Annotated in this window: 58 protein-coding genes, 1 pseudogene and 1 riboswitch (2 of these 60 running past the window's edge); of the genes and pseudogenes, 29 read left to right on the top strand and 30 right to left on the bottom strand. The window is 73.7% G+C overall.

The features are described from left to right. The 4 genes from HZZ00_RS21460 to HZZ00_RS21475 all read right to left on the bottom strand — a co-directional run. Positions 1-218: the 5' end (the start) of an SDR family NAD(P)-dependent oxidoreductase gene (locus tag HZZ00_RS21460; protein ID WP_180327959.1), read on the bottom strand. It extends 577 nt beyond the left edge of the window; only the first 218 of its 795 coding nucleotides appear in the window; the start codon lies at positions 216-218; its stop codon lies off the left edge, out of view. Between the two features lie 69 nt (positions 219-287). Continuing rightward, the gene (locus HZZ00_RS21465; RefSeq protein WP_180327960.1) at positions 288-1,202 is read right to left on the bottom strand and encodes an SDR family oxidoreductase; all 915 of its coding nucleotides are present in this window, start codon (positions 1,200-1,202) and stop codon (positions 288-290) included. A 144-nt stretch (positions 1,203-1,346) separates the two neighbouring features. Next, a complete protein-coding gene (locus HZZ00_RS21470; protein WP_180327961.1) occupies positions 1,347-1,976 on the bottom strand; it encodes an MBL fold metallo-hydrolase in 630 nt (209 codons plus the stop codon). Beyond that, positions 1,976-3,064 carry an S-(hydroxymethyl)mycothiol dehydrogenase gene (locus HZZ00_RS21475; RefSeq protein WP_180327962.1) on the bottom strand — a complete coding sequence of 363 codons (1,089 nt, stop codon included), beginning with the start codon at positions 3,062-3,064 and terminating at the stop codon, positions 1,976-1,978. Before HZZ00_RS21475 ends, HZZ00_RS21470 begins: the two co-directional genes overlap by 1 nt. Before the next feature lie 226 nt (positions 3,065-3,290). On the opposite strand from HZZ00_RS21475, the gene HZZ00_RS21480 reads away from it, so the two are divergent. Next, positions 3,291-4,064, top strand: a complete 774-nt coding sequence (locus HZZ00_RS21480) for an acyltransferase domain-containing protein (protein WP_257584994.1) — start codon at positions 3,291-3,293, stop codon at positions 4,062-4,064. Positions 4,065-4,087: 23 nt separating this feature from the next. Here HZZ00_RS21480 and HZZ00_RS21485 read toward each other — a convergent pair whose 3' ends face one another. Beyond that, on the bottom strand, positions 4,088-4,393 hold the full coding sequence (locus tag HZZ00_RS21485; RefSeq protein WP_180327964.1) for a hypothetical protein: 306 nt from the start codon (positions 4,391-4,393) through the stop codon (positions 4,088-4,090). A gap of 173 nt (positions 4,394-4,566) precedes the next feature. On the opposite strand from HZZ00_RS21485, the gene HZZ00_RS21490 reads away from it, so the two are divergent. Then, positions 4,567-4,932, top strand: coding sequence for a nuclear transport factor 2 family protein (locus tag HZZ00_RS21490; protein WP_180327965.1), 366 nt, complete (start codon positions 4,567-4,569; stop codon positions 4,930-4,932). 225 nt (positions 4,933-5,157) lie between these two features. Then, a riboswitch (ZMP/ZTP riboswitch) is annotated at positions 5,158-5,238 on the top strand. A 25-nt stretch (positions 5,239-5,263) separates the two neighbouring features. Continuing rightward, positions 5,264-6,124: a bifunctional 5,10-methylenetetrahydrofolate dehydrogenase/5,10-methenyltetrahydrofolate cyclohydrolase gene (locus HZZ00_RS21495; protein ID WP_180327966.1), complete on the top strand. Its 861-nt coding sequence runs from the start codon at positions 5,264-5,266 to the stop codon at positions 6,122-6,124. 96 nt (positions 6,125-6,220) lie between these two features. Here the strand turns inward: HZZ00_RS21495 and HZZ00_RS21500 are convergent, their stop codons facing one another. After that, positions 6,221-7,246 (bottom strand): alcohol dehydrogenase, encoded by a 1,026-nt coding sequence (locus HZZ00_RS21500; RefSeq protein ID WP_180327967.1) that lies wholly within the window; start codon positions 7,244-7,246, stop codon positions 6,221-6,223. Between the two features lie 269 nt (positions 7,247-7,515). On the opposite strand from HZZ00_RS21500, the gene HZZ00_RS21505 reads away from it, so the two are divergent. Genes HZZ00_RS21505 through HZZ00_RS21530 form a run of 6 tightly spaced genes read left to right on the top strand, consistent with a single transcriptional unit; the run spans position 7,516 to position 14,036 of the window. After that, positions 7,516-8,046, top strand: a complete 531-nt coding sequence (locus tag HZZ00_RS21505; RefSeq protein WP_180327968.1) for a (2Fe-2S)-binding protein — start codon at positions 7,516-7,518, stop codon at positions 8,044-8,046. Beyond that, the gene (locus HZZ00_RS21510; protein WP_180327969.1) at positions 8,043-10,418 is read left to right on the top strand and encodes a xanthine dehydrogenase family protein molybdopterin-binding subunit; all 2,376 of its coding nucleotides are present in this window, start codon (positions 8,043-8,045) and stop codon (positions 10,416-10,418) included. Before HZZ00_RS21505 ends, HZZ00_RS21510 begins: the two co-directional genes overlap by 4 nt. Next, positions 10,415-11,269, top strand: coding sequence for a xanthine dehydrogenase family protein subunit M (locus HZZ00_RS21515; RefSeq protein WP_180327970.1), 855 nt, complete (start codon positions 10,415-10,417; stop codon positions 11,267-11,269). The genes HZZ00_RS21510 and HZZ00_RS21515 overlap by 4 nt, the downstream gene beginning before the upstream one ends. A gap of 15 nt (positions 11,270-11,284) precedes the next feature. Further along, complete coding sequence (locus HZZ00_RS21520) at positions 11,285-12,160, top strand: MoxR family ATPase (protein ID WP_257584996.1); 876 nt, start codon at positions 11,285-11,287, stop codon at positions 12,158-12,160. A 3-nt stretch (positions 12,161-12,163) separates the two neighbouring features. Further along, the gene (locus HZZ00_RS21525) at positions 12,164-13,342 is read left to right on the top strand and encodes a VWA domain-containing protein (RefSeq protein WP_180327971.1); all 1,179 of its coding nucleotides are present in this window, start codon (positions 12,164-12,166) and stop codon (positions 13,340-13,342) included. 25 nt (positions 13,343-13,367) lie between these two features. After that, positions 13,368-14,036, top strand: coding sequence for an SRPBCC family protein (locus HZZ00_RS21530; RefSeq protein ID WP_180327972.1), 669 nt, complete (start codon positions 13,368-13,370; stop codon positions 14,034-14,036). 26 nt (positions 14,037-14,062) lie between these two features. On the opposite strand, the gene HZZ00_RS21535 is transcribed toward HZZ00_RS21530, so the two are convergent. The 8 genes from HZZ00_RS21535 to HZZ00_RS21570 form a co-directional block, all read right to left on the bottom strand. Next, complete coding sequence (locus HZZ00_RS21535) at positions 14,063-14,653, bottom strand: GNAT family N-acetyltransferase (RefSeq protein ID WP_180327973.1); 591 nt, start codon at positions 14,651-14,653, stop codon at positions 14,063-14,065. A gap of 23 nt (positions 14,654-14,676) precedes the next feature. After that, a complete protein-coding gene (locus HZZ00_RS21540) occupies positions 14,677-15,177 on the bottom strand; it encodes a metallophosphoesterase (protein WP_180327974.1) in 501 nt (166 codons plus the stop codon). A 98-nt stretch (positions 15,178-15,275) separates the two neighbouring features. Continuing rightward, on the bottom strand, positions 15,276-16,169 hold the full coding sequence (locus HZZ00_RS21545; protein WP_180327975.1) for a hypothetical protein: 894 nt from the start codon (positions 16,167-16,169) through the stop codon (positions 15,276-15,278). A 96-nt stretch (positions 16,170-16,265) separates the two neighbouring features. Further along, a complete protein-coding gene (locus HZZ00_RS21550) occupies positions 16,266-17,270 on the bottom strand; it encodes a peptidoglycan-binding protein (protein ID WP_180327976.1) in 1,005 nt (334 codons plus the stop codon). A gap of 1 nt (position 17,271) precedes the next feature. After that, positions 17,272-17,418, bottom strand: coding sequence for a hypothetical protein (locus HZZ00_RS21555; RefSeq protein WP_180327977.1), 147 nt, complete (start codon positions 17,416-17,418; stop codon positions 17,272-17,274). A 261-nt stretch (positions 17,419-17,679) separates the two neighbouring features. Then, the gene (locus tag HZZ00_RS21560; RefSeq protein ID WP_180327978.1) at positions 17,680-18,684 is read right to left on the bottom strand and encodes a helix-turn-helix transcriptional regulator; all 1,005 of its coding nucleotides are present in this window, start codon (positions 18,682-18,684) and stop codon (positions 17,680-17,682) included. Between the two features lie 132 nt (positions 18,685-18,816). Further along, positions 18,817-19,161 carry a GNAT family N-acetyltransferase gene (locus tag HZZ00_RS21565; RefSeq protein WP_180327979.1) on the bottom strand — a complete coding sequence of 115 codons (345 nt, stop codon included), beginning with the start codon at positions 19,159-19,161 and terminating at the stop codon, positions 18,817-18,819. Then, the gene (locus tag HZZ00_RS21570; RefSeq protein WP_180327980.1) at positions 19,158-20,174 is read right to left on the bottom strand and encodes a pirin family protein; all 1,017 of its coding nucleotides are present in this window, start codon (positions 20,172-20,174) and stop codon (positions 19,158-19,160) included. The genes HZZ00_RS21565 and HZZ00_RS21570 overlap by 4 nt, the downstream gene beginning before the upstream one ends. Positions 20,175-20,289: 115 nt before the next feature. Here HZZ00_RS21570 and HZZ00_RS21575 point away from each other — a divergent pair, with 115 nt between their 5' ends. From HZZ00_RS21575 to HZZ00_RS38710, 5 genes and pseudogenes are all read left to right on the top strand, one after another. Further along, positions 20,290-20,775 (top strand): carboxymuconolactone decarboxylase family protein, encoded by a 486-nt coding sequence (locus HZZ00_RS21575; protein ID WP_180327981.1) that lies wholly within the window; start codon positions 20,290-20,292, stop codon positions 20,773-20,775. Positions 20,776-20,960: 185 nt separating this feature from the next. Continuing rightward, positions 20,961-21,578 carry an NAD(P)H:quinone oxidoreductase gene (wrbA, locus tag HZZ00_RS21580; RefSeq protein ID WP_180327982.1) on the top strand — a complete coding sequence of 206 codons (618 nt, stop codon included), beginning with the start codon at positions 20,961-20,963 and terminating at the stop codon, positions 21,576-21,578. A 221-nt stretch (positions 21,579-21,799) separates the two neighbouring features. Then, a complete protein-coding gene (locus HZZ00_RS21585; protein WP_180327983.1) occupies positions 21,800-23,383 on the top strand; it encodes an MFS transporter in 1,584 nt (527 codons plus the stop codon). Beyond that, a complete protein-coding gene (locus HZZ00_RS21590; RefSeq protein ID WP_180327984.1) occupies positions 23,380-23,964 on the top strand; it encodes a TetR/AcrR family transcriptional regulator in 585 nt (194 codons plus the stop codon). The genes HZZ00_RS21585 and HZZ00_RS21590 overlap by 4 nt, the downstream gene beginning before the upstream one ends. A gap of 209 nt (positions 23,965-24,173) precedes the next feature. Beyond that, a pseudogene (locus tag HZZ00_RS38710) lies at positions 24,174-24,476 on the top strand (transposase); the annotation flags it as partial. Here the strand turns inward: HZZ00_RS38710 and HZZ00_RS21600 are convergent. From HZZ00_RS21600 to HZZ00_RS21615, 4 genes are all read right to left on the bottom strand, one after another. After that, positions 24,471-24,941, bottom strand: coding sequence for a hypothetical protein (locus HZZ00_RS21600; RefSeq protein WP_180327985.1), 471 nt, complete (start codon positions 24,939-24,941; stop codon positions 24,471-24,473). The pseudogene HZZ00_RS38710 and the gene HZZ00_RS21600 sit on opposite strands and share 6 nt — an antisense overlap. A 73-nt stretch (positions 24,942-25,014) precedes the next feature. After that, positions 25,015-26,025 carry an SDR family oxidoreductase gene (locus tag HZZ00_RS21605; protein WP_180327986.1) on the bottom strand — a complete coding sequence of 337 codons (1,011 nt, stop codon included), beginning with the start codon at positions 26,023-26,025 and terminating at the stop codon, positions 25,015-25,017. A 28-nt stretch (positions 26,026-26,053) separates the two neighbouring features. Then, entirely contained in the window at positions 26,054-26,227 is a 174-nt protein-coding gene (locus tag HZZ00_RS21610; RefSeq protein WP_180327987.1) for a hypothetical protein, read from the bottom strand. Positions 26,228-26,239: 12 nt separating this feature from the next. Then, complete coding sequence (locus HZZ00_RS21615; protein ID WP_180327988.1) at positions 26,240-29,272, bottom strand: FAD-binding and (Fe-S)-binding domain-containing protein; 3,033 nt, start codon at positions 29,270-29,272, stop codon at positions 26,240-26,242. A 116-nt stretch (positions 29,273-29,388) separates the two neighbouring features. On the opposite strand from HZZ00_RS21615, the gene HZZ00_RS21620 reads away from it, so the two are divergent. Continuing rightward, entirely contained in the window at positions 29,389-29,826 is a 438-nt protein-coding gene (locus HZZ00_RS21620) for a MarR family winged helix-turn-helix transcriptional regulator (protein ID WP_070023439.1), read from the top strand. 88 nt (positions 29,827-29,914) lie between these two features. Beyond that, positions 29,915-30,499: a hydrolase gene (locus HZZ00_RS21625; protein WP_180327989.1), complete on the top strand. Its 585-nt coding sequence runs from the start codon at positions 29,915-29,917 to the stop codon at positions 30,497-30,499. A 64-nt stretch (positions 30,500-30,563) separates the two neighbouring features. Here HZZ00_RS21625 and HZZ00_RS21630 read toward each other — a convergent pair whose 3' ends face one another. The 3 genes from HZZ00_RS21630 to HZZ00_RS21640 form a co-directional block, all read right to left on the bottom strand. Continuing rightward, complete coding sequence (locus tag HZZ00_RS21630; RefSeq protein ID WP_219013912.1) at positions 30,564-30,731, bottom strand: hypothetical protein; 168 nt, start codon at positions 30,729-30,731, stop codon at positions 30,564-30,566. 137 nt (positions 30,732-30,868) lie between these two features. Next, entirely contained in the window at positions 30,869-31,237 is a 369-nt protein-coding gene (locus HZZ00_RS21635; protein WP_257585002.1) for a DUF6479 family protein, read from the bottom strand. A gap of 218 nt (positions 31,238-31,455) precedes the next feature. Then, entirely contained in the window at positions 31,456-31,743 is a 288-nt protein-coding gene (locus HZZ00_RS21640; RefSeq protein ID WP_180327990.1) for a hypothetical protein, read from the bottom strand. A gap of 910 nt (positions 31,744-32,653) precedes the next feature. Between HZZ00_RS21640 and HZZ00_RS21645 the strand changes: the two genes are divergently transcribed. The 4 genes from HZZ00_RS21645 to HZZ00_RS21660 all read left to right on the top strand — a co-directional run bounded on the left by HZZ00_RS21645 (position 32,654) and on the right by HZZ00_RS21660 (position 38,824). Then, on the top strand, positions 32,654-32,869 hold the full coding sequence (locus tag HZZ00_RS21645) for a hypothetical protein (RefSeq protein WP_070023312.1): 216 nt from the start codon (positions 32,654-32,656) through the stop codon (positions 32,867-32,869). A gap of 102 nt (positions 32,870-32,971) precedes the next feature. Further along, positions 32,972-33,775, top strand: a complete 804-nt coding sequence (locus tag HZZ00_RS21650) for an HlyD family efflux transporter periplasmic adaptor subunit (protein WP_180327991.1) — start codon at positions 32,972-32,974, stop codon at positions 33,773-33,775. A gap of 95 nt (positions 33,776-33,870) precedes the next feature. After that, entirely contained in the window at positions 33,871-35,997 is a 2,127-nt protein-coding gene (locus HZZ00_RS21655) for an NHLP family bacteriocin export ABC transporter peptidase/permease/ATPase subunit (protein WP_374028558.1), read from the top strand. Between the two features lies 1 nt (position 35,998). Next, the gene (locus HZZ00_RS21660; RefSeq protein WP_180327993.1) at positions 35,999-38,824 is read left to right on the top strand and encodes an NHLP bacteriocin export ABC transporter permease/ATPase subunit; all 2,826 of its coding nucleotides are present in this window, start codon (positions 35,999-36,001) and stop codon (positions 38,822-38,824) included. Between the two features lie 12 nt (positions 38,825-38,836). Here HZZ00_RS21660 and HZZ00_RS21665 read toward each other — a convergent pair whose 3' ends face one another. After that, positions 38,837-39,640 carry a ribonuclease BN gene (locus tag HZZ00_RS21665; protein WP_180327994.1) on the bottom strand — a complete coding sequence of 268 codons (804 nt, stop codon included), beginning with the start codon at positions 39,638-39,640 and terminating at the stop codon, positions 38,837-38,839. A 332-nt stretch (positions 39,641-39,972) separates the two neighbouring features. Here HZZ00_RS21665 and HZZ00_RS21670 point away from each other — a divergent pair, with 332 nt between their 5' ends. Beyond that, positions 39,973-41,025 carry a galactosyldiacylglycerol synthase gene (locus tag HZZ00_RS21670; protein WP_180333649.1) on the top strand — a complete coding sequence of 351 codons (1,053 nt, stop codon included), beginning with the start codon at positions 39,973-39,975 and terminating at the stop codon, positions 41,023-41,025. 38 nt (positions 41,026-41,063) lie between these two features. On the opposite strand, the gene HZZ00_RS21675 is transcribed toward HZZ00_RS21670, so the two are convergent. The 4 genes from HZZ00_RS21675 to HZZ00_RS21690 all read right to left on the bottom strand — a co-directional run bounded on the left by HZZ00_RS21675 (position 41,064) and on the right by HZZ00_RS21690 (position 44,245). After that, positions 41,064-41,804: a polysaccharide deacetylase family protein gene (locus HZZ00_RS21675; protein WP_180327995.1), complete on the bottom strand. Its 741-nt coding sequence runs from the start codon at positions 41,802-41,804 to the stop codon at positions 41,064-41,066. 27 nt (positions 41,805-41,831) lie between these two features. Continuing rightward, positions 41,832-42,749 carry a DMT family transporter gene (locus tag HZZ00_RS21680; protein ID WP_180327996.1) on the bottom strand — a complete coding sequence of 306 codons (918 nt, stop codon included), beginning with the start codon at positions 42,747-42,749 and terminating at the stop codon, positions 41,832-41,834. Between the two features lie 5 nt (positions 42,750-42,754). Next, positions 42,755-43,594: an SDR family oxidoreductase gene (locus HZZ00_RS21685; RefSeq protein WP_180327997.1), complete on the bottom strand. Its 840-nt coding sequence runs from the start codon at positions 43,592-43,594 to the stop codon at positions 42,755-42,757. A gap of 123 nt (positions 43,595-43,717) precedes the next feature. Then, a complete protein-coding gene (locus HZZ00_RS21690; protein WP_180327998.1) occupies positions 43,718-44,245 on the bottom strand; it encodes an SRPBCC family protein in 528 nt (175 codons plus the stop codon). A gap of 223 nt (positions 44,246-44,468) precedes the next feature. Here HZZ00_RS21690 and HZZ00_RS21695 point away from each other — a divergent pair, with 223 nt between their 5' ends. The 4 genes from HZZ00_RS21695 to HZZ00_RS21710 are packed head-to-tail and all read left to right on the top strand — an operon-like array spanning position 44,469 to position 46,563. Beyond that, positions 44,469-44,660, top strand: a complete 192-nt coding sequence (locus HZZ00_RS21695; RefSeq protein ID WP_180327999.1) for a hypothetical protein — start codon at positions 44,469-44,471, stop codon at positions 44,658-44,660. A gap of 28 nt (positions 44,661-44,688) precedes the next feature. Continuing rightward, positions 44,689-45,696 (top strand): iron-containing redox enzyme family protein, encoded by a 1,008-nt coding sequence (locus tag HZZ00_RS21700; RefSeq protein ID WP_180328000.1) that lies wholly within the window; start codon positions 44,689-44,691, stop codon positions 45,694-45,696. Between the two features lie 14 nt (positions 45,697-45,710). Beyond that, the gene (locus HZZ00_RS21705) at positions 45,711-46,385 is read left to right on the top strand and encodes a HemK2/MTQ2 family protein methyltransferase (RefSeq protein WP_180328001.1); all 675 of its coding nucleotides are present in this window, start codon (positions 45,711-45,713) and stop codon (positions 46,383-46,385) included. Continuing rightward, entirely contained in the window at positions 46,366-46,563 is a 198-nt protein-coding gene (locus HZZ00_RS21710) for a CDGSH iron-sulfur domain-containing protein (RefSeq protein WP_071828548.1), read from the top strand. The genes HZZ00_RS21705 and HZZ00_RS21710 overlap by 20 nt, the downstream gene beginning before the upstream one ends. Before the next feature lie 202 nt (positions 46,564-46,765). On the opposite strand, the gene HZZ00_RS21715 is transcribed toward HZZ00_RS21710, so the two are convergent. Further along, a complete protein-coding gene (locus tag HZZ00_RS21715; RefSeq protein ID WP_180328002.1) occupies positions 46,766-47,200 on the bottom strand; it encodes a subtilase-type protease inhibitor in 435 nt (144 codons plus the stop codon). Between the two features lie 408 nt (positions 47,201-47,608). Here HZZ00_RS21715 and HZZ00_RS21720 point away from each other — a divergent pair, with 408 nt between their 5' ends. Then, a complete protein-coding gene (locus tag HZZ00_RS21720) occupies positions 47,609-48,778 on the top strand; it encodes a lactate 2-monooxygenase (RefSeq protein WP_180328003.1) in 1,170 nt (389 codons plus the stop codon). Between the two features lie 357 nt (positions 48,779-49,135). On the opposite strand, the gene HZZ00_RS21725 is transcribed toward HZZ00_RS21720, so the two are convergent. Both HZZ00_RS21725 and HZZ00_RS21730 read right to left on the bottom strand, forming a co-directional pair. Further along, on the bottom strand, positions 49,136-49,513 hold the full coding sequence (locus HZZ00_RS21725) for a toxin Doc (protein ID WP_070023437.1): 378 nt from the start codon (positions 49,511-49,513) through the stop codon (positions 49,136-49,138). A 3-nt stretch (positions 49,514-49,516) separates the two neighbouring features. Beyond that, complete coding sequence (locus HZZ00_RS21730) at positions 49,517-49,759, bottom strand: hypothetical protein (protein ID WP_070023297.1); 243 nt, start codon at positions 49,757-49,759, stop codon at positions 49,517-49,519. A gap of 209 nt (positions 49,760-49,968) precedes the next feature. On the opposite strand from HZZ00_RS21730, the gene HZZ00_RS21735 reads away from it, so the two are divergent. Next, entirely contained in the window at positions 49,969-50,691 is a 723-nt protein-coding gene (locus tag HZZ00_RS21735; protein ID WP_180333650.1) for a 2OG-Fe(II) oxygenase, read from the top strand. Positions 50,692-50,952: 261 nt separating this feature from the next. After that, positions 50,953-53,334 carry a SpoIIE family protein phosphatase gene (locus HZZ00_RS21740; RefSeq protein ID WP_180328004.1) on the top strand — a complete coding sequence of 794 codons (2,382 nt, stop codon included), beginning with the start codon at positions 50,953-50,955 and terminating at the stop codon, positions 53,332-53,334. 12 nt (positions 53,335-53,346) lie between these two features. Here HZZ00_RS21740 and HZZ00_RS21745 read toward each other — a convergent pair whose 3' ends face one another. Next, positions 53,347-53,931, bottom strand: coding sequence for an RNA polymerase sigma factor (locus HZZ00_RS21745; protein WP_180328005.1), 585 nt, complete (start codon positions 53,929-53,931; stop codon positions 53,347-53,349). 9 nt (positions 53,932-53,940) lie between these two features. Here HZZ00_RS21745 and HZZ00_RS21750 point away from each other — a divergent pair, with 9 nt between their 5' ends. After that, positions 53,941-54,189 carry the start of a serine/threonine-protein kinase gene (locus HZZ00_RS21750; protein WP_180328006.1) on the top strand. Its footprint extends 1,140 nt past the window's final position, so the window shows 249 of its 1,389 coding nt (coding positions 1-249); its start codon is at positions 53,941-53,943; the stop codon falls past the right edge of the window.

A 54,189-nucleotide genomic window follows, 5' to 3' on the forward strand; every position in this document is an offset into this window, starting at 1 on the left:
ACGGCGGCGCGGTCGGCCACGTCGCACCCGAACGCCTCGGCCGTCAGCCCTTCTTGGCGCAGCGCGGCGGCGGTCCGCTCGGCCTCGGACGGATCGCGGTCGGTGACCAGGACGCGGCCGCCCTCCTCGGCGAGCCGCCGGGCGACGGCGGCGCCGATGCCGCGCGCCGCCCCGGTGACGAGAACTCCGTGTCCCGCGAAGCGGGTCTGATCGCTCATGGACCGACGGTACGGCCGTACCGCCGGTCTTTCACCGTCCCTGACGCTGCGAGGATTCCGGCTGCCCGTTCACCGGTAGCCCGTCGTGTCCGCCGGCCGGCCCGCGTCCTGGACCTCCGTCAGGTACCGCCAGGCGTCGGGGCGGCTGCCGTCGAGGTCGGTGAAGCCGTACTCCCGGGCGAGGCCGCCGCTGGAGAGTGATCGGCCGTTGAAGCGGGCCACGTCGGGGTCGGCGGCCAGGGCGGCGACGGCCCGGCCGGTGAAGCGCGGGGTCTCGGAGATGGCGAAGTGCGGTTCGCGGGCGAGGGCGTCGCGCCAGTTGTCCTCGCGGACGCCGAACTGGTCCAGCATCAGCTCCGAGCGCATCCAGCCGGGGGTGAGGGCGACGGCCGTGGCACCGCGCGGGCCCAGTTCGTGCCCGAGGGCGAAGGCCATCCGCAGGACGGAGGCCTTGGCGAGGTCGTAGAACAGGTTCACCCGGTAGGTGTCCCGGTTGTAGTCGGCGGTGCCGTCGGTGACCTCCACGACCAGGCCGCCGGGCCGGCGCAGCAGCAGCGGCAGCGCGAAGTGGCTGGTGACAGCATGCGTCTCGACCGCGAGCCGGAGGAGTTTCAGGCCGTTGTCGAGGTCGTGCTCCCACACCGGGGTGTCCCACTCGAAGAGCTTCTCGCCGCCCCAGATGTCGTTGACGAGGATGTCCAGGCGGCCCTGTTCGTCCGCGATGCGCTCCACCAGGCCGCGCACGGCGGCGTGCCGGAGGTGGTCGACCGCCACGGCGATACCGGTGCCGCCGGCCGCGGAGACGAGGTCCGCGGTGTCCTCGACGGTCTCGGGGCGGTCGTACTCGGAGCGGTGGGCGCGGGTGCTGCGTCCGGTGACGTAGACGATTGCGCCGGCCGCGCCGAGTTCCACGGCGATGCCCCGTCCGGCGCCCCGGGTCGCGCCCGCGACCAGCGCGACCTTGCCCTCCAGCTGTTTCGACATGTCCGGCCTCTCGTGCGGGGGTGTGCTGACGTCGCTCAGCGTCGCCGAGAAACCGGACGTCTCCTGTCGGGTTTCAGCGGGCGGGTTCCCGCCGACCCGGACCGCTCACCGAAGTGGAGCCCGCGAGAGGCCCGCCGCACCGGCTCAGTGCCCCCGCTTGATCCACTCCTCCAGGTGGGGTGCCTCGTCGCCGATCGTGGTGGAGTCGCCGTGGCCGGTGAGGACCTTGGTCCCGGGCGGCAGGGTGAGCAGCCGCTCGCGGATGGACTCGATGATCGTCGGGAAGTGGGAGTACGACCGTCCGGTGGCGCCGGGGCCGCCCTTGAAGAGGGTGTCGCCGGTGAAGACGGTGCCGAGCCCGGGGTCGTAGAGGCAGACGGCGCCCTGCGCGTGCCCGGGCGTGTGCAGCACGGTCAGGTCGGCGCCGGCCGCCTCGATGACCTGCCCGTCCACCAGCAGCCGGTCGGGGTCGCGGTCGGGGTGGGTCATCCGCCACAGCGGCAGGTCGTCCGGGTGCAGCCAGATGACCGCGCCGGTGCGGTCGGCGAGTTCGGGGGCCGCGTCGATGTGGTCGTTGTGGGCGTGGGTGCACACGATGGCGGTGAGCCGGCGGTCGCCGACGGCGCGGGCGATGGCGTCGGCGTCGTGGGCGGCGTCGATGACGATCGCCTCGTCGTCGTCACCGACGATCCAGACGTTGTTGTCGACGTCCCAGGTGCCGCCGTCGAGGGTGAACTGGCCGGAGGTGACGAGGCGTTCGATACGGGCGGCCATCACAGCACCACCACCGAACGCAGCACGTCGCCCTCGTGCATCCGCTCGAACGCCTTCTCCACCTCGTCCAGTCGGATGGTCTCGGTGACGAACGCGTCGAGGGGCAGCCGGCCTTGCAGGTGCAGGTCGATCAGCATCGGGAAGTCGCGGGAGGGCAGGCAGTCGCCGTACCAGCTGGACTTGAGGGAGCCGCCGCGGCCGAAGACGTCCAGCAGGGGCAGTTCGAGCTTCATCTCCGGGGTGGGGACGCCGACGAGGACGACGGTGCCGGCCAGGTCGCGGGCGTAGAAGGCCTGCTTGTACGTCTCCGGGCGGCCGACCGCCTCGATGACGACGTCGGCGCCGAACCCGCCGGTCAGCTCCCGGACCGCCTCCACCGGGTCGGACTGCCGGGAGTTGACGGTGTGGGTGGCGCCCAGGGTGCGGGCCTTCTCCAGCTTGCGGTCGTCGATGTCCACGGCGATGATCTTCGCCGCGCCGGCCAGGTTGGCGCCCGCGATGGCCGCGTCGCCGACGCCGCCGCAGCCGATGACCGCGACCGAGTCGCCCCGCCCGACGTTGCCCGTGTTGATGGCGGCGCCGATGCCGGCCATCACCCCGCAGCCGAGGAGACCCGCGACCGCCGGGGAGACGGACGGGTCGACCTTGGTGCACTGGCCGGCGGCGACGAGGGTCTTCTCCGCGAACGCGCCGATGCCCAGGGCCGGGGACAGCTCCTGCCCGGTGGACGCGAGGGTCATCTTCTGCTTGGCGTTGTGGGTGTTGAAGCAGTACCAGGGGCGGCCGCGCAGACAGGCTCGGCAGTTGCCGCACACCGCGCGCCAGTTCAGGACGACGAAGTCACCGGGCGCCACCTCGGTGACGCCGTCGCCGACCGACTCCACCACGCCCGCGGCCTCGTGGCCGAGGAGAAAGGGGAAGTCGTCGGAGATGCCGCCCTGCTTGTAGTGCAGGTCGGTGTGGCACACGCCGCAGGCCTGGATGCGTACGACGGCCTCGCCCGGCCCCGGATCCGGCACCACGATCGTCTCGACTCGTACGGGCTCGTTCCTGCCCGGTGCGATCACGCCGCGTACTTCCTGCGCCATGGTCCGTTCCTTCCATCGATTGCTTACGGTGCAGACCCTACGCGCGTCCGACCAGGGACGGGACGGGCCACGGCGGTGACCGTTGATCTTTCCACCGGTGGGCCGCCGTACGCACCGGACGGAGCCTGCCGCGCCCGGCGGGCGGCTGACGGTGATGGCAATCTCTTTGCGGGGCGCAGGCAATCGCCTGGTGTGTGCGCTTGCCCGGCCGTGCCTCAATGGAGGCATGCTCGCTGATGGCCGCAAGGGACGTACCGCATTCCTGTTCTCGGCCGGTGACCCGCCGCCGCCCGGGACGGGCCGTGAACTCGCGGCGGCGTTCCCGCTGTTCGCGAAGACACTGGACGAGGTGTGCGGGCGTCTGGACCCGTATCTGCAACTGCCGCTGAAGAGCGTGATGTTCGCGGCCCCCGGCACCCGGACGTCGGCGCTGCTGGACCGGGTGCCGTTCGCGGGCCCCGCGGTCTTCGCGCTCCAGGTGGCGCAGTACCGGCTGCTGAGCGGCTGGGGTGTGCGGCCCGATGTGCTGTTCGGGCACGCGGCCGGGCGGATGGCCGCCGCGTACGCCGCCGGGGTCTTCTCCCTCCCGGACGCCTGCCACGCGGTCGGCACGCTGGCCCGGCTGCTGGACGGCACGGGCGGCGACGGGGCGCCGGGCGGGCTCCTGGCCGCCTACGGCCGTACGCTCGCCACGCTCCGTCCCCGCCCGCCGCGGCTGCCCCTCGTCTCCGACGTCACCGCCCGGCCGGTGGCCGCCGAGACCGCCGATCCGGGGTTCTGGCTGCCCGTGGCACCGTCCCGGTTCGCGGACGCGGCCGCCCTGCTGCACCGGGAGGGGGTGCGTACCTGGCTGGAGCTGGGCCCGGAGGACGGCCTCACCCGCGCGCTCCCCGGCTGCCTGCCGCCGGGCACCAGCGCCGGCTCGGCCCATGCCGTGGCGCGGGACTGGGCGGTGCTGGCGGCGGACCGGGGCGATCACCTCGGGAGCGCGCGGGCCTGACGAGGACGGTCCAGGCCGGTGGTTCAGGCCTGTACGGCCGGCAGCAGGCCCGTCACCGGTGCCACGAGGTCGGTGATCTGGTGCAGCTCGCCGAGGCGGCTCAGCTCGCTCACCTGGTTCAGGGACTTGAGCTGCTCGGAGACCTTCGGCATCCGTGCCTGCTGCTCCGCGGGCAGGTCGCCGGCGGTGACCGTGTCGAGCACGGTCATGGGGTTGAGCCGCCCGGTGTGCGCGGCGCTCGCGTCGGCCGCGTTGGCGAGGGGGGCGGCCAGGCCGGTGACCCCGGCGGCGAGGCCGAGGGCGGCGACGATACGGCGTGTTGACTTCATGTCCTCAGCAACGGCGGCGGTCCCCGGCCGGACACGGGCGGTGGCCCCCGCTCACCCGTGAGGCGGAGCCGCCCCCGTGCGCTTGCCGAGGCCGCCGGGCCGGAGGAGTCTCGTACACGGGGCCCCTTCGGCCCGGCCGCGCGGCGGGCCGCGAGCGCCTTGAGGAGGTCACCATGGGCAGCGCCACAGGCTCCGCCTTCGACACCGAGACACTGCGCCGGGGCATCGAGGGAACCACCGGGAACACCCTGCTGGCCCTGTACGCGGACGACGCGGAGGTCCGCATCGTCGACCACAACACCCAGCCGAGCCATCCCCGGGTCCTGCACGGCCGGGGCGAGATCGCCGCGTTGCTGGACGACATCTACCGGCGCGACATGACGCACAAGCTGGACCAGTGCGTGGTCCAGGGCGATCACGCCGCGTTCACCGAGTCCTGCCAGTACGGGGACGGCACCCGGGTCCTCGCCGAGTCCATGATCACACTGCGGGACGGGAAGATCGCCCGGCAGATCCTGATCCAGGCATGGGACGAGTAGGCAGACGGTTTGCGCGGTTCCCGGTCAGCACCCGGCTGACCTGGTCGTTCTCGGCCCGCGCGGGCCTGGGACGGGCACGGCCCCGGCGGCGGGGGCCGGCCCCGGCGGCGAGCCTGCCGATGTCCGCGCGGCCCTGCTGCGGTCAGCGCTGAGGACGCTGCGCCCGCGGGCTCCGCCGGCGCGTGCCCGGCGCCGGCAGCGCCCGTGAGCGCCTCGGTTAGTCTGTACGCGGGCCGTGACTGGCGCTGAGGTGGAGCACCACCGGGGAGCGGTCCGTGGTGATTGCCGCGCGCCTGGGCGTAAGACTCGATCCAGCTCAGGAGTGTGCCGCATGACCCAGGCCCGTCTCATGGACGGAACCGCCCTCGCCCGTCGCATCGTGGAGGACGCCGCCCGCCGGGCCGCGGAACTCACGGCGCGCACCGGCGTCGTCCCCTGTCTCGCCACCGTGCTGGTCGGCGAGGACCCGGCGTCCGTCACCTACGTCCGGATGAAGCAGAACCGCTGCCGCAAGGCCGGCATCGCCTCCCGCCACGTGGCCCTGCCCGCCACCACGAGCACCGAGGAACTGGTGCGCACCCTGCGGGAGTTGTCGGCGGACCCGGAGGTGCACGGCATCCTGCTCCAGCATCCGGTGGGCGAACACGTCGACGAGCGGGCCGCGTTCGAGGCGATCGCGCCGGAGAAGGACGTCGACGGCGTCACCTTCGCCTCCTTCGCCACCATGAGCTTCGGCCTGCCGGGCTTCGTGTCCTGCACGCCGGGCGGCATCCTGCGGCTGCTCGACGAGTACGGCGTGGACCCGGCCGGGAAGCGGGCCGTGGTGGTGGGCCGCAGCGCGATCCTCGGCAAGCCGGTGGGCATGCTGCTGCTGGCGCGGGACGCGACGGTGACGTACTGCCACTCGCGCACCCGGGATCTGTCGGCGGCGGTGCGCGAGGCGGACATCGTCGTCGCGGCGGTCGGCCGGCCGCGGCTGATCCGGGGCCAGGACATCAAGCCCGGCGCGGTCGTGATCGACGCCGGCTACAACCCGGGCAACGTCGGCGACGTCGACTTCGACTCGGCCGTGGAGCGGGCCTCGCTGATCACCCCGGTGCCCGGCGGTGTGGGCCCGATGACCATCGCGACGCTGCTGGAGCAGACGGTCACGGCAGCGGAGACGGCCACCGCCCGCCTCGCGACGGCCTGAGGAAGGACGGCTCGCAGCGCCGGGCGCCGACGTCCCGGCGCTCAGGGACCGGTCCGGCCCGCCCCCGTCAGCCCGTCCCGGGAGAGCCCCACCCGCTCACCCCATGGTGAGCACCATCCGGAACCGCGCTTTCCCGGCCAGCATCTTCTGGAACGCGGCGTCGGCGTCACCGAGCGGAGTCTTCTCCGTCATGGGGCGGATGCCGTGCAGCACGCTGAAGGCCATGGTGTCCTCCACGTCCTTGGAGGTGCCGGACGGGTGGCCGCGGACGACGCGGCCGGTCATGAGGAGCTGGGCCGGGCTGATGTCCAGGGGCGTGGTGTCGGCGCCGATGGCGACCAGTTCCCCGCGGGGGGCCAGGCCGTCCACAGTGGCCGAGATGGCCTCGGAGTTCCCCGCGGTGGCGAGGACGACCTTGGCGCCGCCCAGGGCTCGCAGCGCCTCGGCGACCGGGGTGGCGGAGGTGCTGTCGACGTAGTGGTGGGCGCCGAGCTGACGGGCGAAGTCGGCCTTCTGCTGCCCCCGGGCGATCGCCACGGTCTCGAAGCCCATCGCGACCGCGTACTGCACCCCGAGGTGGCCGAGGCCGCCGAGGCCGAGCACCGCGACCAGGTCGCCCGGCCGGCCGGGGCTGCGGCGCAACCCGTTGAACGTGGTCACGCCCGCGCAGGCCATCGGCCCGGCGTCGCTCGCGGCCAGCGCCTCCGGGATCCGGGCCAGGGCGTCGACGGGGGCGATCACCTTCTCGGCGAAGCCGCCGTCGTAGGTCCAGCCCGGCACCTTGAGGTTGTCGCACACGACGAAGTCGCCCTCGCGGCAGGGCCCGCAATGGCCGCAGCTGCCGCCGAACCAGCCCACGGCCACCCGGTCGCCGCTCTGCCAGCCGCGTTCGCGCACGCCCTCGCCCAGTTCCTCGATCCGCCCGGCGATCTCGTGCCCGGGCACGTCGGGGAACGTCACACCCGGCAGCCCGCCGCCGACGAAGAGGGCGTCGCTGTGGCAGACGCCGCACGCCTCGACGGCGATCCGCACATGGCCGGGCCCCGGCTGCGGCACCTCGCGCTCGACCAGCTCGAAGGCGCCGTTCGGGGCGGCCACTTGGGCGACTCGATAGCTACTCATGGGTCTCTCCGGAGCAAGGGTGCGAGCGACGGGCACGGGCGAAGGGGGCGCGGCACGGGGCCGCCGGCCGCCCCTCCCCCAGCAGACCAGTTCCGGCCCCGTCGCGCGCGCCGAACGGCCGCCCCGGACGATCCCGCCGACGGCGGTGAATGAACGTTCAATAAACCGGAGGGCGCAGCACTCGCCGGGCCCCCGGCACGGTCATAGAGTGACCTACATCACGCCGGACCGGCTGATTCCGTCTCCTGCCCGCACGGTCTGGAGGGCGCATGACCCACATCAAGGTGAACGTCGACGGCACGACGTACGAGGACGACGTGGAGCCGCGGCTGCTGCTCGTCCACTATCTGCGCGACCGCCTCGGCCTGACCGGCACCCCGATCGGCTGCGACACCTCGAACTGCGGGGCGTGCACCGTGGACCTGGACGGCGCGACCGTCAAGAGCTGCTCGGTGCTGGCCGTCCAGGCGGACGGCTGCGCGGTGACGACCGTGCAGGGTCTGACGGGGGACGGCGGGTTCACGGCGCTCCAACGCGCCTTCCACGAGCAGCACGCCCTCCAGTGCGGCTACTGCACCCCCGGCATGATCATGGCGGCGCGCGATCTGCTCCGGGAGAACCCGCACCCGACGTCCGACGAGGTGCGCCACGCCCTGGAGGGCAACCTGTGCCGCTGCACCGGCTACCAGAACATCGTCCGCGCGGTGCTCGCCGCGTCCGGACGGCAGGACGGCTCCCGAGCCGCCGACCGTGCGCGGGACACCTCCGGAGAGCAGGCCACCGAGGAGGTCACGGCATGACCGGTCAAGCCGTGGCGGGCGAGGCCGGCAGGGAGGTCGGCCGCGCCCGGCTGCGCAAGGAGGACGCCCGGCTGCTCACCGGCCAGACCACCTGGACCGACAACATCCAGGTCGCCGGCATGCTGCACCTGGCCATTCTGCGCAGCCCCATGGCGCATGCCCGCATCACCCGCGTGGACGTGGCCCCCGCCCTCGAACGCCCCGGTGTCATCGCGGCGTTCAGCGGCGCGGACCTCGCCGAGGGACTGGGCTCGCTGCCCTGCGCCTGGCCGGTGACCGAGGACATCGTGCTGCCCGACCATCCGCCGATCGCGGTGGAGGAGGTGCGGTACGCGGGCGACCCGGTGGCGGTCGTGGCGGCCCGCGACCGCTACGCGGCGGCCGACGCGCTGGAGGCGATCGAGGTCGACTACGACCCGCTGCCCCCGGTCCTGGACCTGGAGGCCGCGCTGGCCGAGGGGGCCCCGCTGGTCCACTCCGACAAGGGCACCAACCGCTGCTACACCTGGCCGCTGGCCACCGGGGAGAGCTTCGCGGCGGTGCGCGCCCGCGCCGAGGTCACCCTCAAGCGCCGGTACCACCAGCAGCGGCTGATCCCCAACGCCATGGAGCCGCGCGCGGTCGTCGTCACCCCGATCGCCGCCTCCGGCGAGTACACCGTGTACTCGGCCACCCAGATCCCGCACATCCTGCGCATCATGCTGGCCACCGTGACCGGCATCCCGGAGCACAAGCTGCGGGTGATCGCCCCGGACGTCGGCGGCGGCTTCGGCTCCAAGCTCCAGGTGTACGGCGAGGAGGCGCTCGCCCTCGCGGTGGCCCGCAGGCTGGGGCGGCCGGTGAAGTGGACCGAGTCCCGCTCGGAGGGCTATCTCGCCACCCACCACGGCCGGGGCATGATCCAGGACATCGAGGTCGCCGCCACCCGCGAGGGCCGGCTGCTCGGCCTCAAGGTGGACCTCCTCGCGGACATGGGCGCCTATCTGATGCTGGTCACGCCCGGCATCCCGATCCTGGGCGCGTTCATGTACCCGGCGATCTACAAGATGGACGCCTACGAGTTCCGGTGCACGGGCGTCTTCACCACGCGCACCCCCACCGACGCCTACCGCGGCGCCGGTCGTCCGGAGGCCACCTTCGCCATCGAGCGGATCATGGACGAGCTGGCGGCGGAGCTGGGCCTGGACCCGGTGGAGGTACGGCGCCGCAACTGGATCCGGCACGAGGAGTTCCCGTACACCACGATCGCCGGACTGACCTACGACAGCGGCGACTACGAGGCGGCCACCGACAAGGCGCTCGCCCTGTTCGGCTACGACGAACTGCGCGCCGAGCAGCGCGCGCGCAACGAGCGCGGCGACCCCGTACGCCTGGGCATCGGGGTGTCCACGTTCACCGAGATGTGCGGCCTGGCGCCGAGCCGGGTGCTGCGCGACCTGAGGTACGGGGCCGGCGGCTGGGAGGCGGCGAGCATCCGGATGCTGCCCACCGGCAAGGTCGAGGTGGTCACCGGCACCAGCCCGCACGGCCAGGGCCACGAGACCTGCTGGAGCCAGATCGCGGCGGACGTGCTCGGCGTGCCGTTCGAGGACGTCGAGGTGCTGCACGGCGACACGAAGTCGTCCCCGCAGGGCATGGACACCTACGGCTCGCGGTCGCTGGCCGTCGGCGGCGAGGCCGTGCACCGGGCGGCCACCACGGTGGTGGAGAAGGCCCGCAAGGTGGCGGCGCACCTGCTGGAGGCGAGCGAGCAGGACCTGGAGTTCCGGGACGGCGTGTTCTCCGTGAAGGGCTCCCCCGAGGCCCGCAGGTCCATCCAGGAGATCGCCTTCGAGGCGTTCACCAACCACGACCTGCCCGACGGCGTGGAGCCGTCCATCAACGCCGAGCACGTGGTCGACCCGGAGAACTTCTCCTTCCCGCACGGCACCCATCTGTGCGCGGTCGAGGTCGACACGGAGACCGGGCGGACGCGGATCAGGTCGTACGTCTGCGTGGACGACGTCGGCCGGGTGGTGAACCCGGTGATCGTGGAGGGGCAGGTGCACGGCGGACTCGCGCAGGGCATCGCGCAGGCGCTGTACGAGGAGGCGGTCTACGACGACGAGGGCAACCTGGTCTCCGGCAGCATGGCCGACTACCCCGTGCCGTCCGCCGCCGACCTGCCGGACTTCGTGACCGACCGGACCGAGACCCCCGCGACGTCCAACGCCCTCGGGGTCAAGGGCGTCGGCGAGGCCGGGACGATCGCCTCGACGCCCGCCGTGGTCAACGCCGTCGTGGACGCGCTGCGCCCGCTCGGTGTGACCGACGTACGGATGCCCTGCACACCCGAGCGGGTGTGGCGCGCGGTGAGGGAGGCGACGGCATGATTCCCCCGGCATTCGAGTACGCCTGCCCGCGGACCGTCGAGGAGGCGGTACGGCTGCTCGGCGAGGCGGGTGACGAGGCGAAGGTGCTGGCCGGCGGGCAGAGCCTGCTGCCGCTGCTGCGGCTGCGGCTCGCCTTCCCCGAACTCGTCGTGGACGTGGGGCGCATCCCCGCCCTGCGCGGGGTGCGCGAGGACGGCGACACCCTGGTCATCGGCGCGCTCACCACCCACCACGACGTCATCCGCGACCCGCTGGTGCGCCGCCACGCCGGGCTGCTCGCGGCCGCCACCGCCACCGTCGCCGACCCGGCGGTACGGCACCGGGGCACGCTCGGCGGCTCGCTGGCGCACGCCGATGCGGCCGGCGACCTGCCCGCGGTCGTCCTGGCGCTGGACGCCGAGCTGGTCGCCGCCGGTCCGAACGGCCGGCGCACCGTCCCGGCCCGGGAGTTCTTCGTCGACTACCTGCAGTCCGCGCTCGCCCCCGATGAGTTGCTCATCGAGGTGCGGGTGCCGAAGACGGACGGCTGGGGCTTCCACTACGAGAAGTTCCACCCGGTGGCGCAGGCCTGGGCGATCGTCGGGGTCGCGGCGCTGGTGCGGCGGGAGAACGCGCGGATCGCCGAGGCACGCGTGGGGCTGACCAACATGGGCGCGACCCCGCTGCGGGCGTCCGCCGCGGAGGCGGCGCTGGCCGGCGCCGACGGACCGGGCCCGGTGGCTCGGGCGGCCGGGGCCGCGGCCGAGGGCACCCGGCCCGGGCAGGACGCGTCGGCCTCCCCCGAGTACCGCGCGCACCTCGCCCGGGTGCTGACCGAGCGGGCGGTGCTGACCGCCGCCGGGATGAGGTGAGCGCCGATCATCCGGATGGAGGACCCGGAGCAGGTGCGGGCCCGCCTGGAGGAAACGGGATACCTCGTGGACGACGGGCTGGCCGTCACCTGTTACCTGGCGCTGAGGCTGCACCGGCCGCTGTTCTGCGAGGGCGACGCGGGCGTCGGCAAGACCGCGCTCGCCTCCGCCCTCGCCGAGGCGCTCGGCGCCCCGCTGATCCGGCTCCAGTGCCACGAGGGCATCGACGCCTCCCAGGCCCTGTACGACTGGGACTTCCCGCGCCAGCTGCTGCACCTGCGGGCGGCGGAGGCGGCGGGCGTCAGGGACGCGGACCGGCTGGAGAGCGAGCTGTACGACCGGCGGTTCCTCATCGCCCGCCCGCTGCTCCAGGCGTTGCAGACCCGGCCGTCGGTCCTGCTGGTGGACGAGATCGACCGCGCCGACGACGAGTTCGAGGCCTTCCTGCTGGAACTCCTGTCCGAGTACGCGGTGACGATCCCCGAACTGGGCACGCTGCGGGCCGAGGCGCCGCCGGTGGTCGTCCTCACCTCCAACCGCACCCGCGAGGTGCACGACGCGCTCAAGCGGCGGTGTCTGTACCACTGGTTCGACCACCCCGGTTTCGCCCGTGAACTCGCCATCGTACGCCGCCGGTTGCCCGGGGTGTCGGCCCGTCTCGCCGAACAGGTGACGGCCCTCGTCCAGGCCCTGCGCGGGGCGGACCTGGTGAAACCGCCGGGCGTCGCGGAGACCATCGACTGGGCCGAGGCCCTGGCGGCGCTGGGTGCCACCGAGACCGACGCGGAACTCGCCGTCACCACCCTGGGTTCCGTCCTCAAGTACCGCGAGGACATGGACCGCGCCCGGGGCCTGGACCTGACCGCGGTGCTGGCGGCGCGGGAGGTGTGAGGGATGGACACGTCCCCGGCCGCCTGGTCCTCCCCGCCGGGCCCGGCGGCTGCCGACGCCGTGCTGCTCGGGTTCGTGCGGGCCCTGCGGGCCTCGGGGGTCGAGGCGAGTGCCGAGCGGGGGTACGCGTTCCTGCGGGCGGTGGCCGTGCTGCGGCCGGGGGTGCGGGCGGACGTGTACGCGGCGGGACGGGCGACGCTGTGCGGCGGTCCGGACGACCTGGAGCGCTACGAACGGGTGTTCGCCGCCTACTTCGGGAGCGCCGACGGGCCCGCCGCCCGGCCCGTGCCGCGCACCGCTCCCCCGCCCCGGCCCCGGCCGCGCGTCCGGGACCGGCTCGCCAGCGACCGTTCCACCGGCGAGCGCGACCCGCTGGGCCCGCCCACCGCCACCCTCGCCAGCTCCACCGAGGTGCTGCGGCACCGTGACGTCGCCGCCCTGGACGACGCCGAGCGCGCCCAACTCCACCGGCTGCTGGCCGCGTTCGCGCTGCGTGGCGAGACCCGCCGGTCGGCCCGGCGGCGGCCGGCGCGGCGCGGGGACGTCGATCCGCGCCGGACCGTGCGCGAGCTGCTGCGGCGCGGCGGGGAACCGGCCCGGCTGCGCCGGCACGCCCGGGTCGACCGGCCGCGCCGGGTGGTGCTGCTGGTGGACGTGAGCGGTTCGATGGCACCGTACGCGGACGCGCTGCTGCGGTTCGCGCACGCGGCCGTGCGCGGGGGCCGTACGGAGGTGTTCACGGTCGGCACCCGGCTGACCCGGGTGACCCGCGAGCTGTCCCACCGCGACCCGGACCTGGCGATGGCGGCGGTCGCTGCGGCCGTGCCCGACTGGCGCGGCGGCACCCGGCTCGGCGAGCTGCTGCGCGAGTTCCTGAACCGCTGGGGGCAGCGGGGCATGGCGCGCGGCGCGGTCGTGGTGCTGCTCTCCGACGGCTGGGAGCGCGACGATCCCCGGCTGCTCGGCGCCCAGATGCGCCGGCTGCACGCGCTGGCACACCGGGTGGTGTGGGCCAACCCCCGCAAGGAGCGGCCGGGTTACGCGCCGACGGCGGCGGGGATGGCGGCGGCCCTGCCGAGCGTGGACGAGTTCGTGGCGGGGCACAGCCTGGCGGCGCTGGAGCGGCTCGCGGCGGTGGTGCGCGGGACGCGGTCCGGCGCGGTGGCGGGGGTGGAGCGTTGATTCCCGGATGGGCAAGGAGCAAGTGATGGAGCTGCACCACGAGTTCACCGTTCCGGTGCCGGTCGAGGAGGCATGGCCCGTGCTGCTGGACATCGAGCGGGTCGCGCCGTGTCTGCCGGGCGCGGTCGTGGAGGAGTACGACGGCAAGACCGTGACCGGCTCGGTGAAGGTCAAGGTCGGCCCGGTCACGGTGACGTATCGCGGCACCGCGGTGTTCGAGGAGCAGGACGCGGCGGCGCACCGGATGGTGCTGGTGGCGAACGGCCGGGAGACGCGCGGGCAGGGCACGGCCAGGGCGACGGTCACCGGCACGCTGAGCGAGCGGGACGGGGGTACGGCGGTGTCGGTGCGCACCGACCTCACGGTGACCGGGCGGCCGGCGCAGTTCGGGCGCGGGGTGCTGGCGGAGGTGGGCGACCGGCTGGTGAGCCGGTTCGCCGACTGTCTGGCAGCGCGGCTGGCCGAGCGGCCGGAGGCCGCCGAGGAGGCTGAGGCCGCCGAGGAGGCGGCCGCGTCCCAGCCCCCGCGGGCCGAGCCCCGGCAGGCGGAAGAACCTCCGCCGCTCGATCTGCTGCGCACCGCGGGCGGGCCGGTGGCCAGACGTGCGGCGCCGGCGGCGGCCGCCGTCGCGGCGCTGGTGCTGGTGGTGCTGCGCCTGCGGCGGCGGGCGAAGGGCCGCGGGCGGCGCCGGTGAGCCCGGGCAGAGACCGACCCGGCGCGTCACCCGGGGTCGCCGGCCACCCTGGCGTGCAGATGCTGGTCGTGCCAGCCGTCGGCGTGCAGCAGGGCGCCGCGCATGGTGCCCTCGAAGGTGAAGCCGGCCTTCTCGGCGACCCGGCAGGAGGCGGGGTTCGCGGTGGAGTGGCACAGCCGGACCCGGTGCAGGCCGAGGTCACGCAGGGCCCAGTGGGTGAGCCGCCGGGTCGCGGCGACGGCGAGGCCGGCGCCGCGCGCCTCGGGGAGCAGCCAGTAGACGAGTTCGGCGGCGCCGCCGGCGAGGTCGACACCGTTGAGTCCGATCAGCCCGATCGGGGTGCCGCCGGTCCTGGCGACGGCCCAGACGGCACCGGACTCGGCCCGCCAGCGCTCGCGCATCCGGGCGATCCGCCGCCGGGCGTCGTCCTCGTCGGCCACGGCGAACAGGTTCCACTGCCGGATCGCCGGGTCCCGCGCCGCGGCGAGCAGCGCGGCGGCGTCGGCCGGGCCCCAGGGCCGCAGCTGCACGCCGTCCGCGAGGCCGAGGACGGGCTGGTCGCCGCCGGCCATGCGGCCCGGCGGCACCACGTCGGGTATCCCTGAGCTGGAGATCATCCGGTGATGATCGCACGGTGGTGTCAGCGCGGCGGCAGCCGGTGCAGTGTCACCTCGGTGAGCGTTCCGTCGTGCGCCTCGGCCGTCAGATAGGTGCGGTAGGGCTCACGGCGGCGGTCGGTCGGGGAACCGGGGTTGAGCAGCCGCAGACCACCGGGGGCCGTGCTGTCCCAGGGGATGTGGCTGTGCCCGAAGACCAGCACGTCGAGGTCGGGGAACCGCGCGGCGCAACGGGCCTCGCGCCCCTGGGCGGGCCCGGTCTCGTGCACCACCCCGAAGCGCAGCCCGGCCAGCTCGGCGTACGCCACCTCGGGCAGCCGCGCCCGAAGCTCGGGCCCGTCGTTGTTGCCGTACACCCCGACCAGCCGGCGGCTGCGGCTCTCCAGCAGGTCGAGCGTGGCGGTGTCCACCCAGTCCCCGGCATGGAACACGACGTCGGCGCGCGGGAGTTCGGCCAGCAGTTCGCCGGGGAGTTCCTTGGCGCGCTTGGGCAGGTGCGTGTCGGACATGAGCAGCAGGCGCATCTGCTCAGCCTAGGTTCTCCCGGGTGCGCGACCGGTCCCGGACACGGTCACCGGGTCCGGGACCAGGAGGCGGTGGCGACGCGAGGCCGTGTCCGGCGTCAGTGGAACCGGGTGGTGTACAGGCGGGCCTTGTAGATCTGGGCGCCGGCGCGCGTGCGGTCGCCTCCCGCGGAGAAGTGCACGGTGGGCCCGCCCCAGACGTTCTCGTTCTCGCTGGTGTCGGTGGTCCACATGCTCTGCCCGCTTTCGTGGCGTACGTAGGACTTCGGGTACGCCAACTTGACCAACGTGGTGAGGGCGCGGGTCTTCTTGTCGAGCGAGTAGACGTGGTGGCTGTCGGAGACCAGCAGGGTGCCGGGCCGGCTGTAGTCGGGCTGGATGTCGTGGCCGTTGCCGACGATGGTGATGTCCGGACCGTGCTTGGCCAGTTGCGCGTGCCGCATGGTTCCGGTGACCCGGTAGCTGCGCACGACGGTGCCGCCGGTCACCCACAGCAGTTCGTTCTGGTCGTCCCACAACACCGCGTGGGCCTTGGTGAAGTTCAGGGTCTGCACCTCCTTCAGGGTGGCCGGGTCGCTGGTGGACGGCCCGAAGACGTGCAGCCGGTCCCGTGAGCCGGCGACCACGACGGCGCCGGCGCCGGGCACGCGCTCGATGGAGTGCGGGTAGGTGGTGATGCGCGCCGACCACAACACGTCGGCGCGGGTCAGGTGCGCCTTGCTGGTGACGTTGACGATCGCGGCGCGGCCCTCACCGGGTCTGCCGAAGGTCATCAGCGCGATCATGCCGTAGCGCTGGGTGTCCCGGAAGCGGATCTCGAAGGGGTGGTCCCAGCCGGGCGCGTTGCCCGTGCTGAAGCTCCACCGGACGTTGGCGTCGGTCCACTGGGCGGTCCGGTCGAAGAGCAGGATGCGCCCGGAGTGCTGGTCGGTGATCGCCACTTTGTAGGTCGCCGGCGCGGCGGCGCCCGATATGTCGGCGGGGTTGTCCATCTGATCGTCCTCCTGGTCCGTGACGGTGAGCTGAGGCGGGCTCCGGACCGGAAGACACACCCCCGTCGGCGGTCTTCCGGTCCGGCTGCCGGCGGGTCAGAAGGAACCGGCGTTCAGGGCCTTCTGGAGCGCGCGGTTGGTCGCCGCGTCCCATTCGCCGCCGGCGGGTACGGCCAGGTGGCTCTGGAGGGCGGTGACGGTCTTGGGGCCCACGATGCCGTCCGCCGTCACCTTCAGGTACTTCTGAAGGGCGGTCACGGTGAGCGGTCCGAAGGCTCCGTCCACTTCCAGTCCCGCCTGCTCCCGGCTGTTGAGCGTGCGCTGGAGCGCCGCGCAGGTGGCCGGTCCGAACACCCCGTCGACCACCAGCGTGCCGGGGGCGGCGACGAGGGCCTTCGGCCGGATCGGCGCCTGTTTGCCGGCCAGGGCGGCCTTCATCATCGCCGCGGACTGCGGGCCGTACTCGCCGTTCGCCGTCAGGTGGTGGTTGGCCTGGAAGGTCTTGACCGCCTTCTGCGTGGCCGGCCCGAAATCACCGTCCACGACGAGCCCGGCCTTCTGCACGGTGTTCAGGTTCTTCTGGAGGGTGCTGACGGCCTTGCCCTTCGAACCCACGCGCAGGATGCCGTCGCCGGTCGGCATCGGCGCGCTGCCCCCCTGGTACGCGGGGCGGCCGTAGCCCACGACGCAGGAGGAGCCGCGCCGTCTGCGGCGGAAGGCGTTGGAGGTGTTGCCCTCCAGGGTGGTGATGGTGCGGTTGGAGTGCACCGCTTCGACGATGCCGACGTGGTCGATGGCGCCGATGGAGCGGGAGCCGGTCCAGTCGAAGAACACGATGTCGCCGGGCCGGATCCCGCCGATGCCGTAGTGCCAGCGGCCCTTCTTCTGGAAGGCGCGGGCGTGGGCGGTGGTGAGGGCGTTCTTCCCGCACATGGCGCCGAGGTTGTCGGAGTGGGCGGCCACGTAGCTGACCGCCATGTCGCACCACGGGCCGGTGAAGCCGTACCACTTGGTGATCAGGTTGCGGTTGGAGCCGGGTGGGTGCTCGGCGGTGCCCAGCAGCGAGCGTGCGGCGGCGAGCATGCCTTGGACGTTGCCCATGTCAGAACTCCACGTCTTCGGGAAGGGCCTGTATGTCTCCGGTCACCGCGTCATCGGGGTTCTGGCTGACCCCGTTCTGGTCGGGGTCGACGTCGAAGACTCCCGCGCCGCCGGCCGGATAGGGCGGGGTCTCCACGGGTTCGGTCATCGGTGTTCCTCCATGGGTGGGATCGCGGATGTGCGTGGCTGCCGGACGGCCGGGCACGCGCCTGGCGGTCGTCGGCCGTCCGGACGGAAGACGGACGGCGGACGACCGCCGGACGCGTCGTCCGGCGTCGGCCGGGCACCAGGATTTCGCGCATGCCGCGCCCGATCGACCGGATTCGGGCCACGCCGAATAGCGGGCAATCAGCCCGAACGCCCTGGGGCCGCCCAAAGCGGGGGCACGGGCGCCAGGACCGGTGCCGGGTCAGCCCGCCGCCGCCCCCCACAGCTCCACCGCCGCGGAAGTGGGGCTGTGGGAGACGGCGGGCCCCTGCCGGGTCGTACGGATCAGCCCGGCCGCGCGCAGCACGGTGGCGTGCTCGCTCGCGGTGGCCGGGGCGACGCCCGCCGCGCGCGCCAGTTCCTTGGTGGAGCAGCCGGGGCGCTCGATGACGGCGTACAGCACGGCGGCCCTGGTGGTGCCGAGCACCGAGCCGAGGGAGCCCGCCCCCGCCGTGCGCCACGGCATTTCCTCCGGGGTCAGTGCCGCGGCCAGGCCCCGGGGGCCGCCGGCCGGGTAGAGCAGGAAGGGCTGCGGCTCGGCATGGGGGCCGATGACCGGGGTGTCGGTCCCGAACACGGAAGGGACCAGCAGCAGACCGCGCCCGGCGAGGTGCAGGTCGCCGTCCAGGCCGGAGGGCATCGTGACCTCCAGGACGGGAGCGTCCCAGCGCATCCAGCGCGGATTGATCCGGCCGAGCACCTCCCCCAGTCCGCCGCTCACCATCTGCCGGGCCCTGGCCGCGGTGTCCGCCTCGATGACGGCCGTGATCCCGTTCCAGTACGGGCGCAGCAGGCGGTCGTGCACATGCTGGAGGCTGTCGCACAGCTGCGCCAGCCGGTCCGGGTCGTCGGCCAGCTGCCGGGTCCAGGACGGCAGGATCCGGTGCGCGGCGACGTCCGCCAGATCGGAGCGGATCCGGGAACGCGGCACGGCGCGCACCCGGTCCAGCAGCTCATCGGCCGTGCCGGTGCCGGGCGGCGCCAGGAATGCGGGCATGATGCCCGAGCGCGGGACCAGGTCGAGCACCATCCGCGCGTCGGGGCGCAGCCGCCGCGCCATGTCCCGGCGCCAGGCCGACAGCCGTACCGGATGGTCCGCGAACTTCAACTTCCGTACCGCCACCACCAGTTCGCACAGCGGGTTCGGCTGAGCGGCGATCTTCGTACGCGCGAGATCCTCGACAGTGAAATGAACACGGACCGGCACACATCCCCCCGATGGCACACAGACGGCAACATTCTCGCCCGTGCGGACATCGGGTGCACAGATCACTTCCGGGCAACCCCGCGCCGAATGGCGCGGGATGCGCGTCGCAGCGTGGGCAGGCCCGGCGGAGCCCTACCGGCCGGCCAGCTCGGCCTTGAGCCAGTGGGTGACCTCGCCGGTGACCGGGTCGGCGATGTCGGCGAACTCCTCGTGCCTGCCGAGGAACTTGGCGACGTAGGGGCAGACGGGCACGAAGCGCTTGCCGCTCTCGCGCACATCGGTCAGCGCGTGCTCGACGAGGACGCCGGCCAGCCCCTGACCGGCGTAGGCCTCGCCGATCTCCGTGTGGTAGAAGACGCGCTGCGCCTCTCCCCGGTCGAGATACTCGGTGAAGCCCGCGAGTTCACCGTCCACCAGGATCTCGTAGCGGTGCCGTTCGTCGGCGCGTTCGACGACGGGGTGGGACGTCGGGCTCATCGTGTCTTCTCGCTTCCATCGGGGTGGGGGTGCGGCGGGTTGCCGCGCGGGGTGAGTGAGGCGTTGGGCAGCGGCGGGGCCATGAGCCGGTCGGCGGGGCAGCCCTCCACGCTCCCGAACCGGTCGGACGCGTCCTGCCACTCCTGCCGGGCCCGCACGATGTCGTCGTGGCTGCGGCCGACGAAGTTCCACCACATCACGATCTGTTCACCGAAGGGCGTGCCACCGAGCAGCACCGTGCGGGCGGGGGTGTCCCCCGTGTTCACGAGGCGCAGCTCCTCCGCTCCGGGTGCCAGGTAACCGAGTTCGGCGCGGCGCAGCGGCGTCTGTGCCATGCGCACGTCCCCCTGGTCGACGAGCAGCCCGTGTTCGAAGCGGGGGTCGATCTCCAGGGTGACGTCCGCGTGCGCGTCGAGGGTGATCTCGGCGCCGAGGAGCGGGCTGAAGGTGGGGACGGGCGAGGTGTCGCCGGCGAGGGTGCCGAGGAACACCCTGGCCTCCGCGCCGTCCAGGGCGACGGGCCGCGGGACGTGGTGCTGGAAGTCCCGGGGGGCGTCGCGGTGTTCGGCGGGCAGCGCCACCCACAGTTGCACGCCGTGCAGGACGGAGGTCCGCCGGGTGGAGACCTCCGAGTGGCTGATTCCGTGGCCGCCGGTCATCAGGTTCAACTCGCCCGGCCGGACCAGCGCGTGGGTGCCGAGGCTGTCACGGTGCTCGATCTCCCCGCTGAACAGCCAGCTGACGGTCTGCAGCCCGGTGTGCGGGTGCGGCGGGACCATCATCCCGCCCGAGACGGCGACGTCGTCGGGGCCGTAATGGTCGGCGAAGCACCAGGCGCCGATCAGTGTCCGGCCGCGCTGGGGCAGCGTCCGCCGCACCGTCATCGCCCGCGGGCCCCCCAGGGGGACGTCCCTCGCGGAGAGGACCTCCACCGGCCGCTCGCCGGGTTCCGGCGCCGCGCCCGACGGCGTTCCGCAGCGCAGCTCGGGAGGCCGGGTCTCGATGTTGCTCACAACGCCACCTCTCGGTGATTGTTTCTCTTTCAACTATCATGCCACAGCCGAGCCCGTACGGTCACCGGACCGCCGCGCACACGGCCCCGACGGCGATCCTTCACGAGGAGACGACATGACCGAAGCACCGCCCGCGACCGTCCGCCCGCGTGTCTACATAGACAAGCAGACTCCCCAGGCGTATCGCGCCCTGGTGTCGGCCGCCGAGGCGGTGCGCACGGCCGCGGCGGAGTGCGGGCTGGACCGGAGGCTGGTGGAACTGGTGAACCTGCGCGTGTCACAGGTCAACGGTTGCGCCTACTGCCTCAAAGTGCACACCGCGGCAGCGCTGCGGGCCGGGGAGAGCGCACTGCGGCTGGGCGTGCTCGCCGCATGGCGGGACACCGAGGTCTTCTCCCCGCAGGAACGGGCGGCGCTCGCGCTCGCGGAGGCGGTCACCCACCCCGCGGACGCCGCCGCGCAGGAGGACGCCTACGCCCTCGCCCGCGAGGCGCTGGACGACGACGAGACCTCCGCGGTGATCTGGGTGGCCATCACCATCAACTCCTTCAACCGCGTGTCCATCCTGAGCAAGCACCCGGTGCGCCACGACCCGAGCTGACCCGGACGACCGGGGCCGACGACACGATCTCCACATGTTGAACGTTGTACCAACACGGGACAATGGTTTAGCGTTCAACCATGCGCTGTCCGCGCACGTCCCGCCCCGTGGGACGCACCACTGAACGAAAGCCGCCCAGCACCATGGGCTTCTTCCGTCGCAAGAACGAATCGGAGACCTCTCCCGTGACTTCCCCCGTCAAGCTCGCGGTCATCTACTACTCCTCGACCGGCTTCAGCGCCGAGATCGCGAAGGAGATCAGCAGCGCCGCGGAGAAGGCGGGCGCAGAGGTGCGCCTGCTGAAGGCCGCCGAACTGGCGCCCGAGGCCGCCATCGCCTCCAACGACGCGTGGGCGGCCCACGCCGCGGCCAGCGCCGGCGTCCCGGTCGCCTCCCCCGCCGACGTCGAGTGGGCGGACGCCGTGATCTTCGGCTCGCCGACCCGCTTCGGCAACATCTCCTCGCAGCTCAAGCAGTTCATCGACACGCTCGGCGGCCTGTGGGCGCAGGGCAAGCTCGCCAACAAGGTCTACAGCGGCTTCGCCACCAGCGCCACCGCGCACGGCGGCCAGGAGTCCACGATCCTCGCGCTGTACAACTCCATCCACCACTTCGGCGGCCTCATCGTCTCCCCGGGCTTCACCGACCCGGTCAAGTTCGTCGACGGCAACCCCTACGGCACCTCCCACGTCGACGCCCAGGGCAGCAACCCCGTCGGCGAGGAGACCCGCAACTCCGCCCGCCACCAGGCCGAGCGTGTGGTGCAGATCGCCGCCGCGCTCAAGGCCGGTCTCTCCGCCTGACCCGCACACCGCGCCGGACCCCGGCCGGGCCGCAGGACGAACTCGTTCCCGCGCAGCCCGGCCGGGGTCTCGCTTTTTCAGCCCCCTCCCCCGGTAACCCGGTCACGTCTTCCGCCCCCACGCCGGCACCCCCGACCGAGCGGTCGGCGAAACCGCTCCCACCGCGGCGATACTCTTGTCATCGCTTGATGACATCAGCCGATGACAAGATTGGCCCGCCTATGCCCTCCCCATCCCACGCCGCCCCCTCCCCCGGACGGCGGAGCGCCCTGACACCCGTGCTGCTCTCGCTCGCGATGCTCGTGGCGATCATCAGCAGCCTCGGCGCCCCGCTGATCCCCACGATCGCCGAGGTGGACGGCGTCTCCGTGGCCGGCGCCCAGTGGTCGCTCACGGTCACGATGCTGGTCGGGGCGGTGGCCACCCCGGCCATGGGGCGACTCGGCGACGGGCCGCACCGGCGCGGGGTGATCCTGGTCGGGCTGGCCGTCGTCCTCGCCGGCAGCGTCCTCGCCGCCCTGCCGCTGAGCTTCGCCTGGCTGATCGTCGGCCGGGCGCTCCAGGGCGCCGGCATCGGGCTCACCCCGCTGGCCATGGCGACCGTGCGGGACGCCCTGCCGGCCGAGAAGGCGCGGCCCGCGATAGCCACCCTGTCGCTGACCTCCGCCGTGGGCGTGGGCCTCGGCTACCCGGTGACCGGACTGTTCGCCACGTATCTGGGCCTGCACTCCGGCTTCTGGTTCGCGGCGGTCGCCGCCGCGGCGGTCCTGGTCGCCTGCGCCCTCGTCCTGCCCCCGTCACCGGCCCGCCCGGCGCACCGCCTGGACACCCCGGGCGCGCTGCTGCTCGGGCTCGGCCTCGGCGGTCTGCTGTTCGCGCTCAGCCAGGCCGAGCGCTGGGGCTGGACCTCGCCCCGGCTGCTGATCGTCGGCCTGGCGGCGATCCTGCTCCTGGTGTGGTGGGTGCTGCACGAACTGCGCACCGCCCACCCGCTGGTGGACGTACGGCTGGTCAAGGAGCGTACGGTCCTCGCCACCGACCTCACCGCCGTACTCTCCGGGGTCGGCCTGTACGTGATGATGTCGGTGGTCACCCGCTACGTGCAGACGCCCCAGTCGGCCGGCTACGGCTTCGGCGCGTCGGTCGTCGTCACCGGTCTGACCCTGGTGCCGTTCTCGCTGGCGAGTCTCGTCTCCGGGCGTGTCGTGCGGGTGCTGGTCCGGCGGGTGCCGCTGGCCACGCTGCTGCCGCTGGGCTGTGTGATCTCCCTCGTGGGTACGATCGTCTTCGTGTTCGCGAGGAACAGCCTGTGGGAGATGTTCGTCCTCATGGGCGTGATCGGTCTCGGCGTCGGCTTCACCGTGTCGGTCATGCCGGCGCTGATCGTGAGCGCGGTTCCCGCGCACGAGACGGGCAGCGCCACCAGCTTCAACCAGGTGGTGAAGTACATCGGTTACTCGACCGGCAGCGCGCTCAGCGCGGTGGTGGTGACCTCGGCGGCCGGCTCCTCGTCCGTGCCGCCGAACCGCGACTACGGCACGGCGGGCGTGCTGGACTGCGCGGTCTGGATCCTCACGGCCCTGGTCGCCTGGTTGCTGGTCCGCTCGCACCGTACGGCCGGCCGCACGGTGCCCGCCGCGCGGGGCGGACAGGCCAGGGAGGCCGCGGTCGTCGCGGCGGAGCCCGTGCAGGCGGCCGAGACCGACACCGCCGAGCCGGCGACCCCGGCCGATCAGCTCCTCCCCGGGGCCGCGCGGCGCACCGCCCGGCAGGACGTCTCCGGGCGCCCGGGAGCCGACCGGTGACCGCGCGGACGCCCGGGACCGCGGGCCGGCGGCGCGACGCGGGTCGTACCCGCGAGGCGCTGCTGCGGGCGGCGACCGACCTCTTCTCCGAGCACGGCTTCGACCGGACCACCATCCGGGACATCGGCGAGCGGGCCGGCGTGGACCCCGCGCTGATCGCCCGCTACTTCGGGAGCAAGACCCGGCTCTACCTCGCCGCCCTGGAGGAGGAGCGCGGCGACGTGGTGCGTGACGTGCTGGACCCCGAGCGCCTGCTCGACATCGTGGACCGCGTGGAGCGCCGCGGTCTGGTACCGCTGCTCCAGGTGGCCGTCGAGCCGCTGCGGGACGAGGCGGCGAAGGACGCCGCCAAGGCGGCGCTGCACACCCGCCTGGTGGACCCCCTGGTCAGACGATTCACCCGCGAGGGGGTGGACCGGCCCCGGCTGCGGGCCGAACTGGTCGTGGCCGCCGTGGTCGGTGTCGTCCTCGGCCACCGCTCCGGCGCCTTCGACGAACTCGGCGAGGCCGACGCGGCGGACGTCGCCGGCCTGCTGCTGGACACACTGTCCGGCCGGTCCGGACCGCCCGGCACCGCCTGAGCGGACGCCTCCCGTGCCCGGCCCGGGACGGCGGCCGGCTAGGAGCTGTCCGGCCGATCATGTGACTGTCGTCTGGTCGGATCGTTGTCCCGTGTATGGGGCGGGGTGAACGCGGGGATCTGTCGGACGCGGAGTGGGAACGATTGCGGGCGTTCTTACCCGTCAGCAATGGTTGGTGCGGGCGGTGGCGCTCCCACCGGCAGGTGATCGACGGCGTCGCAGCAGACAAGGCCTACAGCAACGGTCCCTGCCGTCAATACCTGCGGCGGCGCGGCATCCGGCACACGATCCCGGAGAAGGCCGACAGCCAGGCCGCCCGCCTGCGCAAGGGATCATGAGGCGGACGGCCACCGGAGTTCGACGAGGAGCGGTACAAGAAGCGCAACACCGTCGAACGAGCCGTGAACAGGCTCAAGAACTTCCGTGCGGTGGCTACGCGGTATGACAAGCGCGGCTACGTGTTCCTCGGCACTGTCTCAGCGGCAGCTGTCATCGTGTGGCTCCGCTCATGACCGGCCACTCGTGTTCAAGTCGAGTGCGGCAGTCCGGCCGACCGCGGCAAAAAGGATGAGAGGCAGCTCCTTGTCGGCCTGGCCGATCGCCAGCGCGAGCCAACGACCGCGGTCGGGAAGCGGCCACACCTGCATGCTCACGGCCTGCTGGCTGAGGTAGTCGAGCGGCTCGGGCCCCGGCTCTCCCTCGCAGCCAGCACTGAGATACGGTCCGAGATCCACGACGAACGCCTGGCCCCACCGAGTGGTCAGGCGTGCTGCCAGGTCGTCGAGGCGGGCCTGCAACTCGGCTTCGGCCTCAACCCACGCCTGCCCGTCGTCGTCATCCCAGAAATCCCGACTGACCTGCAACTCGCGCACATGATGCTCTGGTCCACCGCCCCCGGAGGAGTCGACATAGGTCACCTCCGGGAACGGCTGCACGGCCAACGCGTCAATCGTCGAGAGGTACTCATCGGTGGTCATGCGCGCAGATTATGGGACCGTGCAGACAACCGCCGTGATCGTGCGCACCAACCAGTGATCGGCCGGACGGCTCCTAGGCGGCGGCCCGCGTCACCCGGCGGACGGCCGTGACGGCGGCGAGGGCGGCGGTGCCCGCGCCGAGGGCCGTGGCGGTGGGGTGCCGCAGCAGGGCCTCCTGCCAGGAGTGGGCGTGGGCGGTGTCGTCGAAGGCACCGTGGGCGCCGTGGTCCGCGGTGGGCGTGCGGTCGACGGGGGTGAAGAGGTTGTCCTGGCCGGTGGGCGGGACGCTGTCGGTCTGCTGGGAGTCGTAGCCGGTGCGGGCCAGATAGCGGTCGAGCAGGGCCGGGAAGAGCCGGTTGGCCCAGATGGTGGCGACGGTGGAGGCGCCGACGTAGTACTGCTTGCGGCGCGGGTGGTCGGCTGCGTACACCACGCCCCGGGCGGCCACCTCGGGCTGGTAGATCGGCGGCACCGGCATCGGGTGCCGGGGCAGGCGGGACCGCACCCAGTCGAACTGGGGGGTGTTGACGGCGGGCATCTGGGCGACCGTGACGCACACGCCGCTGCCGCGGTGCAGGAGTTCGGTGCGCAGGGACGAGGTGAAGCCGTTGATGGCGTGCTTGGCCCCGCAGTACGCCGACTGGAGCGGGATCGAGCGTTCGCCGAGCGCCGAGCCCACCTGCACGATGGTGCCGCGGTCGCGCGGCAGCATCCGGGTGAGGGCGGCCCGGGTGCCGTTGACGAAGCCCAGGTAGGTGACCTCGGTGATGCGCCGGTACTCGTCCGGGGTGATCTGCTCGAAGGGCGCGAACACGGACGCGAAGGCGCAGTTGATCCATACGTCGATGGGCCCGAACTCCCGCTCGGCGGCCTCGGCGACGGACTCCGCCTGTGCCGCGTCGGCCATGTCGGCGGGCTGCACGAGGGGATGGCCGCCGAGCGCCGTCACCTCGTCGGCGGCCGCGTCGAGGCCGCCCTCGCCGCGCGCGACAAGGACCACGTTCGCCCCGCGACGGCCGTAGCGGCGGGCGGTGGCGCGGCCGATCCCGGCACTGGCCCCGGTGATGACGACGGTCTTGGGCATGGTCGACTCCCTGTTGCTCTCGGTGACTTCAGTGCACGCGGTACGGCGCCGCCCGCTGCGTCGCGAGCGCGCCATCCGGACCGGGCGCGCCGTCCGCGCCGGGTACGGCGCCGCCGCCCGGGTCGAGGACGCCGTCGAGGAGCGTCCGTTCGACGCGGACGTGGTCGTCGTGGAACCACTTCGGGTGGCACGGGCCGGACACCGCGACGGGCTCTCAGGCGCGGCGGCGCAGCAGCCACAGGCCGAGCGCGGCGCCCGCGGGCAGGGCTGCGGCCGTCGCCCAGCGGGCCGTGCGGGACGGTGCGGACGGGCGGTCGGCCAGGCGTTCGGGGTGCTCGCTCGGCAGATTGCCGTCGAGGGCGAACGCCAGGGCCTCGGCGAGGTGCACGGCGCGGCGGCCGGTGCCGCCCTCCTCGATCTGGGTGCGGCAGCTGAAGCCGTCGGCGAGGACCAGGCTGTCGGGGGCGGCGCCCCGGACGGCGGGCAGGACGCCCTGCTCGGCGACGGCCATGGAGACCTCGTGGTGGCCGCGTTCGAAACCGAAGTTCCCGGCGAGTCCGCAGCAGCCCTCGTCCAGGACGTCGGCGTCCAGGTGGGCGCGGCGCATCAGTTCGCGGTCGGCGTCGAACCCCAGCACGGCGTGCTGGTGGCAGTGGGTCTGCACGGTGGCCTGCCGGGCGAGCCGGGGTGGTCGCCAGTCGTCGGGGGCGTGGTGCACGAGCTGTTCGGCGAGGGTGCGCACCTGCCCGGCCAGCCGGGCGACGTCCTGGTCCTCGGGAAAGAGTTCGGGGGCGTCGGAGCGGAAGACCGCGGTGCAGGACGGTTCGAGTCCGATCACCGGGGTGCCCGCCGCGAGCCAGGGCGCGAGCACATCGAGGGTGCGCCGCAACACCCGCTTGGCCGCGTCGAGTTGGCCGGTGGAGATCCAGGTGAGGCCACAGCACACCGGCTCGGTGGGGACGGCGACCCGGAATCCGGCGTCCTCCAGGACGCGCACGGCCGAGCGGCCGATCGCCGGGTGGAAGTAGGTGGTGAAGGTGTCCGGCCACAGCACTACGGTGCGCGGGTCGGCGGGGTCCGGCGGCTCGCGGTCCTGGGCCCGCCACCACTGGACGAAGGACTCCTCGGCGAACACGGGCGCGGAGCGGGCCTGGTCCACGCCCGCCAGGAGTTTGCCCGCGCGGGCCAGACCGGGCGCGTGCAGCGCGGAGTTGGCCAGCGCGGGGGCGAGCCGGGACAGCCGGGCCCACAACGGGAGCCGGCCCAGGGCGTAGTGGGCGGCGGGGCGGGGGCGGCCCGCGTAGTGCTGGGAGAGGAACTCGGCCTTGAGGGTGGCCATGTCGACTCCGGTGGGGCAGTCGGACTTGCAGCCCTTGCAGGCCAGGCACAGGTCCAGGGCGTCGCGTACGGCGGTGGAGCGCCAGCCGTCCTGGATCGCGGAGTCGGCGTGCCCGTTCAGCATTTCGAACAGCAGCCGGGCCCGGCCCCGGGTGGAGTGCTCCTCCTCGCGGGTGGCCCGGTAGGAGGGGCACATCACGCCGCCGGAGTGGCTGCGGCAGTTGCCGATGCCGACGCAGCGCATCACCGCGCGGTTGAAGGAGTGGTCGTCCTCGGGGAAGCCGAAGTGGGTGGCCGGGGTGTCGGGCCGCCAGGCGGAGCCGAGGCGCAGCTGTCCGTCCACCGGGTGCGGCCGGACGATCTTTCCGGGGTTCATCCGGTCGTCCGGGTCGAACAGGTCCTTCAGCTCGCCGAAGGCGGTGACCAGGCGCTCGCCGAACATCCGGGTGAGCAGTTCGCCGCGGGCCTGGCCGTCACCGTGCTCGCCGGAGAGCGAGCCGCCGTAGGAGGAGACGAGGTCGGCCGCGCGTTCCAGGAAGCGGCGGAAGTCGGCGATGCCCTCGGCGGTTCTGAGGGCGAAGGGGATGCGGGTGTGGACACAGCCCTGCCCGAAGTGTCCGTACAGGGAGGGGTGGTCGTAGTCGAACTCCTCGAACAGGCCCTTGAGGTCGCGCAGGTAGTCGCCGAGCCGCTCGGGCGGTACGGCGGAGTCCTCCCAGCCCTCCCAGGTCTCCCGGTCGTCCGGCGGGCGGGCGGTGACGCCGAGCCCGGCCTCGCGGGCCTTGAGCATCTTCTGCTCGCGCTCGGGGTCGTCGGAGAAGGCGACGGCCGGGTCCCGCTCGTCGCGGCCGACGGCGCGCAGCAGGGCGTGCGCCTGCTCGTCGACGTCCTCCTGGCTGTCCCCGCTGTACTGCACCATCAGCCAGCTGTCGCCCTGGGGAAGGACGTCGAGGGAGTCGAGGTAGGCGCCCTCCTCGCGCATCAGCTGGGCCATGCGCCCGTCCAGCGCCTCCAGTTGGGTGGGCGAGCAGTGTTCCAGGAGGCGGGGCACGTCGTCGGCGGCGGCGCAGATGTCGTCGTAGCCGAGGACGAGCAGCGACTGGTACGGCGGCACGGGCACGAGGTCGAGTTCGGCACGCAGCACGGTGACCAGGGTGCCCTCGCTGCCGACGAGTGCCTTGGCCACGTCGAAGCCGTTCTCGGGCAGCAGCGAGTCGAGGTTGTAGCCGGAGACGCGGCGCGGGATCTTCGGGTAGCCGTGGCGGATGTCCGCCAGGTACTCGGTGGCGATGCGGTCGAGGCCGGCGTAGATCGCGGCGAGCCGGCCGCCGCCGGAGATGATCCGGGCCCGTTCCTCGGGCGGGGTGGGGCCGACCCAGGCGCGCTGCCCGTCGTAGGTGAGGATCTCCAGGCGGCGGACGTTGTCGACGGTCTTGCCGTAGGCCTGGGCGGAGGCCCCGCAGGAGTTGTTGCCGATCATGCCGCCGAGGGCGCAGTGGCTGTGGGTGGACGGCTTCGGGCCGAACTGCAGGTGGTGGCGGGCGAGTTCGGCGTTGAGGGCGTCCAGGACGATTCCGGGCTCGACCACGCAGGTGCGCCGTTCGGGATCCACGGTGATCAGGGCGTCGCAGTACTTGGTCCAGTCGATCACCACGGCGGTGTTGGTGCACTGCCCGGCCAGGCTGGTGCCGCCGCCCCGGGACAGGACGGGCGCGCCGAAGCGCGCGCACACCGACACCGCCCGGGCGCCCGCCTCCACCGTGCGGGGGACGACGACGCCGAGGGGCACCTGCCGGTAGTTGGAGCCGTCCGTGGCGTAGGCGCCACGGCTGCCCGCGTCGAAACGGATCTCGCCGTCCACCTCGGCGCGCAGTGCCGCCGCAAGGCCGGCCGTGTCCCCAGAGGTCATCCGCACTCCTCGCCTTCCGCCGGGTCGGTCCGAGCGCCGAGTACCCGAGAGTTGTTCAGGCAAAGCTGAACAGTCTCGACTGGACAGTCCTGCCTGGCGGACCTAGGGTGACCGGCATGGATCACATCTCCGACACGGCCGTCCGGGCGGCGCGTGACCTGCGGGTGGTGTTCAGCCGGCTGCGGCGGCGCATCCGCGAGGTCGCCCAGGACGCCGACCTGACACCGTCGCAGGAGTCCGCGCTGAGCCTGGTCGGCAAGCACGGCGCGGCCACCGCGAGCGCGCTGGCCGCCGCCGAGGGGGTGCGCCCGCAGTCCATGGCCACCACGCTGGCCGCACTCGAACAGCACGGGCTGATCCGCCGCGCCCCCGACCCGGACGACGGCCGTCGCCAGCTGGTCACCCTGACCGACGCCGGCCGGGCCCGGATCGAGGGCAACAGGCAGGTGCGCGAGGAGTGGCTGGCGCGCGCCTTCCAGGACCGGTACACGGACGAGGAGCGGCAGACGGTCCTCGCGGCCCTGGAGCTGTTGCAGCGGCTGTCCCAGCACTGACGCCGAAGCCCCGCCGACCGGTCCGCCGGCGCGACCGGCTCCCCGGCGAACCCCCGAAGAACACCCCCTCGAAAGGCCTGACCGACTCATGTCGCTCACCACGCTCGACCCCCGTACCGCCCTCGTCGTCATCGACCTCCAGCGCGGCATCGTGGGCTCCCCCACCCAGCCGCACTCCGGCGCCGACGTCCTGGCCCGCTCGGTGCGGCTGGCCGATGCGTTCCGCGCCCGCGACCTGCCCGTCGTCCTCGTCCGGGTGTCCTTCGCCGCCGACTTCGCCGACGCCATGCCCGGCCGCACCGAGCAGCAGGGCGGCGGCGCGGCCTTCCCGGAGGGCTGGGACGTCCTCGTCGACGAACTGACCGGCCACGACGGCGACATCCAGGTCACCAAGCACAACTGGAGCGCCCTCTTCGGCACCGACCTGGACGTGCAGCTGCGCCGTCGCGGGGTCACCCAGATCGTGCTGACCGGCATCGCCACCAGTATCGGCGTCGAGTCCACCGCCCGCGACGCCTACGCCATGGGCTACAACGTCACCCTCGCCACGGACGCGATGGCCGACCGCGACGCGCAGACGCACGCGCACAGCGTCGAGAAGATCTTCCCGAAGCTCGGCGAGACCGGCACGACCGCGGAGATCCTGGAGCTGCTCGCCAAGACCCACGGCTGAACCGCACGCGGGCCCGGCCCCACACCGCGTCGTCGCGGTGTGGGGCCGGGCCCGCGCGTGCCGGTCAGTCCTCGCCGCGCACGATGGTGTCCTCGGCACCCTCCCCCGGCCGCCGGGCGGCGCGGTCCAGGACGGCGGGGACGCAGGTGCGCACTCCACGGTCCCGTCGGCCGCGCGCCTGCGCCCAGCCCGTCTCGCCCTCCGGCACGTCCGGCTTCCGTGTGGTCCGCACGATCACGTCGCGTCATCTTCCCTCTGTGTGCTGCGCCGACGGGACCGGAACGCCGGCCCCGCGCGGGCCTGGTGTCCGCTGCCGGGGACGGGTCCCACACGTGGCGGACCGCAAACCCCGGACAGGCCGGGCGGCCGTCAGGTGCGGCCGCCGCCACCGCCGCCGAAGGACCCGCTGGAACCGGGCGACCAGCGCGGACGCCGCTGGTCGTCGGCGCGCCGGGAGCGCACGTTGGTGAGCTGGTGGGGGGTCAGCCGCTCGTTCCCGTCGGCGGCCTTCGGCACGTCCTCGGGCTCCCGCATCTCATGACTCTCGCGCACCGGCCCGGTCGTCGGCAGCTTGGGCTGCTCCTCGGGACGCGGCGGGGCGGGTTCGCGCTGACGCACCTTGAAGCCCAGCCGGAACGCCCAGATCAGCCCGCCGACACAGGCGGCCCCGACGACCAGGATGAGGACGTATCCGAAGACCTGTGAGCGGGTGGCCGCTTCGTACATGGCAGTGTTCATGGACGCCGGGTACCCGGGCCGGGCGAGCAAATACCCGCAGGCGACGAGCGATACGGGGGCGGCGGGGGCGCGTTGCCGAAGCAGGGGACGCCGAGGCCGCGCAGACGCGTTGCCCGAGCACCGGGGGCGCGGGGGCGGCTTCGGCCGGCGCGGATGCGGGCCCGCGGAGCGCAGGCGGGTCGTGGCGGTGCGGTGCCCTGTCCCCCGGCCCGGCCGTCTCAGCCGGCCGGCGGGCGGTGGGGCTGGTCGGCGGCGGCGCGTTCCACCTCGGCCTCGATGTCGGCGCGCGGCCGGCCCGTCTCCTTCGCGTACTCGCTCAGCGCGGTCTGCACGTCCCGGGCGAGGTCGCGCCAGGCGCGCAGCGCGGTCTCGTAGGTGCCCGACTGGGCGCCGGTCATGCCCCGCTCGGCCGGCGGGCCGTAGGTCTCCCGCAGGTCCTCGACCGTGGCGTGGGCCGCGTCGGCCGCCCGCTGCTTCTGCACGAGTTCATCGAAGGTGTGTGCCACCCCATCGAATCTAGGCGGGGTCCGGTCGGCGCGCCTGTCGAACCCGCGGCCACGGTCCCGCCAGGCCACTCGAAAGCCGCCGAACACAACTTGACCCGTGAGCTCCTCATGGTGTTCTCGCGACAGACGTGACTGTCCGCGACCGGCCGGGCGGTACGAGGTGTACGCGCTGGCCGACGGTCATTTCAACGACACGCCCGACCGGCTTTCGGCGGCCGACGGCACGGCCCGCCGCTGTTCCCGACGGCGTGTCGCACCGTCCCCGACGGCTGGCGCGCCGCGCGCGGCGGCGACTGACCGACGGGTTCGGCGAGCGGCGGCACCCCGTTCCCCTCGGCACTGTCCGCCCTCTCGGCTCGCCCGCGCAGGGGCGCATATGAGGCGCTTGTACGCCGTGGCGCGCAACCGTTGGGGTGGCATGAGGCAGACCGGCCGGGTATCCGATCGCATTCCGATCGAACACTCTATGGAATCGTTCAGTGACAGTCAGTATTGGTCGCATACCGGAACCACTGCTTCAGCGAATCTGCACATTGAATGCTCAACGAAGCCACCGTGGTCAGCGGTTCTGCACATCCGCGCGCCCCCGGGCCGTCCGAAACGCGCGGCATGCCCGACGCACGGCACCGGGGCAAGGCCGTGTCGGCGACGATGCCGGGCGGCATGTGAAAAAGTCGCCGACAAGCCGTGTCCGCGCCTGCACGGATGAACCCCGTAATGGATCAAGTTCCCAGGTGAGAGCCCTGGTTGATTGGAAGCGCGCGCCGCGTGCGTGCTTTGATCCATCGCACCGCGGGGGGCCGACGGGCCCCGGCGACGGTGCCCGCCACCCGCGGCCGCGGCATTCCTCTGTATCCAGCAGAGCGCCGCTCCCCCCCTTGTGAATATCCATATGAAGGGAAGTTCCATCATGAACTCCACCCCCCAGGTCCAGACCGCCGAGATCGCCGACGCCGAGCTGGACGCCGTCTCCGGCGGTCTCCAGGTGAACGCCCTCAACACCGTGACCGGTGCCGTCAACGGCATTGCCCCGGTTTCCGAGCTGGCCGGCACGGCCATCGGCACCGTCGAGGGTGTCACCGGCCTCAACGTGGCCCCGGTCACCAACCTGGTCGCCGGTCTCTGATCGCACCTCGCACCACCCGAGTGTCCCGGAGCCGTCCCCCGGCTCCGGGGCTCTCGGATGCCCCGGCACACCCGCGTCCGTCCTTCAGGTGAGGGAAGTTCCGTGCAGTTCCGCCAACAGGCCCTCGCCAAGCTCCAGTCGCCCCAGGAGCTGGACCTCCCGGTGCGGCTCGCCCGCCCGCAGGGCTGGCTGGCGCTCGGCGTCACCGTCGTCGTCATGGCCGCGGCCTCCGTGTGGGCGGTGACCGGTTCCGTCGCCTCCACCGTGAGCGCACCGGCCATTCTCACCCACGGGCAGGGCAGTTACGTGCTCCAGAGCCCCGTGGCCGGTCAGGTGACGGCCGTGCTGGCCCGGCAGGGCGAACGCCTGCCCGCGGCCGCACCCGTGCTCAAGGTCCGCACCTCGCAAGGGGACTCGGTGGTCCGGACGGTCGCCGCGGGCCGCGTCACCACGCTCGCCGCCACCATCGGGCAGATCGTGCAGACCGGCACCGACGTGGCCGCCGTCGAGAAGGTCGGCCACGCGGACGACCCGCTGTACGCGACCGTGTACGTCCCCGCCCAGAACGCCGCCGCCATCCCCGCGCACGCCGCCGTCGACCTCACCGTCTCCTCGGTGCCCGCCCAGCGCTACGGCGTGCTGCGCGGCCAGGTGCGCTCGGTGGACCGCGCCGCGCAGTCCGACCGCTCGATCGCCGCGTTCCTCGGCGACGACCAGCTCGGCCGGCAGTTCACCCGAAACGGCAGCCCGGTCGCCGTCACCGTACGGCTGACCGCGTCGCACACCACGAGCGGCTACCGGTGGTCCACCAGCGACGGTCCCCCGTTCCGGCTGGACTCCATGACCCTCGCCACCGCCTCGATCAGGCTGGCCGACCAGCACCCCGTCGATTGGCTGCTCCCGTGACGCCCACCCCGCAGGAAACCCGTGGCCGCAGACGCGCGGCCCCCGCCCGGCGTCCGGCCCCCAAACCCCGTACCGGCGGCGTCCGCACCCCGACGGTGCTCCAGATGGAGGCCGTCGAGTGCGGTGCCGCCTCCCTCGCGATGGTCCTCGCCCACTACGGACGACACGTCCCGCTGGAGGAGCTGCGCATCGCCTGCGGTGTCTCCCGGGACGGCTCACGCGCCAGCAACCTGCTGAAGGCGGCCCGCAGTTACGGCCTGACCGCCAAGGGCATGCAGATGGACCTGGCCGCGCTCGCCGAGGTGCGCGCCCCGGCCATCCTGTTCTGGGAGTTCAACCACTACGTCGTCTACGACGGCATGGGCCGCCGACTGGGCCGGCGCGGCATCCACATCAACGACCCCGCCAAGGGCCGCCGTTTCGTGCCCCTGGAGGAGTTCGACGGCAGCTTCACCGGTGTCGTCCTGGTGCTGGAGCCCGGCGAGGACTTCACCCGCGGCGGACGCCGGCCGGGCGTGCTCGGCGCCATGCCCGCCCGGCTGCGCGGCACCGCCGGCACCCTGCCCGCCGCGGTGCTGGCCAGCCTGCTCCTCGTCGCGGTCGGGGCGGCCGTACCGGCGCTCAGTCGCACGTACATCGACATGTTCCTGATCGGCGGCCAGACCTCGCTGCTGGGCGTGCTGTTCGCCGCCATGGCCGCCTGTGTGCTGCTCACACTGGTGCTGACCTGGCTCCAGCAGGCCAATCTGCTGCACGGCCGGATCATCTCCTCGACCCTGACCAGCGCCCGCTTCCTGCGCCATCTGCTCCGGCTGCCGGTGACGTTCTTCGCCCAGCGCTCCCCCGCCGACCTGGTGCAGCGACTCCAGTCCAACGACCAGGTGGCGGAGACGCTGGCCCGCGACCTCGCGGCGGCCGGCGTGGACGCGGTCGTGGTGGTGCTGTACGCGGTGCTGCTCTACACCTACGACCCCCAGCTGACGTTCCTCGGCATCGGCGTCGCCCTGCTGAACATCGTCGCCATGCGGCTGGTCGTACGGCTGCGCGCGACCCGCACCGCAAAGCTGCGCGCCGACACCGCACGGCTGACCAACACCGCCTACACCGGTCTCCAGTTGATCGAGACGATGAAGGCGACCGGCGGCGAGGACGGCTACTTCCGCAAGTGGGCGGGGCAGCACGCCACCACGCTGGAGGAACAGCAGCGGCTCGGGGTGCCGAGCGCCTGGCTCGGGGTGGTCGCGCCGACCCTGGCCACGTTCAACAGCGCGCTGATCCTGTGGATCGGTGGTCTGCGCGCGGTCGAGGGGCACATCTCGGTGGGTCTGCTGGTGGCCTTCCAGGCGCTGGTCACCCGCTTCACCGCGCCGCTGACCCGGCTCAACTCGGTCGCGGGCCGCATCCAGGACTTCGCGGCCGACGTGGCCCGGCTCAAGGACGTGGAGAACTTCCAGGCCGACCCGCTCTACGGCCGGCCCGGCACGGGCGAGTCCACGCGCCGGCTGCACGGCCATGTCGAGCTGGAGAACGTCACCTTCGGCTACAGCCCGCTGGACAAGCCGCTGCTGACCGGCTTCGACCTGACCGTGGGCCCCGGGCAGCAGGTGGCCCTGGTCGGCGGCTCGGGCAGCGGCAAATCCACGGTGTCCCGGCTCATTTCGGGCCTGTACGCCCCCTGGGACGGGGTGATCCGCATCGACGGCCGGCGCCTGGAGGACATCCCGCGCGGCGCGCTCGCCGCCTCCGTCTCCTTCGTCGACCAGGAGGTGTTCCTCTTCGAGGGTTCGGTCCGCGACAACGTCGCCCTGTGGGACCCGTCGATCCCCGACGAGGCGGTGGTCGAGGCGCTGAAGGACGCGGCGCTCTACGACGTGGTGGCGCGCCGCCCCGGCGGCATCCACGGCAAGGTCGAGCAGGACGGCCGCAACTTCTCCGGCGGACAGCGCCAGCGCCTGGAGATCGCACGCGCGTTGGTGCGCCGGCCGAGCATCCTCGTCCTCGACGAGGTGACCAGCGCGCTGGACGCGGAGACCGAGCTGGTGGTGATGGACAACCTGCGCCGCCGCGGCTGCGCCTGCGTGGTGATCGCGCACCGGCTGAGCACGGTCCGCGACAGCGACGAGATCGTGGTGCTCCAGCACGGCACGGTGGTCGAGCGCGGACGGCACGAGGAGCTGGTGGCGCGCGGCGGCGCTTACGCGGCGCTGGTCAGGGAGCGGTGAGATGACGACGGTTCAGGAGGGGTACGACGGCGATCTGGTGCTCGGCGCGCTGGGCGCGCTCGGCACCCGGGTGGACTGCGCCGGGCTCACCCGCCTCGATCTGGAGGGCCCGCAGGTGCTGTGGCTGGTGGCGGCCGGCGCGCTGGACTTGTTCGCGGTGGACGCCGCCGAGCAGGGCCACTGGCACCATCTGGGCCGCCTGGAGGCGGGCGCCCTGCTGCTCGGCCCGGTCGCGGGCCCCCGGCACACCCTGGTGGCCCGCCCGGTGCGCGACTGCGTGCTGCACCGCGTGGGCCTGCGCGAGCTGTACCAGCCGGCGGGCACCGAGACCTGGTCGTACGACGAGTACGGCGCTCCGCAGTACGTGCCGCCCGCGTCCAGCCCGCTGGAGTACGCCCTCGCGCTCGGCGTCGGCCGCGGCCTGTCCGTCCTCTTCCAGGCACCGCTCGCCGAGGACCGCTCCCAAGCGCCCACGGACGACGACGTGTTCTGGATGCAGGTGCCGCCCGGCAGCGTCCAGTACGGCTCCCTGTACGGCGCGGAGGCCGCCGCCGATCTGCTGATGGACCCGGCGCTGTGGCAGTCGCTGGTCGACCAGCAGTACCGGCTGCTGACCGCGCTCGACCGCTGGATCGAACAGCTGGAGCGCAGCCACGAGACCCGGACGGCCGCCGGGATCAGGGCCGGGGAGGCGGCCGGCGCCCAGGCCGACCGGACCCTGCTGGCCTCCATCGGCCGGCGCTCGGGCCGCCGCACCACGGCCGCCGACGCCGACGCCACCTACGCGGCCTGCGCGCTGGTCGCCGAGGCGGCCGGGATCCGGCTGGCCGACCCGGCGCGGGGCGGCGCCGAGAGCGAACGCCTCGATCCGGTGGAGCGGGTGGCGCTGGCCTCCGGGGTGCGCACCCGGGCGGTACGGCTCCAGGGCCGCTGGTGGCGGGAGAACGTGGGCCCGCTGGTGGGACAGCGGGCGCTGTCCGGGGCGCCGGTCGCCCTGCTGTGGCGGCGCGGCGGATACGCGGCCGTGCATCCCGGCACCGGCCGGGAGACCCCCGTCGGCAAGACGAACGCGCAGGAGTTCGAGCCCCGTGCGGTGATGTTCTACCGGCCGCTGCCGGACAAGCCGCTGTCGCTTCTCGGCCTGCTCCGGTTCACCCTGCGCGGCGCCCGCGGCGATCTGCTGGCCCTGCTGCTCGCCGGGCTGGTGACGGTGGCGATCGGCGCGCTGGTGCCCGTCGCGACCGGCAAGGTGCTCGGCGAGTACGTGCCGAGGGCGCAGGAGGGCCTGATCGTCCAGGTGTGCCTGGCGGTGATGGTCAGCGGGGTGGTGTCGGCGGCGTTCACGCTGCTGGAGAACCTGTCCATCCTGCGGCTGGAGGGACGGATCGAGGCGGCGTTGCAGCCGGCCGTCTGGGACCGGCTGCTGCGGCTGCCCACCCGGTTCTTCACCCGGCGCTCGACGGGCGAGCTGGCCAGCGCCGCCATGGGGATCAGCGCGATGCGCCGGATGCTGGCGGGCGTCGGCCCGGTGGTCGCGCAGTCCGTGACGGTCGGCGTGATGAACCTCGGGCTGCTGCTGTGGTACAGCGTGCCGATGGCGCTCGCGGCGATCGCCGTGCTGGTCGTGATCGCGGCCGTGTTCCTGGGGCTCGGGCTGTGGCAGGTGCGCTGGCAGCGGCGCCTGGTGGTGCTCGGCAACCGGCTGAACAACCAGGCGTTCCAGACCCTGCGCGGGCTGCCCAAGCTGCGGGTGGCGGCCGCCGAGAACTACGCGTACGCCGCCTGGGCGCGGGAGTTCGCGCGCGGCCGGGAACTCCAGCAGAAGGCGGGGCGGATCAAGAACCTCACCACGGTGCTCGGCGCGGTCTATCTGCCGGTGTGCTCGCTGCTGATGTTCATGCTGCTGGCGGGTCCGGCGAAGGGCACCCTGTCGGCGGCCGACTTCCTCACCTTCAACACCTCGGTGACGATGGTGCTCACCTCGGTCACCCAGCTGACCGGCGCGCTGGTGTCGGCGGTGGCGGCGCTGCCGCTGTTCGAGGAGATCCGGCCGGTGCTGGACGCCGCCCCGGAGGTCCCGGCGACGAGCACCCGGCCGGGCCCGCTCTCGGGCGCCCTGGAGGCCCGCCGGCTGTCGTTCCGCTACACCGACGACGGCCCGCTCGTCCTGGACGACGTCTCCTTCGCGGTGCGGCCGGGCGAGTTCGTCGCGGTCGTCGGCCCGAGCGGCTGCGGCAAGTCCACCCTGCTGCGGCTGCTGATCGGCTTCGACCGGCCGGTCTCCGGCAGCGTCCTGTACGACGGCCAGGACCTCGCGGCGCTGGACCAGTCGGCGGTGCGCCGCCAGTGCGGGGTGGTGCTCCAGCACGCCCAGCCGTTCACCGGCTCCCTCCTGGACGTCATCTGCGGCACCGAGCCGTACACCCCCGAGGAGGCGATGGCGGCGGCCGAGATGGCGGGGCTCGCGGAGGACATCAAACGGATGCCGATGGGGCTGCACACCATCGTCTCCGGCAGCGGCTCGGTCTCCGGCGGCCAGCGCCAGCGCCTGATGATCGCCCAGGCCCTGATCCGCCGTCCCCGCATCCTCTTCTTCGACGAGGCGACCAGCGCCCTGGACAACGACACCCAGCGCATCGTCATCGACAGCACCCGCAAGCTGAACGCCACCCGTATCGTGATCGCCCACCGCCTGTCCACGGTGCTGGACGCGGACCGGGTGCTGGTGATGGAGGCCGGGAAGGTGGTCCAGCAGGGCAGTCCCGCGGAGCTGCTGGCGGACACGACGGGGCGTCTGCACGAACTGGTGCGGCGGCAGCTGGCGTAGGGACGGCCCCGCCTACTCCTCGTCCTCGTCGTGGTGGGCCGGCATCCAGTGGTGCTCGCAGAACCAGCGGCCGAAGAGGGCGCCGCCGTAGATGACGAAGCCCACGCCGATCAGCCAGGACTCGATGACGAGCACGGTGCCGACCGCGCCGTAGCTCAGGGCGTTGGTGACGATGAGGGGGGTGAAGACGAGGTAGGAGAAGGCCCGCAGACCGGCGAGGCCGACGACGGTGGCCAGCGCGCCCGGCAGCAGCTGCCGCAGCCGGACCTGGCGGCCCAGCAGGAACCACTGCCCCCACCAGAAGAACAGCACACCGCTCACCCCGGACAGCAGAATCCGCTGCCCCCCGTGCAGCGCCGACTTGGTCGCCACCTCCTGGTAGAGGTAGGCCGTCAGCACGATCAGCCAGGTGGCCTGCCGCCACACCCGGTGCCAGGGGCCGGCCGCGAGACCCCAGATGCGCTCGTAGGCGTTCTGCACGCTACCGCCGAAGGACACGCCGAAGACGGCGAGCAGGACCGCACTCCACGCGCTGGTGGTGCCGATGACGTTGTGCGGCGGGCTGATGACGTCGGTGACCACCCGCGCCGACGGGCCGGACAGACCCATGCCGTCGGTCAGCCAGGAGGCGAACCCGCCCCGCACCAGCGGGTCCGCGGCGGCGACCACGATCAGCAGCGGCGCCAGCGTCACCAGCGCCAGCGTGGCGAAGCCCATGGCCCGGTGCATCAGCTCCAGCTCCCGGCCGTGCTGGAACAGGGCCTGGACGCGCAGCCACTGCCAAGCGCGGTGCAGGCCGCGCCGCCACCGCCTCACGGCACCTCCCGTGCTCGCCACCGCACGCGCGCGCCCGCCGCTGCCCGCGGTGCCCCGTACGGGTCCGACATGAACGCGCACCTCCGCTTCACTCTGGCACGCTCCCGGCGCCGCGCCACCGAGGAGACGGCCACTCGGGTCGCCCGGCTCGGTCCTCGCCCCCCGCTGCCGGGCGATCCCGTCCACGGGCCCGGACACGACACGGCCCGGTTGGCCGGTTTGCCCGGCGGCGGCCCGGAGAATCGGACCCCGTGTGTGCTTCTGCCGAGGTGCCCCACGGGGAACGGTCCGCGCCCGCCCGCCGGCGCCGGACACTGATCGTCAGCGCGAGCATGGGGGCCGGTCACGACACGGTCGCCGCCGAGCTGGCCCGGCGTGCCGAGCGCTACGGGCACGAGCCGTACGTCGTCGACGTCCTGACGCTGCTGCCGGCCGGCCTCGGGACCGGACTGCGCGCCTGGTACCAGGCCGTCGTCCGGCACGCCCCCTGGGTGTACGCCGGCGTCTACGGCGCGTTCCTGCGCGGTGGTCCCGGCCGCCGCCCCAGCGGGGTGCCGCTGGCCCGGCTCGCCGGGGACCGGTTGCTCGGGCTCGTGGACCGGCTGGACGCCGGCGCGGTGGTGTCCGTCTTCCATCTGGCCGCCCAGCTGACCGGCCACCTCAGGGCGCGGGGGCGGCTGCGGGTGCCGAGCGCGGTCTGTCTCGTCGACTTCGCCGTGCACCGGCAGTGGCTGCATCCGGGCAACGACCGTTATCTGTGTCTGACGGAGACGGCGGCCCGCGAGGTGCGGCGGAGCGTGGCCACGGCCGCGGTGGCCACCGGGCCGGTCGTCGCGCCGGAGTTCCTGGCACCGGCGCCGGGCGCCGACCGCTGGCGCGAGCGGTTCGCCCGGCACGCGCCCGGTCGGCCGCCGGTGCTGCTGTCCGCGGGCGCCTGGGGCGCGGCGTCCCGGCCGGACGGCACCGCCGCGCTGCTCGCCGGCGCCGGATATCTGCCGGTGGTGCTGTGCGGCCGTAACCGCCGGCTGCTCGAACGCGTCCGCGCGGTGCCCGGGGTGCTCGCCCTGGACTGGGTCGAGGACATGCCCGGCCTGCTGTCGGCGGCCCACGCCCTGCTGGACAACGCGGCCGGCCAGACCGCCGTGCAGGCGCTCGCCACCGGGCTTCCGGTGATCGGCTACCGCCCGCTGCCCGGCCACGGCCTGGAGGGGGTACGGCGGATGGCCGATCTCGGCCTGACGGAATACGCCCCCGACCCGGCCGCCCTGCTGAGGTCCCTCACCCGTCTCCCCGCCTCCGCCCCGGCCCGCGCCGGCCGCGCCCGCGCCCTCTTCCGGGCCGACCCCATGGCGGAAGTGGCCGAACTCGCCGACCCCGGCGCCTGATCCGCCGCCCGCCCGTCACCGGCTGCCGCCCGTCCCTCTCACGTCCCCTCGCGCTCCCCCGACTCGTGCTCCCGCAGCGTCCCCACCGTCAGCCCCGCCTCCCGGCAGTCCCGGACGATCGCCGGGAGCGCGGCGAGCGCGGAGCGCCAGCAGCCGGGGGCGGCGAGCCGGTCGGAGTCGTGGAGCAGGATCGTGCCGCCGCCGCGCAGGTCGGCGGAGATCAGCGCGCGCACCGACTCCGGTGTGGCGTCCGCGCGCCAGTCCTTGCCCCAGGCGGACCACAGCACCGGCCGCAGCCCGGCCCGCCGCGCGGCCAGCCAGCGGGCGGAGGTGAGGATGCCGTAGGGCGGCCGGTACCACCGGGGCCGCCGGCCGGTGATGTCCCGCACCGCGCGGGCGGTTCGGACGAGGCCCGTGGTCTCGCGGCCGACGGCCGGGAGCCAGGGCCGGTCGTGGGTCCAGCCGTGCACCGCGACCTCGTGCCCGCGCCGGGCGGTCTCGGCGACCAGGGCGGGATGGCGCGCGGCGTGCTCGCCGAGCACGAAGAAGGTGGCGCGTGCGCCGAGTTCGTCCAGGACGTCCAGGAAACGTGGGGTGGCGACCGGGTCGGGCCCGTCGTCGAAGGTCAGGGCGACATGGTGGCGCGGTCCGGCGCCGGCGAGCCGGGGGAAGAACGGCAGCCGCACGCCCGGCAGCCAGGTGGCGGCCGGGCCGATGTGGGCACCGGCGAGCCCGATGGGCAGCAGTACGGCCGCCGTACGAAGGGCGCGGGATGACATGGTGACCTTCCTTGAGGGGTTGCTCGTTCAGTTGTGGCGCATCGGGAGGTGGGTGTCCGGCGGATGGCCCTCCGAGGGGGTGTCCCAGCCCCGGCCGACCGAGGGGGCGTTCGCGAGCCCGATGCTGCCCGCGCCGATCAGCACGATGCCGATGGCCTCGGGGACCATCCGCGGCCCGAGCTGGACGGACTCCTCGAACAGGGCCCAGCCGAGCGCGACGCTGGTGAGCGCGTCGCCGAGGGTGAGCGCGGGCTGGGACGCGGCCAGCGAGCCGGCGCCCAGCGCGCTCTGCAGCAGCAGGAAGGCCACGAGCCCGACGGCGGCGGTGGCGTACGGCGACCAGTGGGCGAACATCGCGCCGGGCCCGAGCCGCAGCCGTCCGACGGTCTCCTTGAGCAGCGCGGCGGTGGTCGCGAAGGACACGGCGGACGCGAGGCCCAGCAGCGCCGCGCGGGCCGCGCCCCGTACCGTGCGGGCGACCAGCACCAGCAGCACCACGACGCAGCAGGCCACTCCGCCGGCCATCAGCCAGGCGCGGGAGGTCGCGTCGGTGCGGCCCGGCACCGGCGCCGCCGAGAGCAGGAAGACCGCCAGCCCCACGGCGAGCGCGACGAACGCCACCCAGGTGCGGCGGTCCGGGCGGCGCCGGAACACCAGGCCGCCCACGATCAGCGTGAACAGCAGCTCCGTGGCGAGCAGCGGCTGCACCAGGGACAGGCTGCCCACGGCCAGTGCCCAGGCCTGGAGCAGGGCGGAGAGCATCAGCAGGGCGACGCCGCCCAGCCAGTCGGGGCGGTGCAGCAGCCGCCGCAGCCCGCGCAGGAACGCCCCGGTCCCGGCGGGCGCCTCCGGGGTGTCCGTGGCGGCCGCCCGGCGCTGGAGCACCGAGGAGGCGGCGTTCGCCAGGGCCGCGCACAGCGCGAGGACGACCGGCAGCGCGAGCACGCCGTTCACCCGAACTGGGCGGCGAGCCGCCGGTAGAGGCCCGGCGCGGCCCCGCGCACCCGGGCCGGCAGCCGCAGCCAGCCGGGGACGTACACCTCGTCCCTGCCGCGTCGTACGGCGGTGAGCACCGCGTCCGCCACGCGTTCGGGGGGCACCGGCCGCGGCCAGGAGCGCCGGTAGGGTGCGCCGCGCCGGTCGAAGAAGGGGGTATCGACCACTCCGGGGACCACATGGGTGACGCCGACGCCGGTGCCGCGCAGTTCGTAGCGCAGGGCGTCGGCGAACGTGGCCACGGCGGCCTTGACCGCGGAGTACACCGCCTCCCCGCGCACGCCCACGCTGCCCGCGACGGAGCCGAGCAGCACGACGCGCCCGGAGCCGGCGGCGACCATGTGCGGCAGCAGGCCGCGCACCAGGTGCAGGGTGGCCAGCAGATCGGTGCCGACGAGTTCCTCGATGCGGGCGCGGGGCATGCCGGTGAAGTCGCCCGCCCAGCCGACACCGGCGCCCGCCACGACGAGGTCCACCCGGCCCAGGTGGTCCAGGGCGGCCTCGGCCACCCGGCGGTCGGCGCCGGGCCGGGTGAGGTCCGCGGCGACGGCCAGGGCCGAGATCTCGGCGGCCACCTGCTCCAGGCGGGTGAGGTCGCGGCCGTTGAGCACCAGCCGCCAGCCGCCCTCGGCGGCCAGCCGGCGGGCCACGGCCGCACCGATGCCGGAGGAGGCGCCGGTGACCAGGGCCGTGCCACGGCGGGCCGGCGCACCGGCCGGCGCGGCACCCGGGCCGGACTCCGTCACCGGCCGCGTGCGGTTCGACGGTCCTGCGGGGGACGGTGCATGGGACATGGTGGCGACCTCACTGCGACGGCGTACACGTCTCGCGAACTCCAGGGCCGAACCCTCGCGGTGTATCCAGGGCGCCACACCCTGAAACAACGCGCATGTGGAGATGGCGCGGACGGGGGCGGGTCACGGCCGGTCCAGGCCGGGTACCGGGGCGCCCGAGGGGACACCCGCGGCGAGGTACCCCTCGTAGTACGCCCTCCAGACCGGGGTCGGGCCGGCGGGCGGTCCCGCGGGGCGTTCGCCGCGCGCCAGGGCGTCGAGGGCGGCCAGGCACACCTCCCAGCCGGCGCCGTTGCGGGCGGCGGTCTCGGGGGCGTCGAGGACGTCGGTGAACGTCAGCCGGGTGCGGTCGGTGCCCGCCGGGTCCAGGGCGAAGCGGAGTTCGTCGCCGCCCCACGCGAAGGACAGCCGCCGGGGCGGGTCGACGGCGAGCACGCGGCCGGGGGGCAGGCCGGGGTCGTCGCCGAAGCGGACGGTGCCGCCGGGGCGCAGCTCCGGTTCCGCGCGGCAGGGGAACCACCGGGCGAGTTCGCCGGGGTCGGTCACGAAGTGCCAGACGCGTTCGGCGGGGTGGTCGTAGGCGCGGCTGAAGCGGACGGCCGGGCGGCCGTCGTCGAGGGTCAGGTAGCTGCCGGTGAGGTCGACGGACATGGCACCTCGGTCTTCCGGGGGCGGGGGTTTCCGGAGAGGTTCCCCGTCTGCCGGGAAACCCCGGCCGGCACCCCCGAACGGGCGTGGTCCGACGCGCCCACCGGTCACCCGCACGGCCGCGCCGGCGCCTCCGTCGGGGGCCTCGCCGCCGCCGTCCAGGCTTGAGACCGCCGTTGCGGGCAACCCGGGGATGATCAGACGACACCGACGGAAGGGAGACGTCATGTCCGGTGGAGACGAGCGCCAGGAGCGGCCCGAGACGGCCCTGGGCGAGGTGCTGCACGAGGCGGAGGAGGCCGAGCGGCGCGGTGAGAAGGATCGCGGCAGGGGCGAGGCGGGCGACGCCATCACCCCGAACACGGGGGCGCAGGAGCAGTCGAAGGGCGACCGCAAGACGCCCGGACGGCACCACTGAGCTGCCCGGACGCGGGTACCCGGGTGCCATGGACCACCTTGTGCGAGGACCCGAGCTGCCGGACGCCCGCGGACCGCTGTCCGCCGCGATCATCGCGTATCTGCGGGATGCCGGCCCCCTGCCGGACCCCGTGGACGCGGAGGACACGGACCCCTACGGCGACGATCCGCAGCTCGCCCTGTACCTGTGTTACGAGCTGCATTACCGAGGCTTCGCGGGTGTGTCCGCCGAGGCCGAGTGGGACCCGGACCTGCTGCGGGTGCGGGCCGCGCTGGAGCGCCGGTTCCTGGCCGCCTTGCGCGCCGACGCGCCGGTCCACGACAGTCTGGACGACGCGCTCGGTGCCCTCCTGGTGGAACCGGCCGAGGGCACCGGCGTGAGTCATTTCCTGTGCGCCGAGGGCGAGTTGTGGCAGCTTCGGGAGTACGCGGCGCAGCGTTCCCTGTACCACCTGAAGGAGGCCGACCCGCACGCCTGGGTGCTGCCGCGGCTGTGGGGCCGGGCGAAGGCGGCGATGGCGGCGGTCGAGTACGACGAGTTCGGCGGCGGCCGCGCCGAGCGGGTCCACGCGCGCCTGTTCGCCGACCTGATGCGGGACCTGGAGCTGGACACCGGGTACGGGCGGTTCCTGGACGCGGCCCCGGCCGAGATGCTCGCCGTCGTCAACCTGATGTCCCTGTTCGGCCTGCACCGCGCCCTGCGCGGAGCGCTGGTGGGCCACTTCGCCGACGTGGAGATCACCTCCTCCCCCGGCTCCCGGCGCCTGGCCGAGGCGCTGCGCCGCACCGGAGCGGGGGCGGCCGCGCAGTTCTTCTACGACGAGCACGTGGAGGCGGACGCGGTGCACGAGCAGGTGGTCCGGCACGAGGTGATCGGCGGTCTCCTTGAGGAGGAGCCGGAGCTGGCCGGGGACATCGCCTTCGGCATCGACGCCACCGAGTACCTGGAGGACCGGCTGGCCCGGCGGCTGCTGTCCGAGTGGCGCGCGGGGCGGTCGTCGCTCCGCGTGCCCCTGGGAGAGCCGAGCACGGTGTGACCCATACATCCGCTATGTACGGGTACTCGCGTTCCGTGATCGCATTGCTGATTCCGGGCGTCTACGCCCCACAGGACGACACGGCGCTGCTGGCCGAGGCCCTGCGCGAGGAAGTGGTGCCGCCTGGGGCACAGGTTCTCGACGTGGGCACCGGGAGCGGCGCGCTGGCGCTGACGGCGGCCCGCATGGGCGCCGAGGTGACCGCGGTGGACGTGTCCCGGCGGGCGGTGTGGACGGCCCGGCTGAACGCCTGGCTGACGCGGCTGCCGGTGCGGATCCGGCGCGGTGACCTCTTCACCCCGGTGCGCGGGCGGACCTACGACATGATCCTCGCGAACCCGCCCTACGTCCCCGCGCCGCACACCGCAGACGGTCCGCGCGGCCGGTCCCGGGCCTGGGACGCCGGCCACGACGGGCGGCTGCTGCTGGACCGCATCTGCCAGGGCGCGCCCGCGCTGCTGGCACCCGGGGGCGTGGTGCTGATCGTGCAGTCCGCGCTGAGCGATCCCGATCGGACCGTGGACCTGCTGCGCGGCGCGGGGCTGAAGGCCGCGGTGGTGCGGCGGCGCTGGATCGAGCTCGGGCCGGTGCTGCGGTCCCGGGCCGACTGGCTGCGCGGGCGCGGTCTGCTGGCGCCGCACGAGACGAGGGAAGAGCTGGTGGTGATCCGTGCCGAACGAACCTGCTGAGCGTGCCCGGCGGATCACGGTGCAACGGCGCGGGCCGCTGCTCGTGGAGGGGCCGGTGGAGGTCGAACTGGAGGACGGTACGACGGTGTCCTCCGACCGGTTCCGTGTCGCTCTGTGCACCTGCCGGCGCAGCCGCCGCTACCCCTGGTGCGACACCAGTCACCGGCGCAAGGCCTGAGCACCGTCCGTTTTTGGCCGCTCCCCGGCAGGACCCCCACGGACCTGACCGGGGAGCGGCTTCGGTGCCGGGCAGGCAGCGGGCGACCCCACTTCGCCCAACGGCCCGGCGCGAGACCGCGGGTTCCCCGCTTCACAGGGCCGCACTCCCCAGTCACGGTCCTGATCGGTGTCCACGCGGGGGCACCTGCGACCCCGGTCCACTAGAACGCGAAGAGGCTGCCGCCCGTCGCGTCCCGCTCACAGGTGTTGCCGAAGGTGCGCTCGTACGAGACGCGCCGGCCCTGCCACACGCCCTGGACGGTGATGACCACGGGGTCGTACAGCTTGTTGCACCACACGCCCTCGCGCGCCTTGAGGGCGTCGAGGTCGCCACCGACTCCGCGCAGCTCCGCGCAGGCCTCGGCGGCGGCCGGGTGGGTGCCGGAGGCGCCGGGGGCGCAGTTGAGGGTGACGGCACGCTCGGGGGCCGCCGTGGCCGCGTCGCCGCCGTGGCCGGTGGTCAGCACCAGCGCCGAGGGGGCGTAGAGCGAGGCGGGGGCGGCGTCCGGTGCGGCGACGGCGGCCCCGGTCAGGGGTCCGCAGACGGCGACGGCCGTGAGGCCGAAGGCCGCTGCCCAGCGCGCGGTGTTCCGCATTGTGTGCATCCTTCCGCTCGAACAGACAGGGTGCCGGCTCCGTTTCCGGTGGGACGTCGGAGCGGCGAGCGCCACTCTGCCGAGTCCCCCGCGGAAACACACATCGACCCCACGGCTTTCGGTAACCTTTCGTGTTGAATCAGTGGCGTGAAGTCACAGAATTCGAACGACAGGACCCGGTAACTGGGCGGAAGTTGCCGTCAAGAAGCCGTCAATTGGCTGAAAATCAGCGCTTATTTAATCGTCCGGAAACATTCCGACCTTGCCACCCACGGCCCCCTTCATGACTCCCCGTGTTCATGGAACGATCACCGGAGGCGGGGGCTCCGCCCGGGGCCGACTCCCCCACTACCGGCCAGTATTGTCGGCGCCGCACGCGAACTCGGCCCGGGAAGACGGGAGCAGCGGATGGCCAGGCACTGGGCGGACTTCCAGTACGAGATCTACCTGAACGGGATGTCGGGTGCCGTGCCCCGGCTCCCGACCGACCTGACCCGGCTGGAGGAGCTCGCCGAACACCGGCTCGGTCCGGGCCCCGTGGGCTATGTGGCGGGCAACGCGGGCGACGGCAGCACCGCCCGCGCCAACCGCGCGGCTCTCGCCCGGCGCCGGATCGTGCCGCGGATGCTCCGCGACGTACGGGAGCGCGATCTGTCGGTCGAGGTCTTCGGGCGGAGCCTTCCGGCGCCGCTCGCCCTGGCGCCCGTGGGGGTGCTGTCGATCATGCACCCGGACGCCGAGTCCGCAGCCGCGCGGGCCGCGGCCGCGCAGGGCGTGCCGTATGTCCTGTCGTCCGCGTCCAGCACGCCGATGGAGCAGGTGGCGGAGGCGATGGGGGACGCCGAGCGGTGGTTCCAGCTGTACTGGGGCAAGGACCGCGAGGTGACCCGGAGTTTCCTCGGGCGGGCGAGGGCGGCCGGGTTCTCGGTGCTGGTGGTCACACTGGACACCCCGCTGCTGTCCTGGCGGCCGCGCGATCTGGACCAGGCATATCTCCCGTTCCTGCACGGGGTGGGCACCGCCAACTACTTCACCGACCCGGCCTTCCGGGCCGGCCTGGCCAAGCCGGTGCACGAGGATCCCAACGCGGCGGTGCTGCACTTCCTCGGCCTGTTCGGGGACCCCGGCCACACCTGGCCGGACCTGGAGTTCCTGCGGGCGCACTGGGACGGGCCGATCGTCCTCAAGGGCGTGCTGCACCCGGACGACGCCCGGCTCGCGGCGGACGCTGGGATGGACGGCGTGGTGGTCTCCAACCACGGCGGACGGCAGGTCGCCGGGTCCGTCGCGGCGGCCGACGCGCTGCCCCGGGTCGCGGCGGCGGCCGGTGACCGGCTGACGGTGCTGTTCGACAGCGGAATCCGCACCGGGGACGACGTGTTCAAGGCGCTCGCCCTCGGCGCGGAGGCGGTTCTGCTGGGCCGGCCGTACGTCTACGGCCTGGGCCTGGACGGCGAGGCGGGCGTGGCCCACGTCGTCCGCTGCCTGCTCGCCGAACTCGACCTGACCCTCGCCCTCTCGGGCCACACCACCCCGGCAACCCTCACCCCGGCCGACCTGGCCGAGGACCCGGCCTGACAGAGGAGGCCCCGGCCTGGCGGGGGCTGGTTCGGCGCCCGGTCCGAACCCCCGGAGCCGGGACGGACGGACGTCCCGGCCGGGCCCGGGGCCGGGGCGTACGCGCACACCCCGTGTGAACCCCGCGCACCCATCGCGCGGGCGCGCACCGTACCGCCGCGCCCGCGCCGGTGGTGGACTGGGCCCGGCCTCTCGGAAGGCCCCGCGCGGGACGGCGGCTCTCCCGTGCGCGACCGGCCGGCGGCCCGTTCTGCCCGCCCCGGCCGGCGGCCCCGGCGCCTTCCCCCTCCGGCCGGGCGGGCACGGACGGCTCCGCGGCCTGCCGGCGAAGCCCCCGTCGGGCCGGCTGCCGGTGGATCAGATCTGCCAGGAGCGCAGCCGGTCGGCGGCGCCGTAGACGTCGGTCTTGCCGGAGAGCAGGTCGCGGGCGAGGTCCACGAGGGCGCCGTAGGGCGGGTCGATGCCGACGCCGCTGACGAACATGTAGGCCACGGCGGTGGCACAGGCGAAGCGGGCGTTGGCGGTGGGCAGGGGCCTGAGCAGGGTGAGGGTGTGCAGCAGGGCGGCGGCCCGCCAGGCGGGGTCGGAGTCCACGCCGAGCCTGGGCGGATCGACCCGGTGCCGGGCGACGGCGGCGACCAGCGCGGAGAAGTCGTCGACCGCGGGCTGGTCGGGCAGCACTTCCTCGTGCCGCTGGAGCAGCCACGGGACATCGATGTGGATGACGGGAGGCATCACTCAGGCGGCCTCGCCCCGTGCGACGGGAGGTTCGTCCTCGGGGAAGGCGGCCGCGAATTCCTCGGCGTGAGTGGTGAAGAAGCTGCGGAACGCCTCGGCGCCCTCCTGGAGCGCCCGGTGCCGGGCGATGTCGGCGGCGGCGGCCTCGCGGACGAGGGCCTTCATCGACGTACCTCGCTCTTTGGCGATCTGCCGCAGGTCCTCTAGTTCCCGTTCGCTGAACTCCACGTTGAGAGCTGGCATGGACCAAACGGTACCGCTCGGGTACTCACCCGTAAATATGCGCAGGTCATCTCACACCTGATGTGGTACCGGCCATGACCTGCGGCACCCGAGGGCCACGTCCGTTATCCGCCGGTCGCGCCCCGCCCGGCGCCGCAGACTCGACATGGAGAGGCCACGAGAACCGTCCGGGAGGACCGATGACCACCGATCCGATGGAGGCGCCGGGCATGACACCCACCCCGGCCGAGGTCCGCCGCCGGGTGGCCGGCACCGACTGGACCGCGATCGCGGCCGAGCTGGACGAGTACGGCTGCGCGGCCACCGGCCCCCTGCTGACGCCCGCCGAGTGCGCCGCGCTGGCCGCCCTGTACGACCGGCCGGAACTGTTCCGCACCACCGTCGACCTGGCCCGGCACCGGTACGGCTCCGGCGAGTACCGCTACTTCACCCATGACCTGCCCGCCCCGGTGGCCGCGCTGCGCGCCGCGCTCTACCCGCGGCTGCTGCCGGTGGCCCGGGACTGGGCGGCCCGGCTCGGCCGCCCCGCCCCCTGGCCCGACGCGCTGGACGAGTGGCTGGCCCGCTGCCACTTCGCCGGCCAGGACCGCTCGGCGCAGATCCTGCTGCGCTACGGGCCCGGCGACTGGAACGCCCTGCACCGGGACGTGTTCGGGGAGCTGGTCTTCCCGCTGCAGGTGGTGCTCGCCCTGGACGCGTACGGCGACGACTACACGGGCGGCGAGTTCCTGATGGTCGAACAGCGGCCGCGGGCCCAGTCCCGGGGCACGGCGACCGTGCTGCGGCAGGGGCACGGGCTGGTGTTCACCACCCGGGACCGCCCCGTGCGCACGCGGCGCGGCTGGTCTGCCGGGGCGATGCGGCACGGGGTGAGCACCGTGCGGTCCGGGCGGCGGCGCACCCTCGGGCTGGTGTTCCACGACGCCGCGTGACCAAATGTTCGCCGGGCGCCGCTGCCGACCCACAAGCGCACACGAACGGTCTCGAACAAACAGATTCCGACCAACCCTTGCAACGCAACCAAAAAAATGCGCAAGCACCTTGTGACCTGCGGAGACCGGCGATCTTGACCGTGTTCGGCCAACCAGTCGTCCGCCCGGGTGCCGACGTTCACCGGCAGGCCCGACCCACTAGTCTGGACTCACGAGTAGTGCCACCTGTTCACTGTGAGTGTGCGCTTGGGAGCGGCGACGATGAGCCGGGTCTATCCGTTCGACGAGGCGGCGACGGCCCGGGCTGTCCTCGATGACGACGGGACGCTGGTGGAGTGGAACGAGGGCGCGCGGCGTCTGCTCGGCCACCCCGCCGACACCGTCGTGGGCCGTCCCGCCGCCCGTCTGCTCGCCGGACCGGCGCCCAGCCTGCCCACGGGCGCCCGCCGCTGGCACGGCACGCTCGGGCTGCGCCACCGGGACGGCCGCAGCCTGGATGTCTGGCTGCTCGCCCAGCGGCTGCCGGGCCCCGACGGTGCCGGGGACCGCTGGGTCCTCGTCACCCCCCTGACCGGCACCGAGCCACCCGCCGAGGACGATCCGCTGGGCGAGGCGGGCCTGATGCAGTCGCCGTGCGCGCTCGCCGTGTACGACGAGGACCTGCGGCTGCGCCGGATGAACGACGCGATGGCCGCGCTCTGCGGGCTGCCCGAGGACGACCGGACGCGGGGGCTGCACTTCACGGAGGTCGTCGGTGAGCCTGAGGGCGAGGAACTGGCCCGCGGCATCCACGAGGTGCTGGAGAGCGGCCGGCCACGGGACGTGCAGACCTTCATGCGGGCGGGCGGCGAACAGCGGGCGCACGCCTGGCTCGTGCGGATGAACCCGGTGCGGGACCGGGCCGGCCGGGTGCGCGGGGTGTGCCTGGCCGTGCACGACGTCAGCGAGAACCACCGGGCCCGGCAGCGCCTGCAACTGGTGAACGAGGCGAGCGTGCGCATCGGCACCACCCTCGACGTCACGCGTACCGCGCAGGAGCTGGCCGACATGTGCGTGCCCGCGCTGGCCGACTTCGTCACCGTCGACCTGCTGGACCCCGAGGAGTACGGCGGGGAGCCACCGGCCCGGGTCACCACCCCGGTCACCCTGCGCCGCGCCGCCCATCGGTCGGTCCTCGACGGGGTGCCGGAGGCGGTGCTGAAGCCCGGACAGAACGAGCGCTATCCGGCCGGTTCCCCGCAGGCGGACGCGCTGGCCGCGGGCCGGACGATCATCGCCTCGATGGCCGCGGGCGACATGCGCCCGTGGCTGGACTGGAACAGCGCCCGCACCCGGCAGGTGCGCAGCTTCGGCATCCACTCCACGATGGCGGTCCCGGTGCGCGCCCGCGGACTCACCCTGGGGGTCGCGGTGTTCTCCCGGCACCGGCGCCCGGAGGGCTTCGCCCCGGACGACCGGCTGCTGGCGGAGGAGATCACCACCCGCGCCGCGGTCTGCATCGACAACGCCCGGCGCTACTCGCGCGAGCGCGAGACCGCCCTCGCCCTGCAGCGCAGCCTGCTGCCCCGCACCCTGCCGCGCACGGCCGCCCTGGAGGCCTCCTCCCGGTATCTGCCGGCCGCGCGGGCCGGGGTGGGGGGCGACTGGTTCGACGTGATCCCGCTGTCCGGGCTCCGGGTCGCGATGGTCGTCGGCGACGTGGTCGGGCACGGCATCCAGGCATCGGCCACCATGGGCCGGCTGCGCACCGCCGTACGCACCCTCGCGGACATCGACCTGGCCCCGGACGAGCTGCTCACGCATCTGGACGATCTGGTGGTGCGGCTCGCGGAGGAGGCCGGCGACGGCAGCACCGGCGAGGTCGGCGCGACCTGTCTGTACGCGGTCTACGACCCGGTGTCGCGCTGCTGCACGCTGGCCCGGGCCGGGCATCCGCCGCCCGTGCTGCTGCCGCCGGGCGGCCGGCCGCACCAGCTGGACGTGCCCGCGGGTCCCCCGCTGGGCCTGGGCGGACTGCCCTTCGAGTCCACCGAGGTGGATCTGGCGGAGGGCACCGTGCTCGCCCTGTACACGGACGGTCTGGTGAAGTCCCGGGAGCGGGACGCGGACGCCGGGCGCGGGCTGCTGTACCAGGCGCTGGAGGCGTACGCCGGTTCGCTGGACGCCTCCTGCGACCGCATCCTGCGCGCCCTGCTGCCCTCCGGCGGTGTCGCCGACGACGTGGCGCTGCTGCTGGCCCGTACCCAGGGTCTGCCCGCGTCCCAGGTGGCGACCTGGGACATCCCGGCCGATCCGGCACTGGTGGCGCCGATCCGCAAGCAGGTGGTGGAGCAACTGGACACCTGGGGGCTCAGCGAGGCCGCGTTCACGGCGGAGCTGGTGGTCAGCGAGCTGGTCACCAACGCCATCCGGTACGGCGCCCATCCGATCCGGCTGCGGCTGATCCATGACGCGGCCACCCTGATCTGCGAGGTCTCCGACACCAACCCCACCGCCCCGCATCTGCGCCGGGCCAAGACCTTCGACGAGGGCGGCCGGGGGCTGCTGCTGGTCGCCCAGCTCACCCAGCGCTGGGGCAGCCGGCACGGCTCGCAGGGCAAGACGATCTGGGCGGAACTGCCGCTGTACGAGGAGGAGCAGTAGACCGGGCGGTGGTCAGGAACCGGTGAGCCAGGGCCGTACCTTCCTGCGGGCCTCGTGCAGGCGGGACTTGAGGGTGCCGAGCGGAAGGCCGGCGCGTTCGGCGGCCTCGGCGTAGTCCAGCTGGCAGATGTCCCGGTACACCAGCGGCGCCACCAGCTGCGGGTGTTCGCGCTCCAGTCGGTCCAGGGCCTCCAGCAGGTCCACCCGGGAACCGGCGATGACGCTGGTGGTGCGCGGGTCGACGGCGTGCGCCGGCTCGATGGCGGCGGGCTGTTCGGCGGCCCGCCGCTTCAGCTCGCGGTACTTCTGCCGGCAGCAGTTGGCGACCACGGTGTACAGCCAGGTGCCGAAGCGGCTGCGGCCCTCGAAGGTGCCGATGCGGCGGGCCACTTGCAGCAGCACGTCCTGGGCGGCCTCCTCGGCGTCCTCCCGGCACGGCAGGAAGCGCCCGCAGCGGCGCAGCACCTCGGGCCGCAGCTCGGTCAGCAGCCGGTCCAGGGCCGCCGTGTCCCCGGCGGCGGCACGCCGGGCGAGGTCCTCCACCGGCGTCTCGTCCTGCACGTCGGGCCCTCCTTCGGTCGATCTCGGGGCAGGCATGATAGTCGCATGCACTCCCTGGAGCGGATCGGCCGCTACCGCCTCGAACGGCCGCTGGGCACCGGTGCGTTCGCCACCGTGTGGCTCGCCCAGGACCCGGAGCTCGACGCCCCGGTGGCGGTGAAGGTCCTCGCCGAGAACTGGTCGCACCGGCTGGACGTAAGGGACCGCTTCCTGTCCGAGGCGCGGCTGCTGCGCCGGGCCGGCTCCAGCCGGGTGGTGCAGGTCTACGACATCGGCGAACTCCCGGACGGCAGG

This window comes from Streptomyces sp. NEAU-sy36, from assembly GCF_013423905.1.
GTDB classification, from domain to species: Bacteria; Actinomycetota; Actinomycetes; order Streptomycetales; family Streptomycetaceae; genus Streptomyces; species Streptomyces misionensis.

Bases quoted from the DNA above. Each gene is read 5' to 3' on its own strand.
- HZZ00_RS21465 (WP_180327960.1), bottom strand. From the start codon at position 1,202: ATGTCGAAACAGCTGGAGGGCAAGGTCGCGCTGGTCGCGGGCGCGACC.
- HZZ00_RS21470 (WP_180327961.1), bottom strand. From the start codon at position 1,976: ATGGCCGCCCGTATCGAACGCCTCGTCACCTCCGGCCAGTTCACCCTC.
- HZZ00_RS21475 (WP_180327962.1), bottom strand. From the start codon at position 3,064: ATGGCGCAGGAAGTACGCGGCGTGATCGCACCGGGCAGGAACGAGCCC.
- HZZ00_RS21480 (WP_257584994.1), top strand. From the start codon at position 3,291: ATGCTCGCTGATGGCCGCAAGGGACGTACCGCATTCCTGTTCTCGGCC.
- HZZ00_RS21485 (WP_180327964.1), bottom strand. From the start codon at position 4,393: ATGAAGTCAACACGCCGTATCGTCGCCGCCCTCGGCCTCGCCGCCGGG.
- HZZ00_RS21490 (WP_180327965.1), top strand. From the start codon at position 4,567: ATGGGCAGCGCCACAGGCTCCGCCTTCGACACCGAGACACTGCGCCGG.
- HZZ00_RS21495 (WP_180327966.1), top strand. From the start codon at position 5,264: ATGACCCAGGCCCGTCTCATGGACGGAACCGCCCTCGCCCGTCGCATC.
- HZZ00_RS21500 (WP_180327967.1), bottom strand. From the start codon at position 7,246: ATGAGTAGCTATCGAGTCGCCCAAGTGGCCGCCCCGAACGGCGCCTTC.
- HZZ00_RS21505 (WP_180327968.1), top strand. From the start codon at position 7,516: ATGACCCACATCAAGGTGAACGTCGACGGCACGACGTACGAGGACGAC.
- HZZ00_RS21510 (WP_180327969.1), top strand. From the start codon at position 8,043: ATGACCGGTCAAGCCGTGGCGGGCGAGGCCGGCAGGGAGGTCGGCCGC.
- HZZ00_RS21515 (WP_180327970.1), top strand. From the start codon at position 10,415: ATGATTCCCCCGGCATTCGAGTACGCCTGCCCGCGGACCGTCGAGGAG.
- HZZ00_RS21520 (WP_257584996.1), top strand. From the start codon at position 11,285: ATGGAGGACCCGGAGCAGGTGCGGGCCCGCCTGGAGGAAACGGGATAC.
- HZZ00_RS21525 (WP_180327971.1), top strand. From the start codon at position 12,164: ATGGACACGTCCCCGGCCGCCTGGTCCTCCCCGCCGGGCCCGGCGGCT.
- HZZ00_RS21530 (WP_180327972.1), top strand. From the start codon at position 13,368: ATGGAGCTGCACCACGAGTTCACCGTTCCGGTGCCGGTCGAGGAGGCA.
- HZZ00_RS21535 (WP_180327973.1), bottom strand. From the start codon at position 14,653: ATGATCTCCAGCTCAGGGATACCCGACGTGGTGCCGCCGGGCCGCATG.
- HZZ00_RS21540 (WP_180327974.1), bottom strand. From the start codon at position 15,177: ATGCGCCTGCTGCTCATGTCCGACACGCACCTGCCCAAGCGCGCCAAG.
- HZZ00_RS21545 (WP_180327975.1), bottom strand. From the start codon at position 16,169: ATGGACAACCCCGCCGACATATCGGGCGCCGCCGCGCCGGCGACCTAC.
- HZZ00_RS21550 (WP_180327976.1), bottom strand. From the start codon at position 17,270: ATGGGCAACGTCCAAGGCATGCTCGCCGCCGCACGCTCGCTGCTGGGC.
- HZZ00_RS21555 (WP_180327977.1), bottom strand. From the start codon at position 17,418: ATGACCGAACCCGTGGAGACCCCGCCCTATCCGGCCGGCGGCGCGGGA.
- HZZ00_RS21565 (WP_180327979.1), bottom strand. From the start codon at position 19,161: ATGAGCCCGACGTCCCACCCCGTCGTCGAACGCGCCGACGAACGGCAC.
- HZZ00_RS21575 (WP_180327981.1), top strand. From the start codon at position 20,290: ATGACCGAAGCACCGCCCGCGACCGTCCGCCCGCGTGTCTACATAGAC.
- HZZ00_RS21585 (WP_180327983.1), top strand. From the start codon at position 21,800: ATGCCCTCCCCATCCCACGCCGCCCCCTCCCCCGGACGGCGGAGCGCC.
- HZZ00_RS21600 (WP_180327985.1), bottom strand. From the start codon at position 24,941: ATGACCACCGATGAGTACCTCTCGACGATTGACGCGTTGGCCGTGCAG.
- HZZ00_RS21605 (WP_180327986.1), bottom strand. From the start codon at position 26,025: ATGCCCAAGACCGTCGTCATCACCGGGGCCAGTGCCGGGATCGGCCGC.
- HZZ00_RS21615 (WP_180327988.1), bottom strand. From the start codon at position 29,272: ATGACCTCTGGGGACACGGCCGGCCTTGCGGCGGCACTGCGCGCCGAG.
- HZZ00_RS21620 (WP_070023439.1), top strand. From the start codon at position 29,389: ATGGATCACATCTCCGACACGGCCGTCCGGGCGGCGCGTGACCTGCGG.
- HZZ00_RS21625 (WP_180327989.1), top strand. From the start codon at position 29,915: ATGTCGCTCACCACGCTCGACCCCCGTACCGCCCTCGTCGTCATCGAC.
- HZZ00_RS21635 (WP_257585002.1), bottom strand. From the start codon at position 31,237: ATGAACACTGCCATGTACGAAGCGGCCACCCGCTCACAGGTCTTCGGA.
- HZZ00_RS21645 (WP_070023312.1), top strand. From the start codon at position 32,654: ATGAACTCCACCCCCCAGGTCCAGACCGCCGAGATCGCCGACGCCGAG.
- HZZ00_RS21660 (WP_180327993.1), top strand. From the start codon at position 35,999: ATGACGACGGTTCAGGAGGGGTACGACGGCGATCTGGTGCTCGGCGCG.
- HZZ00_RS21670 (WP_180333649.1), top strand. From the start codon at position 39,973: ATGGGGGCCGGTCACGACACGGTCGCCGCCGAGCTGGCCCGGCGTGCC.
- HZZ00_RS21675 (WP_180327995.1), bottom strand. From the start codon at position 41,804: ATGTCATCCCGCGCCCTTCGTACGGCGGCCGTACTGCTGCCCATCGGG.
- HZZ00_RS21685 (WP_180327997.1), bottom strand. From the start codon at position 43,594: ATGTCCCATGCACCGTCCCCCGCAGGACCGTCGAACCGCACGCGGCCG.
- HZZ00_RS21690 (WP_180327998.1), bottom strand. From the start codon at position 44,245: ATGTCCGTCGACCTCACCGGCAGCTACCTGACCCTCGACGACGGCCGC.
- HZZ00_RS21695 (WP_180327999.1), top strand. From the start codon at position 44,469: ATGTCCGGTGGAGACGAGCGCCAGGAGCGGCCCGAGACGGCCCTGGGC.
- HZZ00_RS21700 (WP_180328000.1), top strand. From the start codon at position 44,689: ATGGACCACCTTGTGCGAGGACCCGAGCTGCCGGACGCCCGCGGACCG.
- HZZ00_RS21705 (WP_180328001.1), top strand. From the start codon at position 45,711: ATGTACGGGTACTCGCGTTCCGTGATCGCATTGCTGATTCCGGGCGTC.
- HZZ00_RS21715 (WP_180328002.1), bottom strand. From the start codon at position 47,200: ATGCGGAACACCGCGCGCTGGGCAGCGGCCTTCGGCCTCACGGCCGTC.
- HZZ00_RS21720 (WP_180328003.1), top strand. From the start codon at position 47,609: ATGGCCAGGCACTGGGCGGACTTCCAGTACGAGATCTACCTGAACGGG.
- HZZ00_RS21725 (WP_070023437.1), bottom strand. From the start codon at position 49,513: ATGCCTCCCGTCATCCACATCGATGTCCCGTGGCTGCTCCAGCGGCAC.
- HZZ00_RS21730 (WP_070023297.1), bottom strand. From the start codon at position 49,759: ATGCCAGCTCTCAACGTGGAGTTCAGCGAACGGGAACTAGAGGACCTG.
- HZZ00_RS21735 (WP_180333650.1), top strand. From the start codon at position 49,969: ATGACACCCACCCCGGCCGAGGTCCGCCGCCGGGTGGCCGGCACCGAC.
- HZZ00_RS21740 (WP_180328004.1), top strand. From the start codon at position 50,953: ATGAGCCGGGTCTATCCGTTCGACGAGGCGGCGACGGCCCGGGCTGTC.
- HZZ00_RS21745 (WP_180328005.1), bottom strand. From the start codon at position 53,931: ATGCCTGCCCCGAGATCGACCGAAGGAGGGCCCGACGTGCAGGACGAG.